This window comes from Ancylobacter lacus (assembly GCF_018390635.1).
Lineage (GTDB): Bacteria > Pseudomonadota > Alphaproteobacteria > Rhizobiales > Xanthobacteraceae > Ancylobacter > Ancylobacter lacus.
Window position 1 is genome coordinate 1 of the sequence record NZ_JAHBGE010000057.1, and the last position, 55,443, is coordinate 55,443.

55 protein-coding genes (1 of these 55 only partly in view) are annotated in these 55,443 nt (G+C 71.3%); 31 read left to right on the top strand and 24 right to left on the bottom strand.

Annotated elements, in window-relative coordinates; genetic code table 11:
* Positions 1-257 precede the first annotated feature (257 nt).
* The 4 genes from KHC27_RS13885 to KHC27_RS13900 all read left to right on the top strand — a co-directional run bounded on the left by KHC27_RS13885 (position 258) and on the right by KHC27_RS13900 (position 4,634).
* The gene (locus KHC27_RS13885) at positions 258-1,292 is read left to right on the top strand and encodes an aspartate-semialdehyde dehydrogenase (protein WP_213339982.1); all 1,035 of its coding nucleotides are present in this window, start codon (positions 258-260) and stop codon (positions 1,290-1,292) included.
* Between the two features lie 127 nt (positions 1,293-1,419).
* Complete coding sequence (locus KHC27_RS13890; protein WP_343210911.1) at positions 1,420-2,064, top strand: DUF1007 family protein; 645 nt, start codon at positions 1,420-1,422, stop codon at positions 2,062-2,064.
* On the top strand, positions 2,061-3,050 hold the full coding sequence (locus KHC27_RS13895) for a nickel/cobalt transporter (protein WP_343210912.1): 990 nt from the start codon (positions 2,061-2,063) through the stop codon (positions 3,048-3,050). Before KHC27_RS13890 ends, KHC27_RS13895 begins: the two co-directional genes overlap by 4 nt.
* 252 nt (positions 3,051-3,302) lie before the next feature.
* Complete coding sequence (locus KHC27_RS13900; protein WP_213339983.1) at positions 3,303-4,634, top strand: phenylacetate--CoA ligase family protein; 1,332 nt, start codon at positions 3,303-3,305, stop codon at positions 4,632-4,634.
* A gap of 93 nt (positions 4,635-4,727) precedes the next feature.
* On the opposite strand, the gene KHC27_RS13905 is transcribed toward KHC27_RS13900, so the two are convergent.
* From KHC27_RS13905 to aztA, 6 genes are all read right to left on the bottom strand, one after another.
* Positions 4,728-5,468: an acetoacetate decarboxylase gene (locus KHC27_RS13905; protein WP_213339984.1), complete on the bottom strand. Its 741-nt coding sequence runs from the start codon at positions 5,466-5,468 to the stop codon at positions 4,728-4,730.
* A 110-nt stretch (positions 5,469-5,578) separates the two neighbouring features.
* Entirely contained in the window at positions 5,579-6,589 is a 1,011-nt protein-coding gene (locus KHC27_RS13910) for a WD40 repeat domain-containing protein (protein ID WP_213339985.1), read from the bottom strand.
* A 148-nt stretch (positions 6,590-6,737) separates the two neighbouring features.
* Positions 6,738-7,712, bottom strand: a complete 975-nt coding sequence (locus tag KHC27_RS13915; RefSeq protein ID WP_213339986.1) for a CobW family GTP-binding protein — start codon at positions 7,710-7,712, stop codon at positions 6,738-6,740.
* Positions 7,713-7,853: 141 nt separating this feature from the next.
* Entirely contained in the window at positions 7,854-8,840 is a 987-nt protein-coding gene (locus tag KHC27_RS13920; RefSeq protein WP_213339987.1) for a metal ABC transporter substrate-binding protein, read from the bottom strand.
* 42 nt (positions 8,841-8,882) lie between these two features.
* A complete protein-coding gene (locus KHC27_RS13925) occupies positions 8,883-9,755 on the bottom strand; it encodes a metal ABC transporter permease (RefSeq protein ID WP_213339988.1) in 873 nt (290 codons plus the stop codon).
* Positions 9,752-10,507: a zinc ABC transporter ATP-binding protein AztA gene (aztA, locus tag KHC27_RS13930; protein WP_213340152.1), complete on the bottom strand. Its 756-nt coding sequence runs from the start codon at positions 10,505-10,507 to the stop codon at positions 9,752-9,754. Before aztA ends, KHC27_RS13925 begins: the two co-directional genes overlap by 4 nt.
* Before the next feature lie 563 nt (positions 10,508-11,070).
* Here aztA and ppa point away from each other — a divergent pair.
* Both ppa and KHC27_RS13940 read left to right on the top strand, forming a co-directional pair.
* Positions 11,071-11,601 carry an inorganic diphosphatase gene (gene ppa / locus KHC27_RS13935; protein ID WP_213339989.1) on the top strand — a complete coding sequence of 177 codons (531 nt, stop codon included), beginning with the start codon at positions 11,071-11,073 and terminating at the stop codon, positions 11,599-11,601.
* Positions 11,602-11,748: 147 nt separating this feature from the next.
* Positions 11,749-12,468, top strand: coding sequence for a phosphoribosyltransferase (locus tag KHC27_RS13940; protein WP_213339990.1), 720 nt, complete (start codon positions 11,749-11,751; stop codon positions 12,466-12,468).
* Positions 12,469-12,536: 68 nt separating this feature from the next.
* On the opposite strand, the gene KHC27_RS13945 is transcribed toward KHC27_RS13940, so the two are convergent.
* The 4 genes from KHC27_RS13945 to KHC27_RS13960 form a co-directional block, all read right to left on the bottom strand.
* Positions 12,537-13,556 (bottom strand): Ldh family oxidoreductase, encoded by a 1,020-nt coding sequence (locus KHC27_RS13945; RefSeq protein ID WP_213339991.1) that lies wholly within the window; start codon positions 13,554-13,556, stop codon positions 12,537-12,539.
* On the bottom strand, positions 13,553-14,383 hold the full coding sequence (locus tag KHC27_RS13950; RefSeq protein WP_213339992.1) for a creatininase family protein: 831 nt from the start codon (positions 14,381-14,383) through the stop codon (positions 13,553-13,555). Before KHC27_RS13950 ends, KHC27_RS13945 begins: the two co-directional genes overlap by 4 nt.
* Positions 14,384-14,514: 131 nt before the next feature.
* Complete coding sequence (locus KHC27_RS13955; protein ID WP_213339993.1) at positions 14,515-14,898, bottom strand: RidA family protein; 384 nt, start codon at positions 14,896-14,898, stop codon at positions 14,515-14,517.
* A 118-nt stretch (positions 14,899-15,016) separates the two neighbouring features.
* On the bottom strand, positions 15,017-15,805 hold the full coding sequence (locus tag KHC27_RS13960) for a peptidoglycan-binding protein (RefSeq protein ID WP_213339994.1): 789 nt from the start codon (positions 15,803-15,805) through the stop codon (positions 15,017-15,019).
* Between the two features lie 196 nt (positions 15,806-16,001).
* On the opposite strand from KHC27_RS13960, the gene KHC27_RS13965 reads away from it, so the two are divergent.
* The 10 genes from KHC27_RS13965 to KHC27_RS14010 all read left to right on the top strand — a co-directional run bounded on the left by KHC27_RS13965 (position 16,002) and on the right by KHC27_RS14010 (position 25,689).
* On the top strand, positions 16,002-17,039 hold the full coding sequence (locus KHC27_RS13965; protein WP_213339995.1) for an ABC transporter substrate-binding protein: 1,038 nt from the start codon (positions 16,002-16,004) through the stop codon (positions 17,037-17,039).
* Complete coding sequence (locus tag KHC27_RS13970; protein WP_425514880.1) at positions 17,036-17,869, top strand: ABC transporter ATP-binding protein; 834 nt, start codon at positions 17,036-17,038, stop codon at positions 17,867-17,869. Before KHC27_RS13965 ends, KHC27_RS13970 begins: the two co-directional genes overlap by 4 nt.
* Before the next feature lie 47 nt (positions 17,870-17,916).
* Positions 17,917-18,672, top strand: coding sequence for an ABC transporter permease (locus tag KHC27_RS13975; protein ID WP_213339996.1), 756 nt, complete (start codon positions 17,917-17,919; stop codon positions 18,670-18,672).
* On the top strand, positions 18,669-20,069 hold the full coding sequence (locus tag KHC27_RS13980; protein ID WP_213339997.1) for a cytosine deaminase: 1,401 nt from the start codon (positions 18,669-18,671) through the stop codon (positions 20,067-20,069). Before KHC27_RS13975 ends, KHC27_RS13980 begins: the two co-directional genes overlap by 4 nt.
* A complete protein-coding gene (locus KHC27_RS13985; protein WP_213339998.1) occupies positions 20,066-21,502 on the top strand; it encodes an FAD-binding oxidoreductase in 1,437 nt (478 codons plus the stop codon). The genes KHC27_RS13980 and KHC27_RS13985 overlap by 4 nt, the downstream gene beginning before the upstream one ends.
* A gap of 17 nt (positions 21,503-21,519) precedes the next feature.
* Entirely contained in the window at positions 21,520-22,107 is a 588-nt protein-coding gene (locus KHC27_RS13990) for an NAD(P)H-dependent oxidoreductase (RefSeq protein ID WP_213339999.1), read from the top strand.
* 83 nt (positions 22,108-22,190) lie between these two features.
* On the top strand, positions 22,191-22,697 hold the full coding sequence (locus KHC27_RS13995; protein WP_213340154.1) for a MarR family winged helix-turn-helix transcriptional regulator: 507 nt from the start codon (positions 22,191-22,193) through the stop codon (positions 22,695-22,697).
* A gap of 93 nt (positions 22,698-22,790) precedes the next feature.
* The gene (locus tag KHC27_RS14000; protein WP_343210913.1) at positions 22,791-23,735 is read left to right on the top strand and encodes a DMT family transporter; all 945 of its coding nucleotides are present in this window, start codon (positions 22,791-22,793) and stop codon (positions 23,733-23,735) included.
* A gap of 52 nt (positions 23,736-23,787) precedes the next feature.
* Positions 23,788-24,783, top strand: coding sequence for a 2-hydroxyacid dehydrogenase (locus KHC27_RS14005; RefSeq protein WP_213340000.1), 996 nt, complete (start codon positions 23,788-23,790; stop codon positions 24,781-24,783).
* A 135-nt stretch (positions 24,784-24,918) separates the two neighbouring features.
* Positions 24,919-25,689, top strand: a complete 771-nt coding sequence (locus KHC27_RS14010; protein WP_213340001.1) for an AprI/Inh family metalloprotease inhibitor — start codon at positions 24,919-24,921, stop codon at positions 25,687-25,689.
* Between the two features lie 8 nt (positions 25,690-25,697).
* Here the strand turns inward: KHC27_RS14010 and KHC27_RS14015 are convergent, their stop codons facing one another.
* The 12 genes from KHC27_RS14015 to KHC27_RS14070 form a co-directional block, all read right to left on the bottom strand.
* Positions 25,698-26,291 (bottom strand): hypothetical protein, encoded by a 594-nt coding sequence (locus tag KHC27_RS14015; RefSeq protein WP_213340002.1) that lies wholly within the window; start codon positions 26,289-26,291, stop codon positions 25,698-25,700.
* Positions 26,288-27,181, bottom strand: coding sequence for a DUF2092 domain-containing protein (locus tag KHC27_RS14020; RefSeq protein WP_213340003.1), 894 nt, complete (start codon positions 27,179-27,181; stop codon positions 26,288-26,290). The genes KHC27_RS14015 and KHC27_RS14020 overlap by 4 nt, the downstream gene beginning before the upstream one ends.
* A gap of 157 nt (positions 27,182-27,338) precedes the next feature.
* Positions 27,339-27,695, bottom strand: coding sequence for a VOC family protein (locus KHC27_RS14025; RefSeq protein WP_213340004.1), 357 nt, complete (start codon positions 27,693-27,695; stop codon positions 27,339-27,341).
* A 48-nt stretch (positions 27,696-27,743) separates the two neighbouring features.
* The gene (locus KHC27_RS14030) at positions 27,744-28,499 is read right to left on the bottom strand and encodes an SDR family NAD(P)-dependent oxidoreductase (protein ID WP_213340005.1); all 756 of its coding nucleotides are present in this window, start codon (positions 28,497-28,499) and stop codon (positions 27,744-27,746) included.
* Between the two features lie 27 nt (positions 28,500-28,526).
* Positions 28,527-29,066, bottom strand: coding sequence for a flavin reductase family protein (locus KHC27_RS14035; protein ID WP_246519938.1), 540 nt, complete (start codon positions 29,064-29,066; stop codon positions 28,527-28,529).
* Positions 29,067-29,075: 9 nt separating this feature from the next.
* Positions 29,076-29,795, bottom strand: a complete 720-nt coding sequence (locus KHC27_RS14040; RefSeq protein ID WP_213340006.1) for an ABC transporter ATP-binding protein — start codon at positions 29,793-29,795, stop codon at positions 29,076-29,078.
* Positions 29,792-30,649 (bottom strand): ABC transporter ATP-binding protein, encoded by an 858-nt coding sequence (locus tag KHC27_RS14045; protein ID WP_213340007.1) that lies wholly within the window; start codon positions 30,647-30,649, stop codon positions 29,792-29,794. Before KHC27_RS14045 ends, KHC27_RS14040 begins: the two co-directional genes overlap by 4 nt.
* Complete coding sequence (locus tag KHC27_RS14050; RefSeq protein ID WP_213340008.1) at positions 30,642-32,318, bottom strand: branched-chain amino acid ABC transporter permease; 1,677 nt, start codon at positions 32,316-32,318, stop codon at positions 30,642-30,644. The genes KHC27_RS14045 and KHC27_RS14050 overlap by 8 nt, the downstream gene beginning before the upstream one ends.
* A 10-nt stretch (positions 32,319-32,328) precedes the next feature.
* The gene (locus KHC27_RS14055) at positions 32,329-33,426 is read right to left on the bottom strand and encodes a branched-chain amino acid ABC transporter permease (RefSeq protein ID WP_213340009.1); all 1,098 of its coding nucleotides are present in this window, start codon (positions 33,424-33,426) and stop codon (positions 32,329-32,331) included.
* On the bottom strand, positions 33,423-34,658 hold the full coding sequence (locus KHC27_RS14060) for a branched-chain amino acid ABC transporter substrate-binding protein (protein ID WP_213340010.1): 1,236 nt from the start codon (positions 34,656-34,658) through the stop codon (positions 33,423-33,425). The genes KHC27_RS14055 and KHC27_RS14060 overlap by 4 nt, the downstream gene beginning before the upstream one ends.
* 186 nt (positions 34,659-34,844) lie before the next feature.
* Complete coding sequence (locus tag KHC27_RS14065) at positions 34,845-35,927, bottom strand: LLM class flavin-dependent oxidoreductase (protein WP_213340011.1); 1,083 nt, start codon at positions 35,925-35,927, stop codon at positions 34,845-34,847.
* 42 nt (positions 35,928-35,969) lie between these two features.
* The gene (locus KHC27_RS14070; protein ID WP_213340012.1) at positions 35,970-36,701 is read right to left on the bottom strand and encodes an SDR family NAD(P)-dependent oxidoreductase; all 732 of its coding nucleotides are present in this window, start codon (positions 36,699-36,701) and stop codon (positions 35,970-35,972) included.
* Between the two features lie 334 nt (positions 36,702-37,035).
* On the opposite strand from KHC27_RS14070, the gene KHC27_RS14075 reads away from it, so the two are divergent.
* The 3 genes from KHC27_RS14075 (at position 37,036) to KHC27_RS14085 (ending at position 39,927) form a co-directional block, all read left to right on the top strand.
* The gene (locus KHC27_RS14075) at positions 37,036-38,109 is read left to right on the top strand and encodes an LLM class flavin-dependent oxidoreductase (RefSeq protein ID WP_213340013.1); all 1,074 of its coding nucleotides are present in this window, start codon (positions 37,036-37,038) and stop codon (positions 38,107-38,109) included.
* 1 nt (position 38,110) lies between these two features.
* Entirely contained in the window at positions 38,111-39,076 is a 966-nt protein-coding gene (gcvA, locus tag KHC27_RS14080) for a transcriptional regulator GcvA (RefSeq protein ID WP_246519939.1), read from the top strand.
* A gap of 68 nt (positions 39,077-39,144) precedes the next feature.
* Complete coding sequence (locus KHC27_RS14085; protein ID WP_213340014.1) at positions 39,145-39,927, top strand: NAD(P)-binding domain-containing protein; 783 nt, start codon at positions 39,145-39,147, stop codon at positions 39,925-39,927.
* 42 nt (positions 39,928-39,969) lie between these two features.
* Here KHC27_RS14085 and KHC27_RS14090 read toward each other — a convergent pair whose 3' ends face one another.
* A complete protein-coding gene (locus KHC27_RS14090) occupies positions 39,970-40,728 on the bottom strand; it encodes an SDR family NAD(P)-dependent oxidoreductase (RefSeq protein WP_213340015.1) in 759 nt (252 codons plus the stop codon).
* A 200-nt stretch (positions 40,729-40,928) separates the two neighbouring features.
* Positions 40,929-42,377, bottom strand: a complete 1,449-nt coding sequence (locus KHC27_RS14095) for an aldehyde dehydrogenase family protein (protein ID WP_213340016.1) — start codon at positions 42,375-42,377, stop codon at positions 40,929-40,931.
* Between the two features lie 228 nt (positions 42,378-42,605).
* Here KHC27_RS14095 and denD point away from each other — a divergent pair, with 228 nt between their 5' ends.
* The 12 genes from denD to KHC27_RS14155 form a co-directional block, all read left to right on the top strand.
* Positions 42,606-43,589 (top strand): D-erythronate dehydrogenase, encoded by a 984-nt coding sequence (gene denD, locus KHC27_RS14100; RefSeq protein ID WP_213340017.1) that lies wholly within the window; start codon positions 42,606-42,608, stop codon positions 43,587-43,589.
* Between the two features lie 108 nt (positions 43,590-43,697).
* Entirely contained in the window at positions 43,698-43,943 is a 246-nt protein-coding gene (locus KHC27_RS14105; protein ID WP_213340018.1) for a BrnA antitoxin family protein, read from the top strand.
* A gap of 311 nt (positions 43,944-44,254) precedes the next feature.
* Positions 44,255-45,220: a galactofuranose ABC transporter, galactofuranose-binding protein YtfQ gene (gene ytfQ, locus KHC27_RS14110; protein WP_213340019.1), complete on the top strand. Its 966-nt coding sequence runs from the start codon at positions 44,255-44,257 to the stop codon at positions 45,218-45,220.
* A 101-nt stretch (positions 45,221-45,321) separates the two neighbouring features.
* The gene (locus KHC27_RS14115; RefSeq protein WP_213340020.1) at positions 45,322-46,851 is read left to right on the top strand and encodes a sugar ABC transporter ATP-binding protein; all 1,530 of its coding nucleotides are present in this window, start codon (positions 45,322-45,324) and stop codon (positions 46,849-46,851) included.
* A gap of 14 nt (positions 46,852-46,865) precedes the next feature.
* A complete protein-coding gene (locus KHC27_RS14120) occupies positions 46,866-47,849 on the top strand; it encodes an ABC transporter permease (protein ID WP_213340021.1) in 984 nt (327 codons plus the stop codon).
* Entirely contained in the window at positions 47,846-48,838 is a 993-nt protein-coding gene (gene yjfF, locus KHC27_RS14125) for a galactofuranose ABC transporter, permease protein YjfF (RefSeq protein WP_213340022.1), read from the top strand. The genes KHC27_RS14120 and yjfF overlap by 4 nt, the downstream gene beginning before the upstream one ends.
* Positions 48,835-49,560, top strand: coding sequence for a FadR/GntR family transcriptional regulator (locus KHC27_RS14130; RefSeq protein ID WP_213340023.1), 726 nt, complete (start codon positions 48,835-48,837; stop codon positions 49,558-49,560). The genes yjfF and KHC27_RS14130 overlap by 4 nt, the downstream gene beginning before the upstream one ends.
* A gap of 15 nt (positions 49,561-49,575) precedes the next feature.
* Positions 49,576-51,309 (top strand): IlvD/Edd family dehydratase, encoded by a 1,734-nt coding sequence (locus tag KHC27_RS14135; RefSeq protein WP_213340024.1) that lies wholly within the window; start codon positions 49,576-49,578, stop codon positions 51,307-51,309.
* Positions 51,310-51,383: 74 nt separating this feature from the next.
* Positions 51,384-52,316 carry a dihydrodipicolinate synthase family protein gene (locus KHC27_RS14140; RefSeq protein ID WP_213340025.1) on the top strand — a complete coding sequence of 311 codons (933 nt, stop codon included), beginning with the start codon at positions 51,384-51,386 and terminating at the stop codon, positions 52,314-52,316.
* A 41-nt stretch (positions 52,317-52,357) separates the two neighbouring features.
* A complete protein-coding gene (locus KHC27_RS14145; protein ID WP_213340026.1) occupies positions 52,358-53,959 on the top strand; it encodes an aldehyde dehydrogenase (NADP(+)) in 1,602 nt (533 codons plus the stop codon).
* A 58-nt stretch (positions 53,960-54,017) separates the two neighbouring features.
* On the top strand, positions 54,018-54,941 hold the full coding sequence (locus tag KHC27_RS14150; RefSeq protein WP_213340027.1) for a Gfo/Idh/MocA family protein: 924 nt from the start codon (positions 54,018-54,020) through the stop codon (positions 54,939-54,941).
* 14 nt (positions 54,942-54,955) lie between these two features.
* A protein-coding gene (locus KHC27_RS14155; protein ID WP_213340157.1) for an IlvD/Edd family dehydratase crosses the window boundary here: on the top strand, positions 54,956-55,443 show its beginning. Its footprint extends 1,309 nt past the window's final position; only the first 488 of its 1,797 coding nucleotides appear in the window; the start codon lies at positions 54,956-54,958; its stop codon lies beyond the right edge, outside the window.

Below are 55,443 nucleotides of genomic sequence, written 5' to 3' on the forward strand. Positions count from 1 at the left end.
TTCTGGCGCTGCCATCTGATCTTTCGCGCACTGCCATCTGATTTTTCGCGCTACAGATCCGCCCCGGCGCCCCGCACGCCCTTCGACGGGCGAAGGGCCTGACGCACACCCCCGGCCGCTCGCGGCGCGGGGCTTTTGGTGCGGGGGGTGGGTGGGGTGCGGGTCAAAACCCGCGCAACCTTGCCCTTCTCAGCCTTTCGGCGTAAAAGCCCGCCCTCGCCCGAGCCTGTGAATGGCAGGGCCATCAGGAGAGACAGATGGGCTACAAGGTCGCCGTAGCCGGCGCCACAGGCAATGTGGGCCGTGAAATGCTCGACATCCTCGCCGAACGCGGCTTTCCCGCGGACGAGGTGGTCGCGCTCGCCTCCCGCCGTTCGGTCGGCACCGAGGTTTCGTTCGGCGACAAGACGCTCAAGGTCAAAGCCCTGGAGAATTACGATTTCTCCGACGTCGACATCTGCCTGATGTCGGCGGGCGGCGAGGTGTCGAAGGAATGGTCGCCGCGCATCGCCGCCAAGGGCTGCGTCGTGATCGACAATTCCTCGGCCTGGCGTTACGATTCCGACGTTCCGCTGATCGTGCCGGAAGTCAACGCCGACGCCATCAAGGGCTTCGTCAAGAAGTACATCATCGCCAATCCGAACTGCTCGACCGCCCAGCTCGTGGTCGCGCTGAAGCCGCTGCACGACCTCGCCACCATCACCCGCGTGGTCGTCGCCACCTACCAGTCGGTGTCCGGCGCCGGCAAGGACGCGATGGACGAGCTGTTCTCGCAGACCCGCGCGGTCTTCGTCTCCGACCCGGTCGAGGCCAAGAAGTTCCCCAAGCGCATCGCCTTCAACGTCATTCCCCACATCGACGTCTTCATGGAGGACGGCTACACCAAGGAGGAATGGAAGGTGATGGCCGAGACCAAGAAGATCCTCGACCCCAAGATCAAGCTGACCTGCACCGCGGTGCGCGTGCCCGTCTTCATCTCCCATTCCGAGGCGGTGAATGTCGAGTTCGAGAAGCCGATCACGGTGGAGGAGGCGACCTCGGCCCTGCGCAACGCGCCGGGCATCCTGGTCGTCGACAAGCGCGAGCCCGGCGGCTACATCACCCCCTATGAGGCGGCCGGCGAGGACGCCACCTATGTCTCGCGCATCCGCGAGGACGCCACCGTCGAGAACGGCCTGTCCTTCTGGTGCGTGTCGGACAATCTGCGCAAGGGCGCCGCGCTCAACGCGGTGCAGATCGCCGAGGTTCTGGTGAACCGCAAGCTCCTCGCGCCCAAGCAGAAGGCGGCGTGAGCCGGCAACCCCGGCGCGATGACGACGATGAAAGGCGCCGCAAGGCGCCTTTTTCATTGCCAGAGCGTCGAGATTTCGCCGAACTCCGCCGTCAGGATTCGGGCATCGGCCGCATGAGGAGACCGTCGTGCTGAAAACCGCCGCCGCAGCCCTGCTTGCCGGCACCGTGCTTTGCACCCTCGCGGCCCCCGCCTCGGCGCACCCCCATGTGTGGGTGAGCGTGAAGTCGGAGCTGGACTACGCCCCGGACGGCCGCGTCACCGGCGTGCGCCACGACTGGACCTTCGACGAAGGCTTCTCGACCTTCGCCCTGCAGGGGCTGGAGACCACCCCGGACGGCAAGCCCAGCGAGAAGACGCTGAAGGACCTCGCCCAGGTGAACATCGATTCGCTGAAGGAATTCGACTATTTCACCTATGCCCGGCGCGGCAAGGACAAGCTGCCCTTCAAGCCGCCGCGCGATTACTCCCTGTCCTATGACGGCACCGCGCTGACGCTGCACTTCACCCTGCCGTTCGAGAAGCCGCCGGAATCGGCCGGGCTGACGACGCTGGACGTCTACGACCCCACCTATTTCGTCGCCTTCGCCCTCGCCGACAACAACCCGGTGAAGCTGGCCGGCGCCCCCGCCGGCTGCGCCGTCGACCTGCACCGGCCCGACCCGGCGCTGGGCGCCACCACCACGCTGTCGGAATCCTTCTTCACCGCGCTTACCACCGCCAGCGACTTCGGCTCGCAGTTCGCCAACCGCGTCACGGTGAAGTGTCCGTGACGGCCCCGCTCCGCCGACCCGTGGGCGCCGGCCTCGCCACCGCCGGGCTGGCGCTGGCGGCGCTGCTCGGCACCCTCGCCCTCGCCCATGCCGCCTCGCCCTTCGGGGTCGGCGTCGCCCCGCCCCCGCCCGAGCCGGGCGGCCTCGTCGGCTTCATCCTCGCCAAGCAGGCCGAGTTCTACCGCCTGCTCACCAGCGCGGTGAAGGCCTCCCGGCAGGACGGCAGCGCGCTGCCCATGCTGGGCGGCATCTCCTTCGCCTATGGCATTTTCCACGCCGCCGGCCCCGGCCACGGCAAGGCGGTGATCTCGTCCTACATCCTCGCCAACGAGGCGACGCTGAAGCGCGGCGCGGTGCTGGCCTTCGCCAGCGCCTTCGTGCAGGCGCTCACCGCGATCGCGGTGGCCGGCGTGTTCGCCGTGCTGCTCGGCGCCACCGCCACCACCATGCAGCGCGCGGTCTCGATCATCGAGATCGCCGCCTACAGCCTCATCGTGGTGATGGGCGCCCGTCTCGCCCTCGCCAAGGGCCGCGGCCTGCTCGCCGCCTGGCGCGGCACCCCGCCGGCCCATGTGCACGGCGCCGATTGCGGCTGCGAGGACGGCCATCTCCACCTGCCGGGCCCGGACGCCCTGCCCAGGGCCGGCGGCGGCTGGGCGGCGTGGACGGCGGCGGTGCTCTCCATCGGCCTGCGCCCCTGCACCGGGGCGGTGCTGGTGCTGGTCTTCGCGCTGGCGCAGGGCATCTTCTGGGTGGGTGCCGCCTCCACCCTGCTGATGTCGGTGGGCACCGCCCTCACCGTCACCGCCACCGCCGCCCTCGCCGTGTTCGGCAAGCAGATCGCGGTGCGGCTGGCCGGCAGCCGCCCCGGCGGCGGCGCCCTGCTGCTGCGCGGGCTGGAGTTCGCCGCGGCGCTGGCGCTGGTCGCCTTCGGCCTCGCCCTGCTGACCGGCTACATGGCGAGCGAACGGCTCTTCTTTTCGTGAACTTGACGGCGGCCGCCGCTGCGTCACTATGTCCGGGTACGAGGTGCCGGCCAACGGCACCCGGAGGAAACGCCAGACCCGTGGACGGGCCCCCGCCCGCCACCGCACCGGAGGACGAGACCCATGGCCGCCGCGACCGCATGACCGCCTGACCAGACGGGGCCGCGCCCCGCTGCCAGACGTGCCCGCGACGGCCCGGCCGCACCGTTCCCCGAGGGGTGGAGACCACGAGGTCCTGCTCGGAGATGGAACATGGTGACACTCACGGCTTTCCGATCGTCCGGCTCCCGGACCGGCGCCGCGGCGCCGGAGCTTGCCGCGGCCGACTGCCTCGATGACCGCGAGACCGCCTCGCGCGAGGAACGCGAGCAGCTTCTGTTCAGCCGGCTGCCGCATCTGCTGCGCAGCGCCCGCGTCGCCCGCGGATGGGCCTGGCTCACCAACGGCACCCTGCCCGGCGACGTCGCCAGCCGCGCCGCCCTCGCCCGCCTGCCGGTGCTGCGGCGGGGCGATCTGGCGGCGATGCAGGCGGGCCGGCCGCCCTTCGGCGGGCTGGTGCCCGAGCCGGCCGGCTCGTTCAAGCGCATCTTCGCCAACCCCGCAGGCGCCAGGCTGGTGCTGGCGCCGGAGGCGACCGGGCAGGATTCCTGGCTCGCCGGCCGGGCGCTGCACGCCGCCGGCGTGCGCAAGGGCGACGTCGTGATCAACGCCCTGCCCTACCACCTCGCCTCCACCGGCTTCATCGTGGATTCGGCCTGCCGGACGCTGGGCAGCCCGGTGGTGCCGGCCGGGCCGGCCGAGTTCAGCGACGAGCTGGACCTGCGCATCGAGATCATCGAGCACCTGATGCCCACCGCCATCGCCGGCACCGGCGAGCTGGTGCTGCGGTTGCTGGACCGGGCGGCGGCGACCGGGCGGGACGTCTCCTCCCTCGGCATCGCCTTCCTCACCGAAGGCGGCACCGACCCGGCGACCCGCGCGCTGATCCAGCGCCGGGGGGTCGACGTGTTCGACACCATGCTGGTGCCGGAGATCGGCATCGTCGCCTTCGAGGACGGCGCGGGTGGCTTCGTGCTGAACGAGGACCTCATTGCCGAGATCGTTCATCCCGGCACGGGAGAGCCGGTGGCGCCGGGCGAGGCGGGCGAGTTGGTGATCACCAGCTTCGACCCGCACCACCCCTTCATCCGCCTCGGTACCGGCCAGCTCACCGCCGAGTGCCTGCCCGACCGGCCGGCCGCCCGCACCAATCTGCGGCTGGCGGGCTGGCTGGGCAGCGCGGAGCAGCAGGCGCGCTTCGGCGAGGTCAGCATCTCGGCGGCGCAGATCGCCCAGCTCCGCCGCAGCCACCCCGAGCTCAAGCGGGTCCGGCTCAGCCTGCGCCAGACCGGGGCGGGCGAGGAGGCGGTGCTCTGCGGGCTGATCGAGGAGGAGACCGGCGGCGAGGGCGACGCCCAACGGGCGGCGCTGGCGGCACGGGTGGCGGCGTCGCTGGCCCGCATAGCCCGTATCGCCGGGCGGGTCGAGCTGGTGCATGAGGGCCTGCCCAATGACGGGCGGCTGGTGAGCGACGAGCGGGTCTGAGGCGCGGCCGGCACGGGGCGGGCCGGCACAACCGCCCCGTGAGGATGGCGCGAGCCTTATGACAAGCCCGCGCCATCCTGCCCCAAAGCAGGCTCAGTCCTGCATGTAGTCGTGCACGACCTTGCCGAGGCCGAGCGTGAGGTCGGCCTTCAGATGCACCGCGGAGAGCACTTCGAGCACGGGCAGCTTGTAGACATCGGCGATGGCGTGGGGGAACAGGCCCAGCGCCGCCGGGCCGGTCCAGGCTTCCTTCAGCTCGATATCCTCAAGGTAATACTCGACCAGCTCGCAGATGCGGGTGGTGCCGTCGACATGGGGAATGATCTTGATGAGCCAGCTCGGGCTCAGCAGGGATTTCAGCACCGCGTCGTGGTCGGCCTTCTTGAATTTGTAGCCCATGGTGCCGGAGGCGCAGAGCACGCTGCCATAATGCAGACTGGCGACCAGCACGTCGCTTTCCACCTTGAAGGTCGGCTTGGCCAGCTTCTTCGGGAAGCCCCAGATTTCCCGGCCGCCGGCAATGGGCGCCTCGTCGTCGAGATACATGGAATGGACATAGCCGCCGGCCCGCCCCTCGAAGGTGACGGGAATCACCTGCCCGGTCTCGGTGTAATCCCCGAAGCCGGTGGAATCCGGCATGCGGATGAACTCGTACTTGACGATCGGCTCGGTGACCTCGAGCGGCTCCGGCACCACCGCCCGCAGCGCCTCGATGTCGGTGCGGTAGGTGATGATGAGATATTCGCGGTCGAAGAAGCGGTAGGGGCCGGTGGGGTAGGACGGGCTGGTGAGCGGCATCGACACGGCGGAGCGGCGAACGTCGGCGATCTTCATGGCGGGAGTTCCCTGCGACTGCGGTACCACCACTCTACCGGCCGCAGATGGCAGCGGGGAGACAAAATGCGCCCCGCCGGGCGCCCGCCGAATGTGCGGCCCCACCGGCCTTAGAGGATGACCAGCCCCGCCTTGCCGTCCTCGGTGCCCATGGCCACCGCGCCGCCGTCGCCGCGCCACGCCAGCGCGGTGATGGGGCTGGCGGCAGGGGCCCGCAGCAGGATTTCGGCGCCGTCATTGATGCGGATCAGCAGCACCATGCCGTCCTCATAGCCGCAGGCGACGATCTCCTCCTTGGGATGGCAGGCCACCGCGGAAACCCGCATGTCGCGCTGGCCGACCATGGTCGGCTGCTTGCCCATCGGCCCCTCGCGGCTCATGAAGGGCCAGAGGATCACCTCGGTCGAACCCGAAGTGGCGAGGTAGCGGCCGCCGGCGGTGAACTGCATCGAGCGCACCCGCGAGGGATAGCCGCTCATCCGCATATGCGCGCCTTCCGGCAGCCGCCAGCCGTGCAGCGCCGGCTCCTGCATGGTCGTGACGAGGAACTTGCCCTCGGGATGCCAGAGCACGCCGCGGTGCGAGCCCTTCCATTCGAGGAATTCGGGGGTAGCCACCGCATTGGGGAACCACAGCGTCACGCCGTTGTAATGGGCGATGGCGAGGCGCGTACCCTTCGGCGCGAAGGCGAGGCCGGCCACGGTGGAGGGCAGGTCCAACGTCTTTGGCTCGCCCTTCACCGGGTGGAAATGGGCGGTCTTTCCGGCGGACCAGGCAAAGGCCCCGTCCGGCCCGCTGGCCACGGCATCGATCCAGCGGCCCTTCTGCTCGGCGAGAGTGGTCGAGCTGCCGTCGCCCAGCGTTGCGACGACGCGCCCATCATCTCCGCCGGTCAGCACCCTGCGGGCATCACCGGCAACCGAAAGGATGGCGCCGCGATGGGCCGCGATCCGGCGCGGCTCGCCCGCCTCGGCGAGAACCAGGGCGCCATTGCCCGTCGCGAACAGCGCGACCTGCCCGAGGAAGCGCACCCCGACGGCTTCGCCACCGAGGTCGAGCGGACGAAGCTTGGAGGTCAGCGAGGAGGGAGCGGCGGGCGGGGTCGGCGGCAGGGGCGGCATGGGGCTACTCGACGGCTCGGCGGCGGGCTCGACGGCGGGGCCGCACGGAGGCGGCACATCCGCCGGTTAGCGGAAAACGCGGCGCGCGTCACCCCGGCAGGGCGCAGCGGGACGCGATGGACCGCCGCGCCGCCGCCGGTGTGGGGGGTCACGCGATGCAGGCGCGGAACCCCTTCTCCAGCGCCGCCGTGTCGAGCTGGCGGCCGATGAAGACGATGCGGCTCAGCCTCGCCTCGTCGGCACCCCACGGCCGCTGGTGGTCACCGTCGAGGATCATGTGCACGCCCTGGAACACGAAGCGGTCGGGGTCGTCCTTGAAGGCGAGGATGCCCTTGGAGCGCAGGATGTTGATGCCCTCGCGCTGGACCAGTTCCTGGATCCACGGGAAGAAGCGGTCGGGATCGAGCGGCTTGTCCGAGGAGAAGGAGACCGACTTCATCTCCTCGTCGTGGAAATGCTTGTGGCCGCCTTCGAGGAAGTCGGGATCGATGGCGGTGATGCGCTCGAGATCGAAAGCGCCCTGCCCCAGCACGCGGTCGATCGCGATGTTGGAGCGCTGGGTGTGGTGGATGCGGGCGAAGGGGTTGATGGCGCGGATGCGCAGCTCGACGTCCTTCAGTTCGCTCTCGGTGACAAGGTCGGTCTTGTTGAGCAGGATGACGTCGGCAAAGGCGATCTGGTTCTTCGCTTCCGGCGCGTCCTTCAGCCGGTCCTTCAGCCACTTGGCGTCGGCGACGGTGACCACCGCGTCCAGCGTGGTCTTGGCGCCGACGGTCTCGTCGACGAAGAAGGTCTGCGCCACCGGCGCGGGGTCGGCAAGGCCGGTCGTCTCAACGATGATGCCGTCGAACTCGCCCTTGCGCTTCAGCAGACCGTCGATGATGCGGATGAGGTCGCCGCGCACGGTGCAGCAGATGCAGCCGTTGTTCATTTCGAACACTTCCTCGTCCGCGCCCACGACGAGGTCGTTGTCAATGCCGATCTCGCCGAATTCGTTGACGACGACGGCGAATTTCTTGCCGTGCGGCTCGGAGAGGATGCGGTTGAGCAGCGTGGTCTTGCCGGCACCGAGATAGCCGGTGAGCACGGTGACGGGAATCTTGTCGGTCTGGACGTCGGGCATCGTCGGTCTCCTTGGCTGTCGCCAGCCTTCACATGCGTCGCGGCCGGGTGCAGTCCCGGCCATCCGCGTCCCGGTATCGAAAACGCGGGAGGCCCGGCAGGGTTTGCCTGCCGGGCCGGTCGCCACGTCCCGTGCCGAAGCTCAGCTCGACAGCGCCGAGGAAAGCTCGCGGACGTTATACTGTATCATGTCAATGTAGGTGCTCGCCGGTCCTTTGTCATCGGAGAGCGCGTCGGAATAGAGCGTGCCACCGACTTTCGCGCCGGACTCCTTGGCGATGCGGTCGGCGAGGCGGGGATCGGAGATGTTCTCGAGGAATACCGCCGGGATCTTCTCCGCCTTGATCTGCCGGATGATGCGGCCGACATCCTTGGCCGACGCCTCGGATTCGGTGGAGACGCCCTGCGGCGCCAGCAGCTTCAGGCCATAGGCGTCGCCGAAATAGCCGAACGCATCGTGCGAGGTGATGATGCGGCGCTGGTTCTGCGGAATGGTGGCCATGGCGGCACGCACCTCGACGTCGAGCGCCTTGAGCTTCTCGATATAGGCGGCGGCCTGCGCCTTGTAGGCATCCGTACCGGCGGGATCGGCGGCGATCAGCGCGTCGCGGATATTGGCGGCGTAAATCTCGACATTGGCGACGTTCTGCCAGGCATGCGGGTCGAGCGGACCATGGTCGTGGCCCTTGTCGGCCGCCTTCTTGCCGTGGTCGTGGCCGGCTTCGGCCTCGTCGTCGTCCTGCGGCTCTTCGGCGGTGCGATAGCGCGGGGTGACGCCTTCGGTGACCACCACCAGCTCCGCCTTGCTGCCGGACGCCTTCACCAGGCGGGGCATCCAGCCTTCAAGGCCGAGCCCGTTTTCGAACACCAGCTTCGCCCCGGCCACCGCCTTCGCGTCGTTGGGCGTCGGCTGATAGACGTGGGTGTCGCCATTGGGGCCGACCAGCGTGGTGACGGCGATGCGGTCGCCGCCGACCTGCTTCACGATGTCGCCGAGGATGGAGAAGGTCGCCACCACCGGCAGCCGGGCGGACGCCGCGTCCTGCGCGGCGGCGGGATGGGCGAGCGCGAGAGTGGCCGCGAAGGCGGCGAAGACGGCATGACGCCGGGAGAGCAGGACCAACCGCATGGGAAGGATCTCCGTTTCAGACAGACGGGAGCGATAAGGGGCTCAGGCTTCGAGATGGCGCCGCGGCACGAAGCGCGGCAGCAGCCCGCCGACGGGGCCGAACAGAACCGACAGCGCGTAGCCGACGCCGGCGACGAGGATGATGGCGGGCCCGGAGGGTGCGCCGAAATGATACGACACCAGCAGGCCGACCACGCCCGACGCCGCAGCGACCAGCGTCGAGATCAGCACGATGGCGGTGAGGTCCCGCGCCCAGAAGCGGGCGGCGGCGGCGGGCAGCATCATCATGCCGACCGCGAGCAGCGTGCCGAGCGCATGGAACCCACCGACGAGGTTCAGCACGACCAGCATGAGGAAGACGAGGTGGGACGGCGCCCCCGCCCGGCTCACCGAGCGCAGGAAGCCGGGATCGACGCACTCCAGCACCAGCGGACGCCAGAGCACGGCGAGGATGAGCATCGACACGGTGGAGATGCCGACGATCAGAAGCAGCGTGGCGTCGTCGAGCGCCAGCACCGTGCCGAACAGTACGTGCAGCAGGTCCACGTTGGAGCCGCGCAACGACACCAGCAGAACGCCGAGCGCCAGCGAAACCAGGTAGAACGCCGCCAGAGCCGCGTCCTCCTTCATCTCCGTCGCCCGGGCCACCGCCCCGGCGCCCAGCGCTACGGTGAAGCCGGCGACGAGGCCGCCGACGGTCATCGCGAACAGGTTCAGCCCGGCGGCGAGGAAGCCCACCGCCGCCCCGGGCAGGATGGCGTGCGCCATGGCGTCACCGGTGAGGCTCATCCGCCGCAGCATCAGCAGCACGCCCACCGGGCCAGCGCCCACCGCGATCGCCAGCACCCCGACCAGGGCGCGGCGCATGAAATCGAACTCGGCGAAAGGGCCGATGAGCGCGTCATACACGGTCATGCCGCACGCTCCGGCGCACAGATCGCGGCGCCCTCGTCCCAGGCCTCGCACATCTGGCGGGCACGGCGGAGATTGCCGTCGGACAGCACCTCGCCCGTCGCCCCCCACGCCACCGGGGTGCGGGCGAGCAGGAGGGTGCGGGGGAAATGCCGGCGCACCAGCTCGAAATCGTGCAGCACCGCGAGCACGGTGCGCGACTCGGCGTTCCAGCGCTCGACCAGCGCCACCAGATCCGCCACGGTGGCGGCGTCCAGCGCGGTGAAGGGCTCGTCGAGCAGAATGAGCCGGGCATCCTGCAGCAGCAGCCGGGCAAAGAGCGAGCGCTGCATCTGCCCGCCGGACAGCGTGCCGATGGGCCGCATCTCGAAGCCGGCCAACCCGACGGCGGCGATGGCCTCCTCGATCCGGCGATGGTCGGCGCGCCCGACTCCGCCGAACAGGCCGGTGCGGCGCCACAGCCCCATCGAGACGAGGTCATAGACCGAAATCGGGAAGCTGCGATCGACCTCGGCGGCCTGCGGGAGATAGGCGACGTCGCGGGGCGACAGGCCGGCCAGCTCGATGCCGCCCGAGAGCGGGCGCAGCGCGCCCATGATGCCCTTGAGCAGGGTCGACTTGCCGGCCCCGTTCGGCCCGCACACCGCGAGCATGTCACCGGCCGGCACCTCGCCATGGAGGTGATGCACCGCCGGGTGGCGGTCATAGCCGAGCGTGAGATTGCGGAAGGCCAGAACCTTGCCGCCGGAAGCCATCGGCGCCGCGCTCACGAGCTGCCTCCCGCGATAACCCAGAGGGCCGCCGCCCAGAGCAGCCCGGCCAGCGGCACCACGATGGCGAGGCGCTGCCACACCGCCAGCCGCAGCAGCGAGGCACCCGGCACCACCGGCCGCCGCGCCGTATGGGCGTGACCGCCCGGATGGCCCGCGGCATGGGTGCGGGCGGGAGCATGAGCGTCATGAGAATGCGCCGCGTGGCCGTGCGTCGTATGGCCGTGGTCCCTGTGATCATGGCCGCCGGCGGGGTGGGCCGCGCCAGGACCGTGCCCGGCATGGGACGCGCCCGATGGAACCGGACCTGTTTCGGCGGCGCTGGAGGCAGGGCGGGGGTGGCGAGCAGCGAGCATGGCGCTTCTGATACATCATATCGGAAAGCCCTGTCCATCCCGAAAATGAGACTTTGTATCACCTTGCCGCTGCGAGAGCCGCCCGCGCGTTACAATTGTCGCATTGCACCATCTCGACGCCGCGCCTTCGGCGACCTATAGGAGACGCCTCTTTTGCCGGATGAGCCGGCACGCCGATCGGGAGCCTTCCTCATGGACATTTCGCGCATTTCGGCCGGACCGAACCCGCCGGACGAGATCCACGCCTTCATCGAGATTCCGGCCGGTGGCGCGCCGGTGAAGTACGAGCTGGACAAGGAATCCGGCGCGCTGTTCGTCGACCGCTTCCTGCACACGCCGATGTTCTACCCCGGCAATTACGGCTTCATCCCCCAGAGCCTGGGCGACGATGGCGACCCGCTCGACGTAATCGTGATTTCGCCCATCCCGGTGCTGGCCGGTTCCGTCATCGCCTGCCGTCCGGTCGGCGTGCTGATGATGACCGACGAGAAGGGCGGCGACGAGAAGATCCTCGCGGTGCCGGCGAACTCGGTCTACCCCTACCACTCCAAGATCAACACCTATGCCGACCTGCCGCCGCTGATCGTGGAGCAGGTCGCCCACTTCTTCACCCACTACAAGGATCTGGAGAAGGGCAAGAAGGTCACCGTGGCCGACTGGGCCCCGACCGAGATGGCCAAGGAAGTGATCCGCAAGGCCATCGCCGCCGCCTCGGCGAAGTGAGCCCCGCGGTAAAGCCGCAGCGGACACCCACCTGAACCGCCCATTGCCGGACGGTTCCGACAGACAACAAGGGCCGCCCGCCACGTGCGAGGCGGCCCTTGGCATTTTCATTGCTGGACGCCGGCACCACCCGTGTCGGAGTTCCTCATGCCCCTCGCTTTCCCGAATCGCGGCAGCTACCGCGACCGCATCATTCCCGCCGCCGAGCTGAGCGAGGTCGGCCCGCCACCCTACGGCAACACCTACCCGGTCAAGCTGCCGGACGGCGACTGGGCCGAGCTTCCCTTCCTCGCGCTACCGCCCGATTTCGATACGGCGATTGCCTATCTCTGCATCACCGAGAATTCCTTCGCGCTGGAAGACCGGCTGTCCTCCGCCATGGCCGAGCAGGTGCGCGACCTCGCTCCCGAGGTAGTGGTGGGCATGCCGACCCTCGGCATGGTGCTCGCCGCCTCGGTGGCGAAGAAGCTCGGCCACGCCCATTACGTACCGCTCAGCTATTCCCGCAAGTTCTGGTTCGAGGACGAGCTGTCCATACCGGTCATCTCCATCACCAGCCCGCTCAAGCCGAAGACGGTCTTCATCGACCCCCGGCTGCTGGAGCGGCTGGAGGGCCGCCGCGTGCTGCTGGTGGAGGATGTGATCTCGACCGGCGGCACCGTCTCCGCCGAGCTGGAGCTGATGCGGCGGATCGGCGCCAATGTCGTGGGGGTTTCCACCGCCATCAAGGAAACCCGGGTCTGGGAGAAGACCCTTGGCGCCATCGACCCGGCGTGGCCCGGGCTGGTGCGGGCGCCAATCGGCTGCCCGCTGTTCCGTAAGGGCGAGGGCGGCTGGTATCCCGACTGGTCGACCCTGCCGGCCTGAAGCGCCGGCCTCACGCCCCGGCAGCGCCTCCCGGACGTGCTGGCGGCACCGCCGGGGCGCCGCCGGCTTCAGCCGGAAAAGCCCATGCCCGCCAGCGCCGCCTCCAGCGCGGCGGTGAGCAGCACGCCCTCGCGGGCGGCGCGGGCGCGGTTGCCGAGGCGCCGGGTGCCGGGCAGCCGGGCGCCCGGCTCGTTCTCGATGGCATGGGCCAGCCGTTCGAGGTGGTCGAGATAGGCCGGCCCCGCGGCACGGCCGGGGTCGATGGCGATGAGGACCTGTCCGACCGCGGCTGGCGGGCCCTCGCCGTCGAAGAAGCTCGGCGTGTCGAAGGAGAAGGTCGAGGCGGTGAGCGCCGCGGAGATCACCTCGATGACGAAAGCCAGCGCCGTACCCTTGGCCTCGCCCATCGGCACCATGGTGCCGGCGAGCCCGGCCTTGGCGTCGGTGGTGGGGTTGCCGTGGCGGTCCAGCGCCCAGCCCTCGGGAATCGATTCGCCGCGCTGGGCCGCCGCCAGCACATTGCCGCGCGCGACCTTGGCGACCGAGAGGTCGACCACGGCGGGCGGCCGGTCCTTCAGCGGCGTCGCGAAGGCGAGCGGGTTGGTGCCGAACAGCGCCCGCCGCCCGCCCCACGGCGCGATCGAGGCCGAGGCATTGGCGAAGGCCAGCGCCACCAGCCCCCGTTCGGCCAGCCGCTCCGCCGGATGGCCGGCCACGCCGAAATGGCTGGAGCGGCGCAGGCCGCAAAAGGCGATGCCGGTCTCGCGGGCGAGACTCTCCAGCGCCGGGAGGGCGAGATCGATGGCGGGATAGGCAAAGCCGTTGCCGGCGTCGACGCCGAGTATGGCCGGCGCCAGCCGCCGCAGCGTCGGCCGGGCGTGACCGTCGATCTTGCCCGCCGCCGCCATGGCGGCATAGCTCGGCAGCCGGGCGAGGCCGTGGCTGGCGAGCCCGTCCGCCTCGGCATTCACCAGCGCAGCGGCGGTGCCGGCGGCATTGGCGGGCGCGGTGCCGAAGCGCTCCAGCACCTGTGCGGCATAGGACCGGGCCTCGTCGAGGGAGAGGCGGCGCCCTTCCGGGGCGCTCACGCGCCGGCCCCCGGGCCGGTGGCACCCAGCGGCCCGCCCGGAAGCCGGGCGAGATCGAAGCGGTGCACGTCGTCCAGCAAGGCGATGAAGGCGCGGGCGCCGAAGGCAAGGCACGCCTCGCCCTTGGCCGGCGTCGCCTCGGTGGCGTCGCCCATGGCGCCGGTGGGCTGGATGTCCTGCGCCATCCAGCCGAAGCCGGCGGGGGTGCCGGCGCGCAGATAGGCGAATTCCTGCTCCATGCCCAGCGTCGCCGGCGCGAAGTCGGCGATCGCCTCCTCCCGCACCACGTCGGGACGGGCGGCCATGATCAGCGAGGTTTCAATGCCGCCGGCATGAATGCCGTGCTGGCGCTCGCGGGTGCTGAACAGTTCGTCGGGATAGCCGAAACGGTGCCACGAGATGGTCACCGCCAGCATGCCGAGCCGGGCCCGCAGGTCGCGGGCGACGATGTCGATGATCGAGACGTTGCCGCCATGGGAATTGACGAACACGATCTTGCGCACCCCGGCACGGTGGACGCTCTCGCCGATCTCTGTCCAGGCCCGGATCACGGTTTCGGCCGACAGCGTCAGCGTGCCGGGAAAGTCGATGTGCTCATTGGACTTGCCGACGCACTGCATTGGCAGGAACACCGCCGGCAGTTCCTCGGGCAACAGGCGCTGCACCGCGTCGAGATAGGCCTGGCCGATCATCACGTCGACGCCGACCGGCAAATGGGGACCATGCTGCTCCACCGCCGCCACCGGCAGCACCGCGATCCAGTTCGCGGTGTCGCCCTGGGCGAAGTCGCCCCAGCTCAGTTCCGTCCAGAAGCGTTTCGGCGGCATGTGCGTTCCTGTTCCGCGCCGCCGCTGAGCCGGGGCGGCGCTCGTCTCGTTCGGTTCCGTCATAGAAGCAGGGCACGGCGGGCGACAAGCCCGATCGGCGTCCGGCGGCCCTGCCGCGTGCCTCACCCCCCTCAGCGGGCGGCCAGCGCCTCGATCTCCACCTTGAACTCGGGGCGAGTGAAGCCGGAAACGATCATCAGGGTGGAGGCCGGCGGCGGATCGGCGACGAAACGGTCGCGCGCGGCCATGTAGCCGGCCATATGGGCGCGGTCGGTGACATAGGCGTTGAGGCGCACGATGTCGGCCGGAATCATGCCGGCTTCGGCAAGGCAGGCGGCGATGGCGCGGAAGCAGATGTCGGCCTGAGCCTCGGCCCCCTCCGGCACGGCGTCGTCCGGTGCGATGCCGAGCTGGCCGGAAACCAGCAGCAGGCGGGCGCCGGGCGGAACCTCCACGGCGTGGCTGTAGCGGGCGAAGGGAGCGCGGACGGCGGAGGGGACGAGATGGCGCAGCATGCAGCCAGCCTAGCCCCGCAGCCCCGGCGCGCAACCCCCCGCAGCGGCGAAAGCCTGCATGCGCTGACGGCGCAGACCGCCGCTCTCCGCCGCCGGCAGAACCGACCCGGCGTCGAGTTCAGGCGCGCAGCGCCTCCCATGTCTTGCGGCCGACAATGCCATCCGCCTCCAGCCGCTGGGCGCGCTGGAAGGCGATCACCGCGAGTTCGGTGGCGGCGCCGAAATCGGTGTCGACCGCGACCGGGTAGTCCCTGGCGCGCAGCAGCCTCTGCAGTTCGCCCACCGCATCGTCGCGGGAGCCGCGGCGCAGCACCGGGGACAACCCGCCTTCCTGCGCCGCCACCACCACCGCCCGCATCTCGGCAAGCGCGGCCTTGGCCTTGCGCAGATAGGCGCCGCGCTCGTCCAGCCCGTTCTGGCCGCCATTGACGAGGCGGGTGACGGTCACGAGGTCGTCGGCGTCGGCGGCCTTGTTGATGCCGCGGCGCTTCCAGTACTCGCAGGCGATCACCAGCGACAGCACGGGCTCCGCCGCCCGCTCCGGCTCGCCCACGAGGTCGATGCCGAGCGCCTCGCCATAGGCCTTGTAATTGGCCCGCCCGGTCAGTTGCAGCAGGCCGCGCCCCTTGAAGCGCCGGCCGTCGCCCGCCTCGGTGTTGCCGAGGTCGCGGCGGCCTTCATAGGCGGCGCCGGAGGCGAATTCCTGCGTGGTGCGGAAGCCGGCGCATTCATGCGTCACCTGCCCCATGAAATGGGCGATGCGCAGCGGGGCGCCGATGTCGTAGCGCTCGAGCGTCGCGGCCAGCGCAGGCCCGATGGCGGAGATGATGGCCGCCTGCGCCTCGGCGAACTTGCCGGAAAAGCGTGGAGCAACCTTGCGGATGAATTCCGCATCGACTGGAAGCATGACCCTCCCCCCGGAGACCACGGACCGCGCCATTGCCGACGACGCCACGATTGTACCCCGCCCCGGGGGATTCCGTAACGGAATTTCGGGGCAGCCGTGGACGCTTGGCAGGCCGCCGCGGACGGCATATGCATCCGCGTTAGGCTCGCCTAATATGCCGCCATCCGGCCTAAGCGCTTTGCATGGGGAGACATTGATGCGCCTCGGTTTCCGCCCTCTCGGCTCGCGGCTGCTGCGCGCCGCCCTGCTGATCGGCCTCGGCCTTGCCGGCGCGGCCGGCGCCCTCACCGCCGCACCGGCGCAAGCGGCGGACAAGGTGACGTTCGGCACCAACTGGGTCGCACAGGCCGAGCATGGCGGCTTCTATCAGGCGGTGGTCGACGGCACCTATGCCAAATACGGCCTTGACGTGCGCATCCTGCCGGGCGGGCCGCAGGCCAACAACCGGCTGCTGCTGCCGGTGGGCAAGATCGACTTCTACATGGGCGCCAACATGCTGCAGGCGTTCGACTCGGTGAAGGAGGGCATCCCCACCACCGTCGTCGCCGCCATCTTCCAGAAGGACCCGCAGGTCCTCATCGCCCATCCCGACGTGAAGAGCTTCGCCGATCTCAAGACCCGCACCCTCTTCATCTCCAAGGAGGGGCTCGCCAGCTACTACCAGTGGCTGGTGAAGGATTTCGGCTTCAGCGAGGCCCAGGTGAAGCCCTATACTTTCAACGTCGCGCCCTTCCTCGTCGACAAGAACAGCGCGATGCAGGGCTACATCACCTCCGAGCCCTACGCGGTGGAGAAGCAGGGCGGCTTCAAGCCGGCGCTGTTCCTGCTCGCCGACCAGGGCTTCGACACCTACTCCACCACGATCGAGACCCGGATTGATCTCGCCGACAAGAACCCGGACCTCGTGCAGCGTTTCGTCGATGCCTCGATCATCGGCTGGTACAACTATCTCTATGGCGACAATGCCAAGGCCAATGCCCTGATCAAGCAGGACAACCCGGAGATGACCGACGAGATGATCGCCTTCTCCATCGCCAAGATGAAGGAATTCGGCATCGTCGATTCCGGCGATACGCTCACCTCCGGCATCGGCGCCATGACCGACGCCAAGATGAAGAGCTTCTTCGACAAGATGGTGCGGGCCAAGGTGGTGGATGCCGGGATCGACTACACCAAGTCCTACACGCTGAAATTCGTGAACAAGGGTGTCGGCAAGGAGCTGCGCCCCCAGTGACCGGCGCCGGCGACCGACGACCGGTCGGGGGCGGCGCAAGCCGCGGCGCCCACGGCGACCCCATCCTCACCCTGCGCGGGGTGGGCAAGGCGTTCGACAACGGGGTCACCGCCCTCTCCGGGCTCGACATGGAAATCCGTGACGGGGAGTTTCTCTCCCTGCTCGGGCCGTCCGGCTGCGGAAAATCGACCGCGCTGCGGCTGATCGCCGGCCTCAGCGCCCCCACCAGCGGCGTCATCGACCATGCCCGGCCGGCGGCGGAACGCCACTCCATCGGCTTCGTGTTCCAGGAGCCAACCCTGATGCCGTGGGCCAGTGTGTTCGGCAATGTCCACCTGCCGCTGCGGCTGAAGGGCCAGAGCCGGCGCGCGGCCGAGCCGGCCATCGAGGAGGCGCTGGAGCGGGTCGGCCTCGCCGGCTTCCGCGACGCCTATCCCCGCGAGCTCTCCGGCGGCATGAAGATGCGGGTGTCGATCGCCCGGGCGCTGGTGACGCGGCCGAGCCTGCTGCTGATGGACGAGCCCTTCGCCGCGCTGGACGAGATCACCCGCTTCAAGCTGAACAACGACCTTCTCGCCCTGTGGAAGCAGCTCGGCTGCACCGTCGTGTTCGTCACCCATTCGGTATTCGAATCGGTATTCCTCTCCACCCGCATCCTCGTCTTCCGGGCCCGGCCGGGTCAGGTGGCGGCGGAGATCGCGATCGACCCGCACGTGCCGCGCGACGAGGCGTTCCGCACCTCGGCCGACTATGCCGGCATGTGCCGGCGCACCTCGCAGGCGCTGGCGGCCGCCATGGGCGAGAGCGCGGGCGGGGGCGGCCTCGCGTGAGCCCGCGGCGGACATGGCGCCCCGCCCTTCCGCCGGTCCGGTGGCTGATGCCGCTGGTGGTCGGCGCGGTGGTGGTCGTGGCGTGGGACCTGCTGGTGCGGCTCAACAACCTCCCGCCCTATGTGCTGCCTTCGCCGGAGGCGGTGCTGGCGACGCTGGTGAAGGACTGGAGCGTGCTGTTCGCCTCGCTGCTGGTCACGCTGCGCATCACCGTACTGGCGCTGCTGGCGGCGGTGACGGGCGGCGGGCTGCTGGCGCTGGTGTTCGCCTCCGCCCGCATCGTCGAGCTGTCGCTGTTTCCCATCGCGGTGCTGCTGCAGGTGACGCCGATCATCGCCATCGCGCCGCTGATGCTGATCTATCTGCAGCCGGACACCGCGGTGCTGGTGTGCGCCTTCATCGTCGCCTTCTTCCCCATCCTGTCCAACACCACGATGGGGCTAAACTCGGTGGACCCGAACCTGCGGGACCTGTTCGCGCTGTCCGGCGCCAGCCGGCTGCAGAGCCTGCTGCTGCTGCGGCTGCCGGCGGCGCTGCCCTATTTCCTCAGCGGCCTTAGGATCGCCGGCGGGCTGGCGCTGATCGGCGCCATCGTCGCGGAGATCGCCGCCGGGTCCGCCGGGCAGGGTTCCGGCCTCGCCTTCCGGGTGGTGGAATCGGCCTACCGGCTCAACATACCGCGCATGTTCGCGGCGCTGCTGCTGATCTCGCTCACCGGCATCTTCATCCACGGCGCGCTGAGCCTGCTATCGTGGCTGGCGCTGCGGCGCTGGCACGAGAGCGCGCTGGACCCCGGCCGATGAGCGCGCTGCCCGATCTCACCGGCCTCGCCGCCCCGCGCTACCGGCTGGCCGGGGCCCGGGTGCCGGCCTGCCTGCTGCCCGCTGACCTGACGGCGGACGCCGCGCTGGCGGTGGACGCGGAGGGGCTGGCGCGGGTCGACATCGAGGTGGAGCACGGCCGCCTCGGGCGCATCGCCCCGGCCGGCCACCTTCCCGGCGAGGACGGCGGCCGCAAGGATGTGGCCGGCGGCAGCGCGAGCGGCGACACCCCGGCCGGCGACGAGGCGTTGCCCCGTATCGCTCTGGACGGCCGGCTGGTGCTGCCCGGCCTCGTCGATGCCCACACCCATCTCGATAAGGCCTTCATCTGGAGCCGTGCGCCGAACCCGGACGGCAGCTTCCAGGCCGCCATCGCCGCTGCCTCGGCGGACGCGGCGGCAAACTGGAGCGCGGCGGACCTGCGCCGGCGGATGGATTTCGCCCTGCGCTGCGCCCATGCCCACGGCACCGTCGCGCTGCGCAGCCATCTCGACAGCTTCGGCGCGCAGACCGACATCTCCTGGGGCGTCTTCGCCGAATTGCGGGCGGAGTGGGCCGGGCGCGTCGCCATACAGGGCGTGAGCCTGTGCACCATCGACATGGCGGCCGACCCCGAGGCGCTGGCGCCGGTGGTCGCGGCGGTGCGCCGCCATGGCGGGGTGCTCGGCGCCTTCCTCTACCCCAGCCCGAACCTCGCCGCCGGGCTGGAGGCGCTGTTCGACGCCGCCGAGCGCCACGGTCTCGATCTCGACTTCCACGCCGACGAAACCGACGACCCCGCGGCGCAGGGCCTGCTCGCCATCGCCCGCCTCGCCAACCGCCGCCGGTTCGGCGGCCGCCTTCTTGTCGGGCATTGCTGCTCGCTGGCCGCGCAGGATGCGGCACAGGTCGACCGCACGCTGGACGAGGCGGCGCGGGCCGGGCTCGCCGTGGTATCGCTGCCGCTGTGCAACCTCTATTTGCAGGACCGGACCCCGGGCCGCACGCCACGCTGGCGCGGGGTGACGCTCGTTCACGAGATGAAGGCCCGCGGCATCGAGGTGATGGTGGCGAGCGACAATGTGCGCGACCCGTTCTACCCCCATGGCGACTTCGACATGATCGAGATCTGGCGGGAGGCGAGCCGCATCCTGCACCTCGATCATCCGGTGGCGGACTGGCCGCGTATCGTCGGCGCCGCGCCGGCGAAGGTTCTGGGGCTCGATGCCGGCAGGCTGCGCAGCGGCGGGCCGGCCGACCTCGTCATCACCGGCGCGCGTTCGATCCACGGCCTGTTCGCCCGGCCCGGCACCCCGCGCCTCGTGGTGCGGGGCGGCCGGCCAAGCGAAGCCCGTGCGCCGAATCTCGCCGAGCTGGAAAAGGAGATCGCCCGCCCATGACCGACACGGAGCTTCGCCGGGAGGCCCCAGCCTATGACCTCGCCGCGCTGCGGGCCCGGCTGGAGGGCCTGCGCCTCGACGACAACCCGGCCATCCTGCGCCAGAAGAGCCGCGATTTCTTCTGGTATTCGCCAGTGCTCAAGCGCCAGCTCGACGAGGTCACCGCCGATCTCGTCGTCTACGCCACCACGCCGGAAGAGGTGGCGCGGGTGCTCGCCGCCGCCTTCGCCCTCGGCATCCCGGTGACGCCGCGCGGCGCGGGCACCGGCAATTACGGCCAGGCCATGCCGCTCGCGGGGGGCGTGGTGCTCGACCTCTCCGGCCTCGACCGGGTGCTGGAGATCGAGCCCGGCTTCGTGCGGGCGCAGGCCGGCGCGATCATCGCCGACATCGACGCCGCGACGAAGGCGCACAGCGGCCAGGAGCTCCGGCTCCACCCCTCCACCTACCGCACCGCCTCGATCGGCGGCTTCATCGCCGGCGGTTCGGGCGGCGTCGGCTCCATCACCTGGGGCGGGCTGCGCGATCTCGGCAACGTGCTGGCGCTCACCCTGCTGACGATGGAGGCGGAGCCGCGCCGGCTGCGGCTTTCCGGCGACGACCTCGCCAAGGTGACCCATGCCTACGGCACCAACGGCATCATCATTGAGGTTGAGATGCCGCTCGCGCCGGCCCACGACTGGGTCGAGCTCATGGTCGGCTTCGACGATTTCGCCGCGGCGGCGGCCTATGGCAACGGCCTTGGCGAGCAGGACGCCATCCTGAAGAAGCTGGTGTCGGCGATCGCGGCGCCGGTGCCGCAGGATTATTTCCTCCGGCACCGCAAATATCTTCCCGATGGAAAGCATGTCGTGCTGGTGATGGTGGCGCCGATCGCGCTCGGCGCCTGCCTCGCCTTCACCGCCCGCCATGGCGGCGACCTCCTGTTCCGGTCCGACACGCTGGCGCCGGAGGAGGCCAAGGGGCTGCCGCCGCTGTACGAGCTGGCGTGGAACCACACCACGCTGCGGGCGCTGCGGGTCGATCCGGCCATCACCTATCTGCAGACGCTCTACCTCTTCCCCGACCAGCTCGCTCGTGTCGCCGGCATTCACGCCCGGCTCGGCGCGGAGGTGCCGGCGCATCTGGAATTCGTCCGGTTCGACGGCAAGATAACGTGTTTCGGCCTGCCGCTGGTGCGCTTCACCACCGAGGAACGGCTGGAGGAGATCATCGCGCTGCACGAGACGGCCGGCATCCCGGTGTTCAATCCCCACCGCTACACGCTGGAGGAAGGCGGCATGAAGCAGACCGACGCCGCCCAGCTCGCCTTCAAGCGCGAGGCCGACCCGCGCGGGCTGCTGAACCCGCACAAGATGATCGCCTGGGAGGACCCGGCGTTCGACTTCGCGGCGGCGCGGACCTATCTGTTTCCCGGGCTGCGGAAAAGCTGAGCCGGAGAAGCCGAACCATGCGCGTCCTGCTGGTCTACTGCCACCCAGTACCGGAGAGCTTCAATGCCGCGGTGCGCGACGCCGCGGTGCGGGGCCTCGCCCGGGCCGGACACGAGGTGGACCTGCTGGACCTCTATGCCGAGGGCTTCGACCCGGTGATGGGCGCGCAGGAACGGCGCGACTACCACACGCCGGGCACCAACCTGCTGCCGGTGGCCGACCATGTGGCGCGGGTGAAGCGGGCGCAGGCGCTGGTGCTGGTCTATCCCACCTGGTGGTACGGCCCGCCCGCCATGCTGAAAGGCTGGCTCGACCGCGTGCTGATCCCCTACGAGACCTTCGGCATGCCGAAGCCCTATCGCCCGCTGGAGCGGCACCTCACCAACATCCGGCTGCTGGCGCTGGTGACCACGCTCGGCTCGCCCTGGTGGTGGTGGCGCTGGATCGGCCAGCCGGGCCGGCGCCTGCTGGCGGCGGGCATCGGCGGCATCATCGACCCGAAGGCACGCCAGCTCTGGCTGGCGCTCCACGCCATGGACAGCGCCGGCGAGGAAAAGCGCCGCCGCTTCCTGGCCCGGGTGGAGGCCCGGTTCGCCGGCTTATGAGCTGCTTTCCCGGCACACGGTTCTCTTTGACGGCGAACCGGATTGCGGCCATGGTGTGGCATCTGGAACGCTCGGGGGCCACGGTGAAAGACACGCTGGACAAGAGCATCGGCCACCGGCTGCACCACGCCGCCCGGTTGCAGCGCGCCCTCGCGGCCCGCCACCTCACCGAACTCGGGCTGTTCCCGGGACAGGAAACCGTCCTCAAGCTGCTGGCGGAGACCGACGGCCGCACCATGACGGAGCTTGCCGCCGCGCTGCAGGTTCGCCCGCCCACCGCCTCCAAGACGGTGGGGCGCCTCTCCGCCCAGGGCCTGCTCACGCGCCGTGCCACCGACGGCGACGGCCGGCTGGTTCGGGTCTATCTCACGGAGGAAGGCCGCCAGCGCGCCGGCGCCATCGACGGCATCTGGAACAGCCTGGAAGACACCATGGTCGCCGGGCTCGACGGCAAGGACCGCAAGCGCCTGCGCAAGCTGCTGCGCAAGCTGGAGAAGAACCTCGCTCTCACGCTCGGCGCCGCCGTTCCCGCCGGCGCCGAGCCGGAGGAGGACGAGGCGCCGGAAGAGGTGGCCGACGACGCGGCCTGACGCCGGCCCTGCGTTTCGACCAATGCCGCACTCGCGCCGGCGGCCCGGCGCACCTATAGAGGCGGTCGGCTGCCTCCTTGCGAGAATCCCCGCGTGCCCGTGCCCCCCGCCCCTGACGTTTTGCCCGCCCCCGCGCCGCCGGCGGCCGCCTCCTCCCGGCTGGCGGGAATCGGGCTGATCTGCGCCGCCTTCTTCGTCTTCGCCGTGCTCGACGCCACGGTGAAGTGGCTCGGCACCCACCTCAACGCGATGGAAATCGTCTGGGCGCGCTATATGGGCCAGTTCGTGCTCTCCTGCGCGGTGCTGAATCCGTGGGTGACGCCGGGGGTGTGGCGCACCCGGCGGCCGGTGCTGCAGGTGGTGCGCTCGCTGCTGCTGCTGGGCACCACACTCGGCAATTTCTATGCGCTGCAGTATCTCCAGCTCGATCAGACCATTTCCATCACCTTCTCCATGCCGTTCTTCGTCGCCCTGCTGGCGGGGCCGATCCTGGGGGAGTGGATCGGCGTGCGGCGCTGGCTGGCGATCATGGTCGGCTTTTCCGGCGTGCTGCTGGTGGTGCGCCCCGGCGTCGCCGACATCCACCCCGCCATCCTCGCCTCGCTGGCGAGCGCGCTGTGCTACGCGCTGTACAATGTGACGACCCGGCTGCTGGCGGCGACGGACTCCACCGCCACCACCATGTTCTATTCCTCCTCGCTCGGCGCCGGCCTCACCAGCCTGGCGCTGCCCTGGGTCTGGAGCGCGCCGGAAGGCGCTGCCGTGCTGGGCAATCTCGCCCTCACCGGGCTTTACGGCGGCATCGGCCATCTGCTGCTGGTGCTGGCCCACCGCCGGGCCCCGGCGGCGGTGCTGGCGCCGTTCCTCTACACCGAAATCATCTGGATGGTGCTTGCGGGCTGGGTCATCTTCGGCCAGACGCCGACGCCGTGGACGCTGGCGGGTGCCGGCGTCGTCATCGCCTCCGGCCTCTACCTCATCGCCCGCGAGCGCGCCGACCGGGCGGAGCGGGCGATCGAGGCCACGGTGGGCGACTGAACCCGCCACCCTGCATTCCGCGGCCGCGGCCGCAGCGAGAGGAGAGCCCGCCATGGCCGTCGACGATACCCGCCCCGAACTTCTCCAGACCGGGCCGATGATGGCGATGATCGAGGAACAGCTCGCCCGCCACTTCCGCGTCCACCGGCTCGACGGGCCGGACGGCGAGGCCGTGCTGGCGGAGGCCGGCCCGCGCATCCGCGCGGTGGCGACCGGGGTCGGCGCCACCGCCGGCACCCGTCACCGCGTCACCGGGGCGCTGATGGACCGGCTGCCGCAGCTCGAAATCGTCGCCAATTTCGGCGTCGGCTACGATTCGGTGGACGCGGAAGCGGCCGGCCGGCGCGGCGTCGTCGTCACCAACACGCCCGGGGTTCTCGACGACGAGGTGGCCGACCTCGCCGTCGCGCTCACCCTGTCCACCGTGCGCCGGCTGCCGCAGGCGGAACGTCACCTGCGCGAGGGCCGCTGGCCGGCGGGAAGCTTTCCGCTCTCCCCCACCCTGCGGAACCGCAGCATCGGCATTGTCGGCATGGGCCGGATCGGCCGGGCCATCGCCCGCCGGCTGGACGGCTTCGGCCGCCCGATCGCCTATCACACCCGGCGGCCGGTGCCCGACCTGCCCTATCCCCATTTCCCCGAGCTGATCGCGCTCGCCCGCGAGGTCGGCGTGCTCATCGTCATCGTGCCCGGCGGCGCCGAAACCCATCACATGATCGACGCCGCCGTGCTGGAGGCGCTGGGGCCGGAGGGCGTCCTCATCAATGTGGCGCGCGGCTCGGTGGTGGACGAGCCGGCGCTGATCCGGGCGCTGCAGGACGGCACCATCGCCGCCGCCGGCCTCGACGTGTTCGAGCATGAGCCGCATGTGCCGGCGGAGCTGATCGCGCTCGACAACGTGGTGCTGCTGCCTCACGTCGCCTCGGCGACCCATGTCACCCGCAACGCCATGGGCCAGCTCGTGGTGGACAATCTTCTCGCCTGGCGCGACGGTCGCCCGCCGCTGACGCCGGTGCCGGAGACGCCGTGGCCGCCGCACTCGCGGTGAGCCGGCGCCGGGCCCGCCGCGGCATCGCGCCGATGCGCCGCTAACCCGGAGAGCGCGCGGACCCTCTCCCCCGGCCTGCGTTGCGCGCCGGTCCGCCCCCGCCCTACAGTGTCGGCCGATCCGCCGGAGCCGCGCATGTTCCGTTCTCGCCCGTTCGTCGCCACGGCGCTCGGCCTCGTTCTTCTCGCCGTTGCGCAACCGGTTGGCTGCGCCGCAGCCGGGGCGAACACCGCCTCCGGCCGCAGCGCGCCGGAGGGCGCGGCCGGGCGCTCCGCTGCCGAGGCCGTCGCGGCCCTTGCCGGGCGCTACCGCATCACCAACGCCGATGGCGACCGTGCCTGCCCGCTGGTGCTTACCACCACGCCCGCCACCGGCGGGGGCGGGCGCTACGGCGTCGAGCTGGATCAGCCGGCCTGCACCCAGGCCATCCTGTTCACCGCCGACATCTTCGGCTGGCGGCCGGGGGCGGGCAATTCCATCCTGCTGGAAACCCGGCAGGGCCGGCTGATCGCGGAGTTCACCGAAGGTGTCGCCGGCACCTGGGAGGCGCTGCGCGAGAATGACGGGGTCTATTTCCTCGTCAATCCCGCCCTCGCCGAACCGAGCCGGGTGCCGGAGCCGGCCGAGCTCGCCGGCCCCTGGAGCCTCGGCCGGGCGGATGGCGGGCCTGCCTGCCGCGTCGAGCTGAAGCCCGAGCCGGACAGCGCCGGGCGCCTGCCGGCCGTGGCCGAGCCCGCCTGCGCCCCGCTGTTCGGCCGCTTCGCCCTGCAGAGCTGGCGGCTGGACGGGCTGGACCTGCTGCTGCTGCCCGCCAGCGGCCCGCCCCTTCGCTTCGTGGCGCAGGAAGAGGGCGGGTGGGCCAAGATGCCGGCGGGCAGCCGGCCGCTCGTGCTCACCCGTCCCTGACCCGCCGGCTATTTCGGCGGCGCCACCACCTGATAGACCACGCTGGTGCCGGAGAAGCTCGGCTGATACCAGCGGTTGCCGCAGCGGCGATAGCCGACGCCGCCGATCTTTTCCGCCGCGCAGCTCGACGGCAGCTTATAGGCGACGGCGCCCAGCGGCACATTGCCGGTCAGGGCGTGGTCGTCATTCTCCCCGCCATTGCTGCCGGTGCTGAAGAAGCCCGGCCAATAGCCGCCGGGGGGATGGAAGGCGGTGGGCCCTGGGGTCAGGGCGTGATAGGCGCCGCTGCCGTCGGTGTCGATCTCGCGGGTCGCGGGCGAGCCGGCGACGCTGCCGAAGCCATGCCCGCCGAAGCCACCGCCAAAGCCGCCCTCGGTGCCGCCGCCGGTGCCGCCACCGCCGAAGCCGCCGCCGGCCATGCCGCCATCGCCGCCATGGTCGCCCCCGTGGTCGCCGCCTCCTCCGCCGCCGCCTCCTCCGCCATGGGCGAAGGCGGGTGCGGGCAGCAGCGCGGCGGCCGGCACGGCCAATGCCACCAGCGCGAGCACGGCACCGGCCACCCCAGCGCGCAGCGCAGCCCGATCTCCTGTGCGCCCGCTCATGGCGTGCCTCCCACCATCTCGTCCGCCGGGCGGACCTTGATGCGCGTCATGTCCGGGCCGGGCGCGAAGACGAAGGCCGCCTCCGCCGGCTCCACCTCGCGCCAGCTCAGCACCGCGTCGAAGCGCGGCCAGTTGGGATGGCGCAGATCGACGAAGGCATATTTCAGTGGCAGCGGCGCGGCGCCGTCGGCGATCCACACCTCCCAGTCATAGCCGGGGCTGCGGAAAGCCCAGTGGGTGGCGGCGGACCCGCCTACGCTGGACACACCGACCCGCATCGCCTTCTCCACCAGCCGCACCGGCGCGTCCGGGGTGCCCCAGTCGAACAGCGCGACCAGCGGCAGCCGCAGCCCGGCGGAGCGGGCGGCCTCGATCAGCGCCTCGGTGATGGTGGGACGCACCGCGAATTCGGCGAAATAGCCCTCCTGCGGCGCCACCACCACCAACGAGTGCCCGTCGAAATAGATGCTGCGCTCCATCAGGTCGGTGCGGATGTCGAGCCGGAACCGGTCGGGGCGGCGCACCTGATAGTGCAGCGTTCCGGCGATCTCGACGTCCTGCCCGTCGTCGAGCACGGATTCGGCCGTGGTCGCGGCGGACAGGTCGAATGCCTTGAGGCTGGCGAGATAGCCGCCCATCCGCTGCAGCGCTTCCAGCGCGGCGGGGTCGACGGCGGGCGGGGCGGGCGTTGAAGCGGCGGGCGTTGAAGCGGAAGGCGTGGCGGCGGCAGGCGTTGAAGCGGAAGGTGTGGCGGCGGAAGCCGCCGGGGGCGCGGAAGCGGCCGGAGGCGTTTCCTCGGCCCGCGCCGGCATCGCCCCCCACAGCAGCGCCGCGGCCAGCAGCGCCGCCGCACGGGCGCCGCGCGGGGCGCCTCGTCCGGGTCTGAACATGTCGTCTCCCTCGGGGAACCGATGGCCGACGCTCGGAACGCCGGAACCCGGCACCCTCATCTCACACCGCCTCTGCGGGCGGCGGGACAGTCTGGCACGACTACTGCCGCTCCGTCACGCGCCTTCGCGGCCCGCAACACCCCCGCCGGCCGGCGCATCAGGAGGCGGCGCGTTGGAAGAGCTGGAGGACATTGCCGGCGGGGTCGACCACGGTCAGGGTGCGGCCATGGCTGCCCATGTCCCGCATGCCGACGATGTGCGTGCCCGCCTCGGCGAGGCTCCGGGCGCGGGCGTCGAGGTCGCCCACCTCGAACACCGCCACCGCGCCGGCGGCACCTTCAGGATATTCCTGCGCCGAGCCCACCGCGAAATTCGCGCCGCCGGCGTCGTACTGAACCCAGCGCTCGCCATCGACGAACTTCGGCACGAGACCGAGAAGCGTCTCGTAGAAATGGCGGCTGGCGGCGATGTCGCCGGCGGCGACCACGACATTCTGCAGCTTTCGGATGGACATGTTCGGCTCCGCGTGTCGCCGGCGGGCGCCCGCGCGCCGCGGCCGGGCTCAGTAGACGGTCCAGCCCGCATCGGCGACGATGAGCGCGCCGTTGAGATAGCGGGCCTCGGGAGAGGCGAGGAACACCGCCACCGGCGCGATGTCGCCGGCCTCGGCCTGCGGGGGGCGGGTGGCCAGCCCCTTCTGGCGCAGCTCCCACCCCGCCTCGGACGGCGGCGCGCCGGCCGCGAGGCTGGTTTTCACCGAGCCGGGCGCGACCGCGTTGCAGCGTATGCCCTGGGCGCCATAGGCGGCGGCGACGGCGCGGGTGAGCCCGAGCAGCCCATGCTTCGAGACGGTGTAGCTGACGCCGCCGCGCCCGCCCTGGAAACTGGCGATGGAGGCGGTGTTGACGAACACGCCCCGTCCACGCGCCAGCATGGCAGGCAGCGCGGCGCGGGTGAGGCGCATCGGCGCGGTGAGGTTCACCGCCATGACCTGCTCCCACAGCGGGTCGTCGGTCTCGTCCAGCGGCATCATGCGGTCCAGCATGCCGGCATTGTTGCAGACGACATCCACCGGCCCGAACCGCGTCTCGGCCGCGGCCAGAATGCCGCGGATCGCCACGGGGTCGGTGAGGTCGGCATGGTGGAGGGCGAGGCTCTCGGGCGCCCTCACCGAAGAGGCCAGCCCCTCCAGCCCCTCCGCCAGCCGGTCGACCGCCAGCACCCGCGCGCCCGCCGCGAGGAAGGCCACCGCCATGGCCCGGCCGATGCCCGAGCCGGCGCCGGTGATCAGCGCCACCTGTCCTTCCAGCGATGTCATGACGCCCTCCCCTCCGGTTCCGCCCTGTCAGCCCGCGGCATGGAAGGCGCCGCCGCGATAGACCAGCGCCGGCCGCTCGGCGGCGGCGATGCGGGTCGCGGCCACGGCGCCGAGAAAGACGGTATGGGTGCCCCAGTCGAGCCGCTGGATCACCCGGCAGTCGAACGCCGCCAGCGCATCCGCCAGCACCGGCGCGCCGGTCGCCAGCGTGTCCCACCGGCCGTGAAGGAAGCGCTCCGCCCCGCGCAGCCCGCCGCGCCCGGCGAAATGCTCGGCGAGGTCGCGATGCTCGGTGGCGGTCACGTTCACGCAGAAGGACCCGGCGCCGTCGATGGCGCCGTGCCCCTCGGTGGCGCGGTTGACGCAGACGAGGAGGGTCGGCGGCTCCGCCGACACCGAGCACACCGCGGTGGCGGTGAGCCCGCGCGGGCCATTCGGACCGGCGGCGGTGATGATGGTGACGCCGCCGGCGAGTTCGCGCATCGCGGCGCGGAAATCGGCGGCCGCCGCCATGGCGGCCGCGCCGGCCGCCGCCCCGTCCGTCTCTGCCACGCCCGTGCTTGTCATTCCCGCCCCCTAGGCCTCGTGCCCGAGATAGGCGCTGCGCACCCGCTCGTGGTTGATGAGTTCCAGCCCGTGCCCGGTGAGGGTGATCTCGCCGCTTTCCAGCACGAAGGCGCGGTCGGCAATCTCCAGCGCGCCATAGGCGTTCTGTTCCACCAGCAGCACGGTGACGCCCTCGCGGTTCACCCGGCGCACCGCGTCGAGCACGAGGTCGACGATCTGCGGGGCAAGACCCATGGTCGGTTCGTCCAGCAGCAGCACGCGGGGCTTGGCCATCAGCGCCCGGCCCATCGCCACCATCTGCTGCTCGCCGCCCGACAGCGTGCCGGCAAGCTGGCGGTAGCGCTCGCGCAGGCGCGGAAACAGCTCCAGAACGTGGTCGAGGTCGTGCTTCTGCGCAGCGTGATCGGAGCGGGCATAGCCGCCGATCTCCAGATTCTCCGCCACGCTCATGCGGCCGAACAGCCGGCGCCCCTCCGGCACCTGGGCGAGGCCGTGGCGCACCCGCTCATGCGGGGGAAGGTGGGTGATGTCCTCACCCCCCAGCGTCACCGTGCCCGCCCGCACGTCGCGCAGGCCGCACAGCGCGTTGAGGATGGTGGTCTTGCCCGCCCCGTTGGCGCCGATGATGGTGGCGATCTCGCCGGGCTCCACCGTGAAGCTCGCCCCGCGCACCGCCGCGATCTGGCCATAGGCGACGGTGAGGTCGCGGACGTCGAGTGCCTTGCTCATGCGATCCTCGCTTCCAGCCGGGACGCGGGCACGACCGGCTCCAGCGGCGCCGGCGCCGGCCCGCTCGCCCCGGAACGCCGGCCGAGATAGGCGGCGATGACGCGCTCGTCGGCCTGGATCTCGGCGGGAGAGCCCTCCGTCAGCACCGCGCCGCGGTCGAAGACGGTGATGCGCTGGGCCACCGCCATCACCACCCGCATGTGGTGCTCGATCAGCACCACGGTGACCCCCAGCCGGTCGCGCACCCGCTCGATCAGGTCCACCAGCGCGCGGCCCTCGGTCGGGTTCATGCCGGCGGCGGGCTCGTCCAGCATCAGCAGCCGCGGCCCGCCGACAAGGGCGCGGGCGATCTCCAGCCGGCGCTGATCGCCATAGGGCATGTTGCGGGCGAGATGGCCGGCGCGGTGGGGAATGCCGACGAAGTCCAGCATGTCGAGCGCCCGGACCCTCGCCTCCGCCTCCTCGCGGCGGAAGCGTCCGCTGCCGGCGATCGCCTCCCAGAAGGTGGCGTGCAGCCGCCGGTGCTGGCCCACCAGCACGTTCTCCAGCGCCGTCATGTTGGGGAACAGCCGCACGTTCTGGTAGGTGCGGGCGATGCCGTGGCGGGCCACCACATGGGCCGGCAGCCCGTCGATGCGCTCGCCCGCCAGGGTGATGCGCCCGCTGGTCGGCGGCACGAAGGCGGTGATGCAGTTAAAGGCGGTGGTCTTGCCCGCCCCGTTCGGCCCGATGATGGCGTGGACCGCGCCCTGCGCCACCGACAGATCGACGTTCTGGATGGCGATCATGCCGCCGAACGCCTTCTTGAGGCCACGCACCTCCAGCAGCGGCGGGGAAGTAGAGACCTCACGCATGGGCGTTCTCCGGCTGGACGTTCTCCCGCGCATGGGCCGCGGGCCACAGGCCCTCGGCGCGCACATGCATCATCGCCACCAGCGCGATGCCGTAGAAGAGGTAACGGAACTCGCCGAACTCGCGCAGCAGTTCCGGCAGGCCGATGAGGACGATCGCCCCCACCAGCACCCCGGGCAGCGAGCCCAGCCCGCCGATGACGAGGATGGCGAGCACGTTGATCGACACCAGAAGCTGGAAGGAATGCGGGTACACCGAGCCGATCAGCGCCGCGAACACCGCCCCCGCCGCCCCGGCGAAGGCGGCGCCGATGGTGTAGGCCAGCAGCTTGGAGGCCACCGGGTCGATGCCCAGCGCCTGCGCCACGTCCTCGTCCTCGCGCATGGCGAGCCAGGCGCGGCCGATCTTCGCGTGCTGCAGCCGCCAGGAGACGAACGCCACCACCGCCGCCAGCGCCAGGGCGAGGTAATAGAGCGAGGCGGGGGATTTCAGCTCCAGCCCGAACAGGCTGGGGTGGCGGATCTCGATGATGCCCTGCGAGCCGCCGAGATAGGGCCCGAGCGCGTCGGACAGCACCAGCACGCGGATGATCTCGCCGAGGCCGAGCGTCGCCATGGCGAGATAATCGCCGCGCACCCGCAGCACCGGCAGGCCGAACAGCAGCCCGGCGCAGGCGGCCAGCACGATCGCCACCGGCAGCGCCAGCCAGAACGAGACGTCGGCCACCGCCAGCGGCCCGGAGGAGCACATCAGCGCCACCGTATAGGCGCCCACCGCGAAGAAGGCGACGAAGCCGAGATCGACCAGCCCCGCGAGGCCCAGCTCGATGTTCAGCCCCATGCCCATCAGCATGTAGAGCGCCACCAGCATCGCCACCTGCGCCACGAAGTCGTTCGTCACCAGCGGCAGCACCAGCACGCCGGCCACCAGAAGCGCTGACCCCAGCCGGGAGGCGCCGGAGCGCGGCACGCCGGCGCGGCGGGTCAGGCGGCGGCGCAGCAGGGAAAACGCCGCCCCCGCGGCGAACAGCACCGGCGCCGCGCCAGGATTGAGACCGCTGGGGCCGAACAGCTCGATCTCCGGCCCGGTGAAATCGGGCAGGTTGTCGAGCATGCTGGCGAAGACGTCGCGGAACAGCCCGGCCACCAGCACCACGCCGAGCCCGGTGGTCATCGCGTGCCGCCCGGCCGGCGGCAGCAGGCCCACCGCCGCGCCGAGGCCCGCGAGCAGCGCCCCCAGCACCGGAAGCTGCGCCAGCGCCTGCGTGGAGGCGACCGGCGCGCCGAGGCTGAGCGCCCGCGCCAGCGCCGGGCTTGCCGCCACCAGCGTGGCGCGCAGGTTCACCGAGACGGTGAGCCACACCAGCAGCGCGAGGCACGCCCCCGCCACCGCACCGGCCACCAGCCCGTGCAGCAGCGCCGCGGCCGGGCCGCTGCGGCCGTCGCGGGCCGTGGCGTAGCCGGCGGCGAAGACCATGAGCCCGCAGGCGATCTGCGACAGGGTGAGCAGGTCCTCGACGACATGGCGCTTGTCCATCGCGGCATAGGCGCCGATCAGCGCGAAGGCGACCAGCGCGGCGCCGGCGATGAGCCCCACCCGCGCCGCCTCGGCCAGCGGCGCCCGGCGGCGGCGGGTGACCTTGAAGGAGGAGGTGACGGTGTTGAACGACATGACGCCTCCCTCACGCCCGCTTGGCGGCGAGCCGCTCGCCGAGCAGGCCCTGCGGCCGGAAGATGAGGATCATCACCAGCATGCCGTAGCCGATCACGTCCTTGAGCTGGTAGGGCGCGGGCAGGCCGTAGCCCTCCAGGATCAGCGCCGGGCCGAGCGCCTCGGCAAGGCCCAGCACCAGCCCGCCGAGCAGCGCCCCGCCGAGATTGCCGATGCCCCCGAGAATGGCGGCGGCAAAGCCCTTCACCCCGAGAAAGAAGCCCATGAAGACGGTGATCTGCTTGAAGACCAGCGCATAGAGCACGCCGGCCACCCCGGCCATCGCCCCACCGATGGCGAAGGTGGCGACGATGACGGCCGAGACGTCGATGCCGACCAGCGCGGCGGCGTCGCGATCCTCCGCCACCGCGCGCATCGCCTTGCCGAGCCGGCTCAGCTTCACCACCGCCAGGAGGCCCGCCAGCACGATCAGCGCCGCGGCGAAGGCCACCACCTGCGGAATCGGGATGGTGAGGCCGAAGGCCCCGATCGTGCCCTCCATCCAGCCGAAGCCGGGATAGGCCCGGTTGCGGGTGCCGAACAGGCCGCGGGCGGCGTATTGCAGGATGAACGACATGCCGATGGCGCAGATCAGCGGCGCCAGCGAGCGCACATGCAGGAAGGGACGGTACGCGATCCGCTCGATGGCGATGGAGACCAGCGCCCCCGCCGCCATGCCCGCCGCCAGCACCAGCGGCAGCGCGAGAAGCGGCCACGCGCTCACGATGCCCACGTCGTTCAGCGCGCCGGCGGCGAACAGCCCGGCGAAGGAGCCCACCATCATCACGTCGCCATGGGCGAAGTTGATCATGCGCAGGATGCCGTAGACCATGGTGTAGCCGAGCGCGATGAGCGCGTAGATGCTGCCGATGGTGAGGCCGAACAGCGCGAAGGACGCGAAGTCGGCGGCGGAGTAGGTGCCGGCGGTCAGACCGCCGGCGAGACCCACCAGGACGAGCGCCGCGACGCCGATGCGAATGGCCAGCAGGATGTGGTCGACCCAGGTCGACCGCCGCAGCCATTCGGCGAGGGCGCCGGGCTCCGTCGCGGAGCGCGCGGCGTCGCTCACGGATAGATCCGCTTGGGGTTCTTGCCGGGCGCGAAGCTCGACGTGTCGTCGCTGGTGAACTCCCAGATCGCGTAGGTCGCCGCGCCGCAGTCGCCATTGGCGTCGCAGGTCAGCGTGCCGGTCAGCCCGTCGAGCCCCTTGGTCGCCATCAGCGCGTCGTGCAGGGCCTGACGGCCGACATAGAGGTTGCCCTCGGCGTCGGTCTGGCCCACCGCCTTGATCGCGGTGAGGGTCAGCAGCGCGGCGTCATAGCCATAGGCCGAGAAGCCGCCGATCGGCGCCTCGCCATATTCCGCGGCGAAGGCCTTCACGAAATCGGGGAACCGCTTGGAGAACAGGTCGGTGGAGGGGCCGACGATGGTGAAGCCGACGATCTTCGGCCCCACCGCCTCGATGACATTGGCGCTGAACACGCCCTCGCCGCCGATGACCTTGGTGTCGGCGAGGCCGGAGACCTCGTCCTTCTGCCGCATCAGGAAGCCGACCGAAGAGGTGAAGACCGGCGTGAAGATGAGGGCGGGCTTCTTGGTGGCGATGCGGGTCAGCACCGGGCGCAGGTCGGTGTCGCTGGGCGAGATCGCCTCGCTGGCGACGATGGTGCCGCCCTTGGCCGCGAAGTCCTTCTCGAAGGCGCGGACGAGCTGCTCGGTGTAGGGGCTGCCGTCGTGGATGGTGGCGGCGGTCTTCAGGCCGAGCACGTCATAGGCGTAGTCGGCGGTGAACTTGGCGCTCTTCAGGTCGTTCGGCACCACGCGCTGGAAGCCCTTGAAGCCGTCCGGCCGGTCCGGCGCGGTCAGCGCGGGGGCGGTGGCGCCGATGGCGACGCTCGGAATGCCGGCGCGCCACAGGATGGGGGCGCCGACACGGGCGCCGGAGGAACAGCTTGGGCCCAGCACGGCGAGGATCTGCTTGTTGCCGGCGAGCTTGGTGGCGGCGGTCTGGCCGCCCTCGGCGGTGCACTGGGCGTCCTCGCCGAGCAGCTTCACCGGGTGGCCGAGCACGGCGCCGCCGAAGTCCTTGATGGCGACCTCGGCACCGCGCAGCTCGTCGATGCCCTGGTTGGTGTCGCCGCCGGACTGCGAGGAATAGCCGCCGATCAGCACCGGCTGACCCTTGGCGATCTTCACCACCCCGAGCGGGTCGGTGACGGGGCCGAGCGTCTCGGCCCGGATCGGCGCGGTGGCGAGCAGCACCGCGGCGAGGCTCGCCGCGGAGAGCAACAGCTTCTTCATGTCGGTCCTTCCTCTGGTTGGGAGCGCGCGGCCTTTGGCGGCCGCGTCGTTTGGTCGGCAGGCCTGTCTCGTGCCGTCCCGGCGTCGGCGCCGGGCACGGCGTCTCCTTCCCCGGCGCGGACGCCGGGGGCACCTGTCGTTCACGGACGCAACCGGATCAGGCGCGCGGGCGGGTGCCGCGCCGCCTCACTCCGCCGCGGCGGGCACCCGGGTTCCGATCGCCGCGAGCGGGCCCACCTCGCGCTCCACCAGCGGCAGCACCTCGGCGCCGAAGCGCTCCAGCGAGCGGCGCGCGCGGGCCACCGGCATGTCGCCGAACTGGAAGAAGCCGTTGTAGTGCTGCGGGTTGAGCCGGCGGATTTCCGCCACCAGCTTCTCCGCGACGAGATGAGGATCGCCGATCAGCAGGTTGTCGCGGAAGGTTTCCAGCGGCGGCTCGTCGGGAATGGGGTCGGCGACGACGAAGGAGCCGTCCAGCGTCAGCACGTTGGAGCGCAGCCCATGCACCATGCGCCCGACATAGCGGGCGCGCTCGGCCGCCTCCATCGCCTCCTGGGCGCTGTCGGTGACGTGGATGTACTGCTGCAGGGCGACGGGCATGGTGGGGCCGTCGAGCCCGGCCTTCACCCAGGCGTCGCGCACCATCTCGGCGATGCCGAACAGCGCCGGCGTGCCGCGCCAGCCGGCGGTGATGAAGGGCACGCCGCCCCATTTGGCGATCGCCTTCAGGATCGGGGGGTGCGGCGAGGTGCAGTAGATCGGCGGCAGCGGCTTCTGCACGCCGCGCACGGTGAACACGCTCTCGGGGATGGAGATGTGCTCGCCCTTGAAGACGGCGCGGCCTTCCGTGAGCGCCTGCTCCACGATCGACCAGTATTCGAGGAAGATGTCGGTCTTCTTCGCGACATCGGCGCCGTAGCGGTCGAATTCATAGGCCTGGTAGCCTGTGCCGACGCCGAGCACCGCGCGCCCGCCGCTCATCTGGTCGAGCAGGGCGATCTCCTGCGCCACCCGCATCGGGTGGTAGAGCGGCAGCACCACCACGCCGGCGCCGAGCCGGATGCGGCTCGTCTGGCCGGCCATGTGGGCCGCCATCATCAGCGGCGAGATGCAGACGGAATAGTTGGTGAAGTGGTGTTCGGCGAACCAGGCGATCTCGAAGCCGATCTCCTCGGCCAGCTTCACCATGGAGCGGGTGTCCTCGATCACCCCGCCGACGCCGCCGGGATTGTCGCGCAATCCCATGAGATTGAAGATGCCGAAATGCATGTGGCTTGGTCCGTGCGTGAGGCTGGAAAGGGTGCCGGAGGGTCAGGGAATGAAGTACCCGCCGCTGATCGCGACCGTTTCGCCGACCATGTAGCGGTTCTTCTCCGACAGCAGGAAAACGACGACGTCGGCGACATCCTCCGGCTCGGCGGCGCGGCCGAGCGCGGTCTGCGCCGCGAGTTCCGGCAGGAAGCCGGCGTTGCGGGCCTTCTCGGTGGCGATGCCGGCCGGGGCGACGCCGTTGATGAGGATGTTGTCCGGGGCCATGGCGAGGCCCATGCTCTTGGTCAGGCTCACCACCGCGGCCTTCATGGCGGCGTAGTGGGCGTTCTTCGGGTGGGCCTTCAGCGCGTCGATGGAGGCGATGTTGACGATGCGCCCGCCGCCCTGCTTCTGCATCTGGGCGATGGCGGCGACCGAGACGTTGTAGAGCCCGCGCACATTCACCGCGAAGCTGAAGTCCCAGTCGGCGTCGGTGATCTCGAGGATCGGCCGGCGGGGATAGACCCCGGCGCAGTTGCACAGCCCGTCGATCCGCCCGGCCTTCGCCACCGCCGCGTCGACGAGCACCTGCGCCCCCTCGCGGGTGGTGATGTCGCCGATGACGGTGAAGGCCCGCCCGCCCCTGGCCGCGATCTCGGCAGCCACGGCCTCGGCGCCGGCGGCGTCGATCTCGAGGATGCCGACCTCTGCCCCCGCCTCCGCGAGGCCGAGACAGATGGCCCGTCCAAGGCCGCTGCCGCCGCCGGTGACGATGATGGTATGGTCCTTCATGAAGGCTCCGCTGCGTGTTCGGGGCCGGTGCCGGCGGAGGAAGCCGGACCGCATGACAGGAGTGTCACAGTGCCTCCATGGCTGGGGCAAACGATGAATTCTCATGCTCCGATAAGCTGGAGCGCCCCCGCCCGCGGCCGCCAAGTGGGGCTTGGCCACGCATAAGAACAGCTAATTTGCCGAGGCCCCGGCCCCTTCCTATGGTCAATGGCGGGCGCGCAACCCACGGTCGGCTTCCGCGGCGGGCGTGGCCGCGCCCGGCATGGCGGAGCGACCCGCCGGCGGCGGGATGCCGGACATCGGGCCGCCGGAGGGCCGCGGCAGCGGGGATCAGATGACGAAGCTCGGCCTCTTCAACCTCATGGGCCTCTACGACCGCAACACCTCGCCCGCCTCGGTGCTGCGCACCACCGTGGACACGGTGCGGATGGCGGAGGATTTCGGCTTCGACGTCGCGTGGTTCGCCGAGCACCACTTCACCAACCACTCGATCTGCCCGTCCTCGCTGGTGATGGTCGGCCATGTCGCGGCCGAAACCCGGCAGATCCGGCTCGGCCCGGCGGTGCTGGCGCTGCCGTTCTACGAGCCGCTGCGCCTCGTGCAGGAGGCCGCCTTCGTCGACCTGCTGACGCGCGGCCGGCTGGTGCTCGGGCTCGGCTGCGGCTACCAGCCCTATGAGTTCGACCGCTTCCGCGTCGACCCCAACTACCGCCACCAGAAAATGCTGGAGACCTGGGACATCCTCGAGCAGGGGCTCACCTCCGGCATCGTCGAATATGCCGGCGAGTTCCACTCGATCCCCCGCACCGAGCTGTCGATGCGCCCCTTCGGCCTCGCCATGCCGGAAGTGTTCGTGGCGAGCTCCCATCCCGACATCCTCGCCCGCATGGTGCCGGGCGGCTGCACCCCGTTCATGAGCTTCGGCCATCGCGGGCTGGCGGCGGCGCAGGCCTTTCGCAACGTCATCTGCGAGCGCTGGCAGGCCGCCGGCGGCAACGCCGACACCATGCCGCTCGCGGTGCAGCGCTACATCTACGTCACCGACGACCCGGTCGACGCCCGCCATGCCGCGCAATGCGTGCGCGACCTCGCCCGCGCCGCCGTGCCGCTCTCCACCGTCCACCCCAGCAAGGACGGGCCGTTCCTGCGGCTGATGCCGCTGAACGACGAGCCGCCGCTGGACGACTTCCTCGACAATGCCGTGATCGGGCCGGCAGACTTCTGCGCGGAGAAGCTGGCGGAGGAGATCGAGACGCTGCGCCCCACCCACCTCTCCTGCTTCATGGGCTTCGCCGGCATCGGCCGGCGCGAGACGCTGGCCTCGCTGGAGCGGTTCGGCTGCGACGTCATCCCCCAGCTCGACGGGCTGGTGGAGCTGCGCGACGCCGGCCTGCAGGACGCAGCCTGAGATGACCAAGCTCCCCGAGGAGAACGGGCTTCCCGCCCCCGCCCCGGCGGAGCCCGCGCGTGCCGCGGCGCTGCGCCGGCCGGGCCGGCTGCCGCCGCTCAACCTGTTCCGGGTGTTCGACGCCGCCGCCCGCCATGGCAACTTCACCACCGCCGCGGAGGAGCTGTGCGTCACCCAGTCCGCGGTGAGCCAGCAGATCCGCCAGCTCGAGGAGCTGCTGGAGGTGCGGCTGTTCCGCCGCATGCCGCGCCGGGTGGAACTGACGCGCGAGGGCACCGCGCTGGCGAGCGCGGTGGGCGAATCGATGTCGCTGCTGATGCGGGCCTGCGAGCGCATCGCCGACCCCAAGGCGCCGGTGGTGCTGTGCGTCAACGCGCCCCCGGCCATCGCCTCGCGCTGGCTGCTCTCGCGGCTGAAGCGCTTCATGCAGCTCCACCCCCAGTTCAAGGTCACGCTGCTCGCCTCCAGCGATCCCGTCGATTTCGACCGCCAGGACATCGACGTCGCCATTCGCTGGGGCACGGGAAGCTGGCCCCATGCCCGGGTGGAGATGCTGGCGCCGGACCGGCTGTTCCCGGTGTGCAGCCCGGCGCTGCTGCGCGAGGGCCCGCCTTTGCTGGTGCCCTCCGACATCAGCCGCCACACGTTGCTTCAGGTGGTGAGCGGCAGCTTCTGGGGCGCCTGGTTCGCCGCCGCCGGCGCAGGCGGGCTCGCCTTCGAGGAGACGCTTTATTTCAACGATGTCGGGCTGATGCTGGACGCCGCCGTGCAAGGCCAGGGCATCGCGCTGGCGAGCCGCCTGCTGGCCGAAAGCGACCTGAAGGCCGGCCGGCTGGTGCGCCCCTTCGACATCGAGGTCGAGACCGGCGCCGGCTTCTTCGTGCTCACCAGCCCGGATTTCTCGGAGAAGCCGGCGGTTGCGGAATTCCGTAGCTGGATCGGCTTCGAGGGCCGCGAGAGCGCCTGACGCCCCATCCCCAAGCTTCCCTGGCCCATCCCGCCCATTTCCCTAACCCACCCCGGCAGGAACACCCCATGCTGCGCCTTGGCTTCGTCGGCACCGGCACGCTCGCCGCCGCCGTCATCGACGGTCTTCAGGAAACCCAAGGCACGCGCTGCCGCATCCTGGTCTCCCCGCGCTCGGAGGCGGTGTCCCGCGCGCTGGCGGAGCGGCACCCCAATGTCGAGCGGGCGGCGAGCAACGCCGAGGTGGTGGAAGGCGCCGACGTGGTGTTTCTCGGCGTGCGCCCGCCGCAGCTCGAGGAAGGCACGGCCGGCCTGCCGTTCCGCGCGGGGCAGACGGTGGTGAGCTTCCTTGCCGGCGTGCCCCACGCGCTGGTGGCGGAAAAGGTCGCGCCCGCGGTGGCGGTGCGGGTCAACCCCCTGCCGCCGATCCGCCTGCGCAAGGGGCCGGTGGTGATGTACCCCGACAACCCGGTGGTGGCGGAGCTGTTCGGCGGGCTCGGCGACCTGATCGTCGCCAGCAAGGAGAGCGACCTCGCCAACATCGCCATCGCCAGCGCGCTGATGTCCTCGCACTTCGCCCTGCAGAACCGCATGATCGGGTGGCTGGTCTCGCGCGACATGGCTGGCGACAGCGCGGCCGCCTATGTCCGCTCCATGTTCGCCGGCCTTGCCGCCATCGGCCTCGACGCGCTGGCGAAGGGCGAGACGGTCGACCCCGCCCATCACGAAACGCCCGGCGGGCTGAACTGGCGCGGCCGCCAGTTCCTCACCGGCGAAGGCTGGTTCGACGATGTCGAGCGGGCGCTGGACGCGATCGAGGCCCACTCGCTGCGGCTGAAGTCCGGCGGCTGACGTCCGGCAGCAGGGCGCGGCCGCGGCTGCGGCTGCGGCCCCCTACTGCGCGCTGGTGCCGCCGTCCACGGGGACCAGCGCCCCGGTCATGAAGCTCGCGGCATCGGAGGCCACGAAGGCGACGACGCGGGCGATCTCGTCGGGGTGAGCGATGCGCTTCAGCGGAATGCCCTCCGCCAACGCCCGGCGCCGCGCCTCCTGCTCGCCCTCGGCAGCGCCCTGCAGGATCATCGCCGTGTCGGTCTCCGCCGGGCAGACGGCGTTCACGCGGATGCCCTGCGGGGCATAGTCCAGCGCCATGCAGCGGGTGAGCTGCGCCAGAGCGGCCTTGGACACCGCATAGGGGGTGGCGCCCCGCGCGCCCATCAGCGCCCAGTCGGAGGCGATGTTGACGATCGACCCCGCCTCCTGCCGACGCATCGGCGGCAGCACCGCGCGCGACAGGCGGAAGGCGGTGGAGAGGTTGATGTCGAGCACCCGGTCCCATTCGGCGTCGGAGCACTCTTCCACCGTGCCGTCGATCAGGATGCCGGCATTGTTCACCAGCACGTCCACCCGGCCGAAGCGCGCCAGCGCCGCGCGCACCAGCCGGTCCGCCACCGCGCGGTCCGCGAGATCGGCGGCGAGGAACACCGCCTCGGCCGCCGGGCGCGTGAGCTGGGCGGCGAGGTCCTCGCCGGCGGCGGCGTTGCGGCCGGTCAGCAGCAGGCTGGCGCCCTGGCGGGCCAGCTCCCGCGCGACGGCGCGGCCGATGCCGGCGGTGGCGCCGGTGACGATGCAGGTCTTGCCGACGAAGGGCATGGAGCCTCCCTCATGCGCCGGCCCGGACGGCCGGCTGGTTCAGCAACGGGCGGGCCGCCGGCAGGCGGCCGGCGGAGCGGGAGAGCAGGGTCCGCCGGCCCGGGCCGGCGGACAGGGGGAGCAGGTGGGCCGCCCGCAGGCGGCCGGCGGATAGGGAGAGCAGGGTCCGCCGGCCCGGGCCGGCGGACCCGGGCGGAAGCTCAGCCCGCCTTGTCCAGCGGCCAGCCGCTGATGGCCTTCACCTCGAGGAACTCCTCGATGCCCCACACCCCACCTTCGCGGCCGACGCCGGACTGGCCGAAGCCGCCGAACGGGCTGCCATAGGGCAGGTCGGTGCCGTTCAGCCGCACCATGCCGCTGCGCAGCCGGCGGGCCAGCCGGCGGGCGCGCGTGGCATCGCCGGTCCACAGATAGGCGGCGAGGCCATAGACGCTGTCATTGGCGATCGCCACCGCCTCTTCCTCGGTGTCGAACGGGATGATGGTGAGCACCGGCCCGAAGATCTCCTCGCGGGCGATGGTCATGGTGTTGTCGGCGTCGGCAAAGACGGTGGGCTGCACGTAGAAGCCGCCCTCCAGCCCGGCCGGGCGGCCGGGGCCGCCCGCCACCAGCCGCGCGCCCTCGGCGATGCCCGCCTCGATCAGCGACTGGATGCGCTCGAACTGGTTGCGGCTGATCACCGGGCCGATATCGGTGTCCGCCTCCTCGGGGTGGCCGACATTGGTGGTCACGGCGACCTCGGCGGCGGCCATCACCGCCTGCTCATAGACCGGGCGCTCCACCAGCATGCGCGAGGGCGCGTTGCAGGACTGGCCGGCATTGCTGAACATGTGCCGCGCCGAATGGGTCGCGGCCTTGTGGACGTCGACATCGGCGAAGATGATGTTGGCGCCCTTGCCGCCGAGCTCCAGCCCGACGCGCTTGACGGTGGCCGCCCCGGTGCGCGTCACCGCGATGCCGGCGCGAGTGGAGCCGGTGAGCGACACCACCGCGACATCGGGGTGGCCGGCCAGCGCCTCGCCCACCACCGGGCCGGTGCCGTGCACCATGTTGAACACGCCGGCCGGCACCCCGGCCTCGTGCAGCACCTCGGCGAAGACGACGGAGGAGAGCGGCGCCAGCTCGGAGGGCTTCAGCACCATGGTGCAGCCCGCCGCCAGCGCGGCACCGACCTTCAGCGCCACCTGGTTCATCGGCCAGTTCCACGGGGTGATGAGCGCGGCGACGCCCATCGGCTCCAGCACGATGCGGTTGTCCGGGTCGTTCGGGAACAGCGGGCGCTCCCAGTCCAGCTCGTCCATGGCGCGCACGAAATCGCGGAGATGACCGAGGCCGGAGCCGGCCTGCGCGCCGAAGGCCAGCGCGCTCGGCGCCCCCATCTCGGCCTGGATGGCGTCGGCGATGTCCTGCCGGCGGCGCTCATAGATGTCGGCGATGCGGGCGATCAGGTCGCGGCGCTCGGCCGGGCTGGTGAGCCCCCAGCTCTCGAAGGCGCGGCGCGCGGCGGCGACCGCCCGCGCGACATCCTCCACCCCGCCCAGCGCGACGACACCCTGCGCCTCGCCGGTGGCGGGCGAGACCAGCGCCGCCGTGTCGCCGGTCAGCGGCGCCACCCAGGCACCGTCGATGTAGAACTGATCCGCCTTCATGCTCTCGACCCTCCTTGACGCCCGGTGCGGCGGCCGGCCGGGCCGGCGACCACGGCGGCATCAGTAGGTCGGGCGCCGCCGCCGCGCAACGGACCAGCGCGTGCGCGCCCCGGCCGCCGGCCGTTTTCACCGGCCTGGAAACGCGCGTGCGCGGCGGGGCGCCGGGACGGTGGCGTTTCGCCGGCGCCTGCTTTAGGGCTCAGGGTGGACACCGGACGGAGCGGAACGATGCAGGTGGCGATTCTGGGCGCGGCGGGCATGCTCGGCCGCAAGCTGGCGGGAAGGTTCTCCGCCGAGGGCCAACTGGGCGGCCAGCCGGTCGAGCGGCTGCTGCTGCACGACATCGTCGCCGCCACCCCGCCGGCCGGCGACCTCCCCGCCGAGATACGGGTTTCCGACCTCTCCGCCCCCGGCGCGGCGGCGGCGGTGCTCGCCTCGCGGCCGGAGGTGATCTTCCACCTCGCCGCCGTGGTCTCCGGCGAGGCCGAGGCAGATTTCGAGAAGGGCTACCGCGTCAATCTCGACGGCACCCGCGCCCTGCTGGAAGCGATCCGCGCGATGGAGGGTTATCGGCCGCGGCTGGTCTTCACCTCCTCGCTCGCGGTGTTCGGCGGGCCGCTGCCGGACGTCATCCCCGACGATTTCGTGCTGCGGCCGCAGTCGAGCTACGGCACCCAGAAGGCGATGGGCGAGCTGCTGGTCGCCGATTACAGCCGGCGCGGGTTCGTCGACGGCATCAGCCTGCGGCTGCCGACCATCTGCGTGCGTCCCGGCCTGCCGAATCGGGCGGCCTCCGGCTTCTACTCCGGCATCCTGCGCGAGCCGCTGAACGGGCAGCCGGCGGTGCTGCCGGTGCCGGAGACGATGCGGCACTGGTTCGCCTCGCCGCGCGCCGCCATCGGCTTCCTGGTGCGCGCCGCCGAGCTCGACGGCGCCGCGCTGGAGGGGGTGCGCAGCCTCACCCTGCCCGGCATCTCCGCCACCGTCGCCGACCAGATCGCGGCGCTGCGCCGGCTGGCGGGGGATCGGGCGGTGGCGCTGATCGAGCGCCGCCCCGATCCGGCGATCGAGGCCATCGTCGGCACCTGGCCGAAGGCGTTCGAGGCCCGCCGGGCGCTGGCGCTGGGCTTCGTTCCCGACGCCGGCATCGACGCCATCCTGCAGGTCTATGTCGAGGACGAGCGCGGCGGCGTGCTGCCCGCGCTCGGCTGAACCACGGGCCGGGCCCGGCGCCCGGCCGGAAGGCGCGGGATTTCGCTGGCGAGGCGGTGCGGCGGTGCCGGCATCTGCTATAAGGGTCCGGTGGAATCGAGGAGCTACATGGCCAACCCACCCTCCCGCCGCTTCACCGGCTCGGCCCGCGAGGCCGCCGAGGCCGCGTTCAAGTCCGCCACCACCAAGCCCGCCGCCCCCGCGCCGGCCGCCAAGCCGGCCGCGAGCCTGCCGGCGGCGCGCGAGATGGTCACCCTGCGGCTCGACCGCGCGGTGCTGGAGCATTTCCAGCAGGAAGGCCCCGGCTGGCAGGACCGGATCAACCTCGCCCTGCGCAAGGCCGCCGGCCTCTAGCACCCCCGGCGCCGGCCCCGCGCCGCCCTGTCCGCCCGCGCCCCGGCGGGAATGCGCGCTCGCGCCCTCGACTCCGACTCATTAGCCAGCTCATCGACTCGCTGCGGATGTGAAGCATCCCGGCCACGCCGTTCGCGCGGCGGGGCGCGGCCTGCCGCTGCGTCATGCGCAGCCGGCGGCGGCACCGCGCGATGTCGATGCTGAAAAGTCAAACAGTATGACTATTCAACCCCGTTCCCGCATGGCATAGTCCGTTTCAGCCAAGCGCCCGGAAGTGGCGCGGCACGACACGCCCCACGGGAGAAACGCCAATGAATTTCAAAGCCTTGATGCTCGGCACCGCGCTGTTCGGTGCAGGCTTTTCCGCCAGCGCCCTGGCCGCCGACCTCACCGTCGGCTTCTCGCAGATCGGCTCGGAATCGGGCTGGCGCGCGGCCGAGACCACCGTCTCCAAGTCGGAGGCGAAGAAGCACAACGTCACGTTGAAGATCGCCGACGCCCAGCAGAAGCAGGAGAACCAGATCAAGGCGATCCGCTCCTTCATCGCGCAGGGCGTGGATGCCATCTTCCTCGCCCCCGTCGTCGCCACCGGCTGGGACGCGGTGCTGAAGGAGGCGAAGGAAGCCCAGATCCCGGTCGTGCTGCTCGACCGCGACATCGATCCCGCGGGCAAGGACCTCTACCTCACCGCCGTGACCTCCGACAGCGTCCACGAGGGCGCGGTGGCCGGCCAGTGGCTGGTGAAGACGGTCGGCACCAAGCCGTGCAACGTCGTCGAGCTGCAGGGCACGGTGGGCGCCAGCGTCGCCACCAACCGCAAGAAGGGCTTCGAGGAAGGCATCGCCGGCCACCCGAACGTGAAGATCGTGCGCAGCCAGACCGGCGACTTCACCCGCGCCAAGGGCAAGGAAGTGATGGAAAGCTTCATCAAGGCCGAAGGTGGCGGCAAGAACATCTGCGCGGTCTACGCCCACAATGACGACATGATGGTCGGCGCCATCCAGGCGATGAAGGAAGCCGGGCTGAAGCCGGGCACCGAAATCCTCACCGTCTCCATCGACGCGGTGCCGGACATCTTCAAGGCCATGGCGGCCGGCGAGGCCAACGCCACCGTCGAGCTGACGCCGAACATGGCCGGCCCGGCGCTCGACGCGGTCATCGCCTACAAGACCAAGGGCACCGTGCCGCCGAAGTGGATCCAGACCGAATCCAAGCTCTACACCCAGGCCGACAACCCCAAGGCGGTCTACGAATCCAAGAAGGACCTCGGCTACTGAGCGACGGGCCGCCCGGCCCCTGCCTCGCCCGCGGACGGCCCGGCCTCGACCGGCCGTCCGCGGGACCGCCCTCTCCGCGTCCCCTCGCCACGAGCCGTCGCATGACGCCGAACGACACGCATCTGCTGGAACTGCGGGGCTTCACCAAGTCCTTTGCCGGCTTCCCCGCGCTGAACGGCGTCGATTTCACGCTGCGGGCCGGCGAGATCCACGCCCTGCTCGGCGAGAACGGCGCGGGCAAGTCCACCCTCATCAAGACCATGACCGGCGTGGTGGCGCGCGATGCCGGCACGCTGACGCTGGCGGGCGAGGCGATCGCCCCGCGCTCCGCCGAGGAGGCCACCCGCGCCGGCATCGCCACGGTCTATCAGGAGGTGAACCTCGTCCCCAACCTTTCGGTGGCGCAGAACCTCTTCCTCGGCCGCCAGCCCACCCGCTTCGGCCTGGTGCGCGAGCGGGAGATGCGCCGCCGGGCGCGGGAGCTGCTGGCCGGCTTCAACCTCGACATCGACGTCGCCGCCCCGCTGGAAAGCTATTCCGTGGCGGTGCAGCACATGGTCGCCATCGCCCGCGCCATCGACCTCTCCGCCCGGGTGCTCATCCTCGACGAGCCCACCGCCAGCCTCGACGCCCACGAGGTCGAGAACCTGTTCGCGGTGATGCGGGCGCTGGCGGCGCGCGGCATCGGCATCGTCTTCGTCACCCATTTCCTCGATCAGGTCTACGCCGTGTGCGACCGCATCACCGTGCTGCGCAACGGCCGGCTGGCGGGCAGCGCGACCACGGCGGAGCTGCCGCGGCTGGAGCTGGTGCGGCTGATGCTCGGGCGCGAGCTGAGCGAGGCCACCGCCACCCGGGCGCCGGTGGACCGGGCGGAGGCCGCCCCGGTCGCGGCCTTCACCGGCTTCGGCAAGGCCGGCTATGTCGCGCCCTTCGATCTCGCGCTGCGGCCCGGCCATGTCGTCGGCCTCGCCGGGCTGCTCGGCTCCGGCCGCACCGAGACGGCGCGGCTGGTGTTCGGCGCGGAGCGGGCCGACTGCGGCACCGCCACCGTCGCCGGCGCCCCGGTCGGCCTCGCCGCCCCGCGCGAGGCGCTGGCGCTCGGCTTCGGCTATTGCCCGGAGGAGCGCAAGACCGAAGGCATCGTCGCCGAGCTGACCGTGCGCGAGAACATCGTGCTGGCGCTTCAGGCCCGCCGCGGCGTGCTGAAGCCGCTGTCCCGGCGCGAGCAAGACGAGATCGCCCGCCGCTTCATCCGCCTGCTGGACATCCGCCCGCCCGACCCGGAGCGGCCGATCGGCCTGCTGTCCGGCGGCAACCAGCAGAAGGCGCTGCTGGCGCGCTGGCTCGCCACCGATCCCCGGGTGCTGATCCTCGACGAGCCCACCCGCGGCATCGATGTCGGCGCCCATGCCGAGATCATCCGGCTGATCCGCGCGCTCTGCGCCGAGGGCATGGCGCTGCTGGTGGTCTCCTCCGAGCTGGAGGAGATCGTCACCTATGCCGACGAGGTGATCGTGCTGCGCGACCGCGCCCATGTGGCGCGGCTCACCGGCGAGGCCATCACCGTGCCGGGCATCCTCGCCGCCATCGCCGACGAGGGCGCCGGCGCCGCGCCGCGCGCCGCGTGAGGGAGGCCCGCACCATGACGCTCCGCCTGCCCCGCATCGGCACCTCGCAGATCATCGCGCTCGCCGCGATCCTCGCCATCAACTGGACGGTCTCGCCCCAGTTCTTCGACATCCGCTTTCAGGACGGGCGGCTGTTCGGCAGCCTGATCGACGTGCTGAACCGCGGCGCCCCGGTCGCCATCCTCTCGCTCGGCATGGTGCTGGTCATCGCCATGCGCGGCATCGACCTCTCGGTCGGCGCGGTCATGGCCATCGCCGGGGCCATCGCCGCCAGCCTCGCCGACAGCCACCCGCTGCCGGTGGTGCTGGCCGCCGCGCTCGGCGCCGGGCTGGCCTGCGGGCTGTGGAACGGCTTCCTCGTCGCGGTGCTGGGCATCCAGCCCATCGTGGCGACGCTGATCCTGATGGTCGCCGGCCGCGGCATCGCCCAGCTCATCACCGAGGGGCGCATCGTCACCTTCACCGCACCCGGGCTTTCATGGTTCGGCGGCGGCTCGGTGCTGGGGCTGCCGGCGCCGGTGGCGATCGCCCTCGCCATGCTCGCCCTCACCCTGCTGGTGGTGCGCGGCACCGCGCTCGGCCTGATGATCGAGGCGACCGGCGGCAATGCCCGCGCCAGCGCGCTGGCCGGGGTGGGCACCCGGGCGATCACGCTCGCGGTCTATGCCTGGAGCGGGCTGTGCGCGGCGCTGGCCGGCATCGTCGCCGCCGCCGACATCCTCGGCGCCGACGCCAACAATGCCGGGCTGTGGCTGGAGCTGGACGCCATCCTCGCGGTGGTGATCGGCGGCACCTCGCTGTTCGGCGGGCGCTTCTCGGTGGTGCTGGCGGTGGTGGGCGCGCTCATCATCCAGGCGATGAACACCGGCATCCTGCTGTCCGGCTTCCCGCCGGAGATGAACCTCGTGGTCAAGGCGGTGGTGGTGCTGGCGGTGCTGCTGGCGCAGTCGCCGCGGCTCGCCGGGCTCGGCCTGCTGCTGCGGAGGAAACGGCCATGACCAGCCTCAACCGCCTGATGCCGGTGGCGGCGACCACCGCGGTGTTCCTGCTCGGCTTCCTGATCTGCGCGCTCGTCTTCCCGAACTTCGCCTCGCTCCGGGTGGTGATGAACCTGCTCACCGACAATGCCTTTCTCGGCATCGTCGCGGTGGGCATGACCTTCGTCATCATCTCGGGGGGCATCGACCTCTCGGTCGGCTCGGTCATCGGCTTCACCACGGTGTTCCTGGCGCTGGCGATCGAGCGCTGGGGCATCCCCCCGCTCGCCGCCTTCGCCATCATCCTGCTGGTGGCGGCGGCGTTCGGCGCGGCGATGGGGGCGATCATCCAGTATGTCGACCTGCCGCCCTTCATCGTGACGCTGGCCGGCATGTTCCTGGCGCGGGGGGCGAGCTTCCTGCTCTCCACCGAGAGCCTGCCGATCAACGCCGATCTCTACGCCCACCTCTCCGACCTCGCCTTCCGGCTGCCGGGCGGGGCGCGCCTCACCGTGCCGGCGATGATCATGCTGGCGGTGGTGCTGGCCGGCATGGTCCTTCTGCACCTCACCCGCTTCGGCGCCAATGTCTATGCGCTCGGCGGCAGCCGGGTCTCGACCGCCCTGATGGGGGTCAACGTGCCGCGCACCACGGTGCTGATCTACACCCTCTCCGCCGTGCTGGCGGGGCTGTCGGGCATCGTGTTCTCGCTCTACACCTCGTCGGGCTATTCGCTGTCGGCGGTGGGGGTGGAGCTGGACGCCATCGCCGCGGTGGTGATCGGCGGGACGCTGCTCTCGGGCGGCTACGGCTTCATCTTCGGCACCTTCGTCGGGGTGCTGATCCAGGGGCTGATCCAGACCTACATCAGCTTCGACGGCTCGCTGTCGAGCTGGTGGGCCAAGATCGCCACCGGCCTGCTGCTCTTCGCCTTCATCGCCTTCCAGCAGATCACCCTGCGCATGGCCCGCCGGCCGCGCGCACGCGCCATGGGAGTCGTGCAGCCGTGAACAGCCAGCTCGTCGTCATCCCCGCCCGCCGCTCGCACTCGAACCACGCCGAGGTGGCGCGCACCATCGGCATCGACATCATCGCCGGGCGCTATGGCGAGGGCGCCAAGATTCCGGGCGACGCCGAGCTGACGCTGCTGTTCGGGGTCTCCCGCCCGGTGCTGCGGGAGAGCGTGAAGACCCTCGTCGCCAAGGGCCTGCTCTCCACCAAGGCGCGGGTCGGCACGGTGGTGCGCGAGCGCGCGGCCTGGAACATGTTCGACCCCGACGTGCTGGCCTGGCACCTCGACGCCGGCATCGACAAGCGCTTCCTGCGCGACCTCGCCGAGATCCGCCTCGCGGTGGAGCCGCGCGCGGCGGCGCTGGCGGCCGAGCGGCGGGCGGGGGAGGACGTCGCCGTCATGCGCCGGGCCATCGCCCGGATGACGCAGGAATCCGGTGGCGCCTCGGACGGTTTCGCCGAGGCCGACCTCGCCCTGCACCTCGCCGTGGCCAACGCCTCCGGCAACCCCTTCATGCGCTCCATCGGCGCGGTGGTGGAAGCGGCGCTGCGCGCCTCCTTCGTGCTCAGCGCCCCGGCGGATTCGCGCGAATACGACATCGCCGTCGCCGCCCATGAGCGCATCGTCGAGGCCATCGCCGACCGCGACTCGGAAGCGGCCGCCGCCGCCATGACCAACGTCATCTTCAACGGCCTGCGCCGCCACGGCGCGGCGGGCTGAACCGGACCGATCCCGATGAACGACACCACCAAGAAGCCGCTGCGCAGCCAGGCCTGGTTCGGCCGCCACGACAAGATGGGCTTCTATTACCGCTCCTTCCTCAAGAACAGCGGCTTCCCGCAGGACCAGTTCGACGGCCGGCCGGTCATCGGCATCTGCAACACCTGGTCGGAGCTCACCCCCTGCAACGCGCATTTCCGCACCATCGCGGAGCATGTGCGCTCCGGCGTGCTGGATGCCGGCGGCTTTCCGCTGGAATTCCCGGTCTCCTCGCTCGGCGAGGTGACGATGCGCCCGACCGCCATGCTGTTCCGCAACCTCGCCTCGATGGATGTGGAAGAGGCGATCCGCGCCCACCCGCTCGACGGCGTGGTGCTGCTGATGGGCTGCGACAAGACCACCCCGGCGCTGCTGATGGGCGCCGCCTCGGCGGACCTGCCGGCCATCGGCGTCTCCGGCGGCCCGCAGCTGCGCGGGGTCTATCGCGGCCAGATCATCGGCTCGGGCACCAACATCATCTCGATGAGCGAGCAGCTCCGCGCCGGCGAGATCACGCTGGAGGAGTTCTTCGAGGCGGAGGGGGCGATGAACCGCTCCGCCGGCTCCTGCATGACCATGGGCACCGCCTCCACCATGGCCTCGATGGTGGAGGCGCTCGGCATCGGCCTGCCGGAGAACGCCGCCATTCCCGCCGCCGACGCCCGCCGCAACCTGCTGGCCCGCATGGCCGGCCGGCGCATCGTGGAGATGGTGAAGGAGGACCTGAAGCCCTCCGACATCCTCACCCGCGCCGCCTTCGAGAACGCCATCCGCACCCTGGCCGCGATCGGCGGCTCCACCAACGCGGTGGTGCACCTGCTGGCCATCGCCGGCCGGGTCGGCATCGACCTGACGCTGGAGGATTTCGACCGGCTCGGCCGCGACGTGCACTGCCTGGTCGACCTCATGCCCTCCGGCCGCTTCCTGATGGAGGATTTCTACTATGCCGGCGGCCTGCCCGCGGTGCTGCGCACGCTGGGCGAGCGCGGCCTGCTGAACAGGGACGCCCGCACCGTGAACGGGCGCACCCTGTGGGAGAACGTCGCCGCCGCCCCCTGCTGGAACAGCGAGGTCATCACCCCGTTCGAGGCGCCGTTCAAGCCGGAGGCGGGCATCGCCATCCTCACCGGCAACCTCGCCCCGGACGGCGCGGTGATCAAGCCCTCCGCCGCCTCGCCCGAGCTGATGCAGCACACCGGCCGCGCCGTGGTGTTCGAGAGCGTGGAGGAGATGCACCACGCCGTGAACGACGAGGCGCTGGACATCGACGCCTCCTGCATCATGGTGCTGAAGAACTGCGGGCCCAAGGGCTATCCGGGCATGGCCGAGGTCGGCAACATGCCGCTGCCGGCCAAGCTGCTGCGCGAGGGCGTGCGCGACATGATCCGCATCTCCGATGCCCGCATGTCCGGCACCGCCTATGGCACCGTCGTGCTGCACGTCGCCCCGGAGGCGACCGCCGGCGGGCCGCTGGCGCTGGTGCGGAACGGCGACCTCATCACGCTCGACGTGCCCGCCCGCTCGCTGCACCTGCATGTCGACGCGGCGGAGCTGGCGGCCCGCCGCGCCGCCTGGGTGGCCCCGGCGCCTCATGCCGAGCGCGGCTATCAGCGGCTCTACATCGACCACGTGCTGCAGGCCGACAAGGGCGCCGATTTCGACTTCCTGGTCGGGCGCAGCGGCTCGCCCGTGCCCCGCGACAACCACTGAGGCGCCCGGGGGCGCCGCGCCGCCCCCGCCTCTCCGCACCGACCCGCTCGACCGACCGATTTTGAAGGTGACGCATGCCGACTTCCCCCGCCGCCGGGCCGTATAAGGGCGTCTTCCCCGTCGCCCCCACCATCTTCCATGCCGATGGCCGGCTGGACCTCGAAGGCCAGAAGCGCTGCATCGACTTCATGATCGATGCCGGCTCCCACGGGCTGTGCATCCTCGCCAATTTCTCCGAGCAGTTCGTCCTCGCCGACGCCGAGCGCGACGCGGTGATGGAAACCGTGCTGGAGCATGTCGCCGGCCGGGTGCCGGTCATCGTCACCACCACGCATTTCTCCAGCCTCGTCTGCGCCGAGCGCTCGAAGCGGGCGCAGGAGCTGGGCGCGGCCATGGTGATGGTGATGCCGCCCTATCACGGCGCCACCTTCCGGGTGCCGGAAGCCTCGATCTACGACTTCTTCCGCGCCGTCTCCGACGCCATCACCATTCCGATCATGGTGCAGGACGCCCCGGTGGCGGGCACCCCGCTTTCCGTGCCGCTGCTGGCGCGGATGGCGAAGGAGATCGCGAACCTCGCCTACTTCAAGATCGAGGTGCCGCAGGCCGCCGGCAAGCTGCGGGCGCTGATCGAGGCCGGCGGCGACGCCATCGTCGGCCCGTGGGACGGCGAGGAAGCCATCACCCTGATGGCCGATCTCGACGCCGGGGCCACCGGCGCCATGACCGGCGGCGGCTATCCCGACGGCATCCGCCAGATCCTCGACCCCTATGTCGCCGGGGACCGCGAGGCCGCGCTCGACGCCTATCAGCGCTGGCTGCCGCTCATCAATTACGAGAACCGCCAGTGCGGCTTCGCCACCGCCAAGATCCTGATGAAGGAAGGCGGCGTCATCGCCGACGACAGCCTGCGCGCGCCGCTGCCGGCGGTGCACCCCGCCGCCCGGGCCGGGCTGCTGGAGCTGGCCCGCCGGCTCGACCCGCTCGTGCTGCGGTGGGGCAAGTGAGCCGGGCAACCGGGCCGGAACACGCTGGGGAACACGCCGCCATGAACGCCAACGCCACCTCCCTCACCGGCGCCATCCTGATCGGCGCCCGCGACCTCGCGGCCGACCGCAGCTTCCGCGCGGTGGACCCCGCGCGCGACAGCGCGATCGAGCCGGCCTTCGCCGAGGCCGGGCCCGCCCATGTCGCGGAAGCGGCGGCGCTGGCGGCGGCGGCCTTTCCCGCCTACCGCGCCACCGCGCCGGAAGCCCGCGCCGCCTTTCTGGAGGCCATCGCCAGCGAGATCGAGGCGCTGGGCGACGTGCTGGTGGAGCGCGCCGGGCTGGAATCCGGCCTGCCCGCCGCCCGCCTCACCGGCGAGCGCGCCCGCACCACCGGGCAGCTCCGGCTGTTCGCGAGCTGGGTGCGCGCCGGGGGAGCGGACGAACCGCGGCTCGACAGCCCGCAGCCGGAGCGCAAGCCGCTGCCGCGCGCCGACCTCAGGCTGCGCCATATCGGCGTCGGCCCGGTCGCGGTGTTCGGGGCGAGCAACTTCCCCCTCGCCTTCTCGGTGGCGGGCGGCGACACCGCCTCCGCCCTCGCCGCCGGCTGCCCGGTGATCGTGAAGGGCCACCCCGCCCATCCCGGCACCTCCGAGCTGGTGGGCCGTGCCATTCGCCGCGCGGTCGCCGCCTGCGGCCTGCCGGAAGGCGTGTTCTCGCTGCTGACCGGCACCAGCCATGAGCTGGGCTCGGCGCTGGTCGCCGATCCCCGCATCGCGGCGGTGGGCTTCACCGGCTCGCGGGCCGGCGGGCTGGCGCTGGCCCGCATCGCCGCGGGGCGCGAGGTGCCGATCCCGGTCTATGCCGAGATGAGCAGCATCAACCCCGTATTCCTGCTGCCGGAGGCGCTGGCGAGCCGGGCCGAGGCGCTGGCGGCCGGCTTCGTCGGCTCGCTGACGCTGGGGGCGGGGCAGTTCTGCACCAATCCCGGTCTCGTCATCGCGCTGGACAGCCCGGGGCTCGACCGCTTCCTCGCGGCGGCAAGCGCCGCGCTGGGCGGGGCGCCCGCCGCCACCATGCTCACCCCCGGCATCGCCCGGGCCTATGCCGGCGGCGTCGCCGCGCTGGAGGAAAGCGGGGCGGCGCAGACGCTGGCCCGCGGCCGCGCGGATGGCGGCGCCAATGCCTGCCGCCCCGCCCTGTTCGTCACCGACGGCGCCGCCTTCCGCGCCACCCCGGCGCTGGCGCGGGAGGTGTTCGGCGCCTCCGCCCTGGTGGTGCGCTGCGCCGACGTCGAGGACCTGCTCGCGGTCGCGCGCGCGGTGGAAGGCCAGCTCACCGCCACGCTGCAGCTCGATGAGGGCGACCACGCCCTCGCCGCCGCGCTGCTGCCGGTGCTGGAGGAGAAGGCGGGCCGCATCCTCGCCAATGGCTGGCCGACCGGGGTGGAGGTCTGCCACGCCATGGTGCATGGCGGCCCCTTCCCCGCCACCTCCGACGTGCGCACCACCTCGGTCGGCACGCTGGCGATCCGCCGCTTCCTGCGCCCGGTCTGCTACCAGGACCTGCCGGCGGCGCTGCTGCCGGCGGCGGTGGCGGACGGCAACCCGCTCGGCCTGCCGCGACTGGTCGACGGCGCGGCGCAACCCGGAGCCGCGCCATGACGCCATCGGCCTCATCGTCCACCTCACCGCACTCACCCGCCACCGGGATTTCACGGCCATGACCGTCCGTCTCGCCCTTGTCGGTCTCGGCAAGATCGCCCGCGACCAGCACATCCCCGCCATCGCCAAGACGCCCGGCATCGAGCTGGTCGCCATCGCCAGTCGCAACGCGGCGCTGGAAGGGGTTGCACATTTCGACAGCCTGGACGCGCTGCTCGGTAGCGACGTCGCGGTGGATGCGGTTGCGCTCTGCACCCCGCCGCAGGTCCGCCGCGCCCAGGCCGCCCTGGCGCTAAGCGCTGGAAAACATGTGCTTCTCGAGAAGCCGCCGGGCGCAACCGTGGCGGAACTCACCCCCCTCGTCGCCGCCGCGGCGGCCGGCGGGCACACCCTCTTCGCCACCTGGCACTCCCGCTTCGCCCCGGCGGTGGAGCCGGCGCGCGCCTTCCTCGCCGGGCGCACGCTGCGCGCCGTCACCATCGAGTGGAAGGAGGACGTCCGCGTCTGGCATCCCGGCCAGAGCTGGATCTGGGAGCCCGGCGGGCTCGGCGTTTTCGACCCTGGAATCAATGCCTTGTCGATCCTGACCCGGATCCTGCCGCACCCCGTCTTCGTCACGGGCGCCGAGCTTGCCTTCCCCTCAAACTGCGCCGCCCCCATCGCCGCCGAGATCGATTTCGCCGATGCCGGCGGTCTTCCGGTGCGGGCGGAGCTCGATTTCCTGCAGACCGGCCCGCAGACCTGGGACATCCGGGTCGAGACCGACGCCGGCCTGCTGACGCTCAGCTCCGGCGGCGCCCGGCTGAGCCTCGACGGTGCCCCGCTCGTCGAAGCGCCGGAGGCCGAATATGCCGGCATCTACAAGCACTTCGTCGAGCTGATCGGCAGCGGCGCGAGCGATGTCGACCTCGCCCCGCTGCAGCTTGTCGCCGACGCCTTCCTGCTGGGGCGGCGGCGCGAGGTCGCGGCTTTCGTCGAATGAGCGAGGACACCCCCATGCACGGCAACGCCCCCCGCCCGCTCCGCTCCCGCGCCTGGTTCGACAACCCGGCCAATATCGACATGACCGCGCTCTATCTCGAGCGCTATCTCAATTTCGGCCTCAGCCAGGAGGAATTGCAGAGCGGCCGGCCGATCATCGGCATCGCCCAGACCGGCTCGGACCTCTCCCCCTGCAACCGCCACCACCTGGAGCTGGCGAAGCGGGTGCGCGAGGGCATCCGCGACGCCGGCGGCATCGCCATCGAATTCCCGGTCCACCCGATCCAGGAAACCGGCAAGCGCCCCACCGCCGGGCTCGACCGCAACCTCGCCTATCTCGGGCTGGTGGAGGTGCTCTACGGCTATCCCCTTGACGGCGTTGTGCTCACCATCGGCTGCGACAAGACCACCCCGGCCTGCCTGATGGCCGCGGCGACGGTGAACATCCCCGCCATCGCGCTTTCCGTCGGACCGATGCTGAACGGCTGGTACAAGGGCCAGCG

What these genes read in the sequence shown, in the direction of transcription:
- KHC27_RS14085 (WP_213340014.1), top strand. Translation starts at nt 39,145, where the DNA reads ATGCTGCGCCTTGGCTTCGTCGGCACCGGCACGCTCGCCGCCGCCGTC.
- KHC27_RS13985 (WP_213339998.1), top strand. Translation starts at nt 20,066, where the DNA reads ATGACCGACACGGAGCTTCGCCGGGAGGCCCCAGCCTATGACCTCGCC.
- KHC27_RS14070 (WP_213340012.1), bottom strand. Translation starts at nt 36,701, where the DNA reads ATGAAGGACCATACCATCATCGTCACCGGCGGCGGCAGCGGCCTTGGA.
- KHC27_RS13940 (WP_213339990.1), top strand. Translation starts at nt 11,749, where the DNA reads ATGCCCCTCGCTTTCCCGAATCGCGGCAGCTACCGCGACCGCATCATT.
- KHC27_RS13975 (WP_213339996.1), top strand. Translation starts at nt 17,917, where the DNA reads ATGCCGCTGGTGGTCGGCGCGGTGGTGGTCGTGGCGTGGGACCTGCTG.
- KHC27_RS13885 (WP_213339982.1), top strand. Translation starts at nt 258, where the DNA reads ATGGGCTACAAGGTCGCCGTAGCCGGCGCCACAGGCAATGTGGGCCGT.
- gcvA (WP_246519939.1), top strand. Translation starts at nt 38,111, where the DNA reads ATGACCAAGCTCCCCGAGGAGAACGGGCTTCCCGCCCCCGCCCCGGCG.
- KHC27_RS14045 (WP_213340007.1), bottom strand. Translation starts at nt 30,649, where the DNA reads ATGCGTGAGGTCTCTACTTCCCCGCCGCTGCTGGAGGTGCGTGGCCTC.
- KHC27_RS13960 (WP_213339994.1), bottom strand. Translation starts at nt 15,805, where the DNA reads ATGCTTCCAGTCGATGCGGAATTCATCCGCAAGGTTGCTCCACGCTTT.
- KHC27_RS13980 (WP_213339997.1), top strand. Translation starts at nt 18,669, where the DNA reads ATGAGCGCGCTGCCCGATCTCACCGGCCTCGCCGCCCCGCGCTACCGG.
- KHC27_RS13900 (WP_213339983.1), top strand. Translation starts at nt 3,303, where the DNA reads ATGGTGACACTCACGGCTTTCCGATCGTCCGGCTCCCGGACCGGCGCC.
- KHC27_RS14060 (WP_213340010.1), bottom strand. Translation starts at nt 34,658, where the DNA reads ATGAAGAAGCTGTTGCTCTCCGCGGCGAGCCTCGCCGCGGTGCTGCTC.
- KHC27_RS13910 (WP_213339985.1), bottom strand. Translation starts at nt 6,589, where the DNA reads ATGCCGCCCCTGCCGCCGACCCCGCCCGCCGCTCCCTCCTCGCTGACC.
- KHC27_RS13990 (WP_213339999.1), top strand. Translation starts at nt 21,520, where the DNA reads ATGCGCGTCCTGCTGGTCTACTGCCACCCAGTACCGGAGAGCTTCAAT.
- yjfF (WP_213340022.1), top strand. Translation starts at nt 47,846, where the DNA reads ATGACCAGCCTCAACCGCCTGATGCCGGTGGCGGCGACCACCGCGGTG.
- KHC27_RS13925 (WP_213339988.1), bottom strand. Translation starts at nt 9,755, where the DNA reads ATGACCGTGTATGACGCGCTCATCGGCCCTTTCGCCGAGTTCGATTTC.
- KHC27_RS14005 (WP_213340000.1), top strand. Translation starts at nt 23,788, where the DNA reads ATGGCCGTCGACGATACCCGCCCCGAACTTCTCCAGACCGGGCCGATG.
- aztA (WP_213340152.1), bottom strand. Translation starts at nt 10,507, where the DNA reads ATGGCTTCCGGCGGCAAGGTTCTGGCCTTCCGCAATCTCACGCTCGGC.
- KHC27_RS13965 (WP_213339995.1), top strand. Translation starts at nt 16,002, where the DNA reads ATGCGCCTCGGTTTCCGCCCTCTCGGCTCGCGGCTGCTGCGCGCCGCC.
- KHC27_RS14145 (WP_213340026.1), top strand. Translation starts at nt 52,358, where the DNA reads ATGAACGCCAACGCCACCTCCCTCACCGGCGCCATCCTGATCGGCGCC.
- KHC27_RS14040 (WP_213340006.1), bottom strand. Translation starts at nt 29,795, where the DNA reads ATGAGCAAGGCACTCGACGTCCGCGACCTCACCGTCGCCTATGGCCAG.
- KHC27_RS13950 (WP_213339992.1), bottom strand. Translation starts at nt 14,383, where the DNA reads ATGCCGCCGAAACGCTTCTGGACGGAACTGAGCTGGGGCGACTTCGCC.
- KHC27_RS14025 (WP_213340004.1), bottom strand. Translation starts at nt 27,695, where the DNA reads ATGTCCATCCGAAAGCTGCAGAATGTCGTGGTCGCCGCCGGCGACATC.
- KHC27_RS14065 (WP_213340011.1), bottom strand. Translation starts at nt 35,927, where the DNA reads ATGCATTTCGGCATCTTCAATCTCATGGGATTGCGCGACAATCCCGGC.
- KHC27_RS14075 (WP_213340013.1), top strand. Translation starts at nt 37,036, where the DNA reads ATGACGAAGCTCGGCCTCTTCAACCTCATGGGCCTCTACGACCGCAAC.
- KHC27_RS14035 (WP_246519938.1), bottom strand. Translation starts at nt 29,066, where the DNA reads ATGACAAGCACGGGCGTGGCAGAGACGGACGGGGCGGCGGCCGGCGCG.
- KHC27_RS14095 (WP_213340016.1), bottom strand. Translation starts at nt 42,377, where the DNA reads ATGAAGGCGGATCAGTTCTACATCGACGGTGCCTGGGTGGCGCCGCTG.
- KHC27_RS14090 (WP_213340015.1), bottom strand. Translation starts at nt 40,728, where the DNA reads ATGCCCTTCGTCGGCAAGACCTGCATCGTCACCGGCGCCACCGCCGGC.
- KHC27_RS14050 (WP_213340008.1), bottom strand. Translation starts at nt 32,318, where the DNA reads ATGTCGTTCAACACCGTCACCTCCTCCTTCAAGGTCACCCGCCGCCGC.
- KHC27_RS14135 (WP_213340024.1), top strand. Translation starts at nt 49,576, where the DNA reads ATGAACGACACCACCAAGAAGCCGCTGCGCAGCCAGGCCTGGTTCGGC.
- ppa (WP_213339989.1), top strand. Translation starts at nt 11,071, where the DNA reads ATGGACATTTCGCGCATTTCGGCCGGACCGAACCCGCCGGACGAGATC.
- KHC27_RS13920 (WP_213339987.1), bottom strand. Translation starts at nt 8,840, where the DNA reads ATGCGGTTGGTCCTGCTCTCCCGGCGTCATGCCGTCTTCGCCGCCTTC.
- KHC27_RS14150 (WP_213340027.1), top strand. Translation starts at nt 54,018, where the DNA reads ATGACCGTCCGTCTCGCCCTTGTCGGTCTCGGCAAGATCGCCCGCGAC.
- KHC27_RS14105 (WP_213340018.1), top strand. Translation starts at nt 43,698, where the DNA reads ATGGCCAACCCACCCTCCCGCCGCTTCACCGGCTCGGCCCGCGAGGCC.
- KHC27_RS14010 (WP_213340001.1), top strand. Translation starts at nt 24,919, where the DNA reads ATGTTCCGTTCTCGCCCGTTCGTCGCCACGGCGCTCGGCCTCGTTCTT.
- KHC27_RS14120 (WP_213340021.1), top strand. Translation starts at nt 46,866, where the DNA reads ATGACGCTCCGCCTGCCCCGCATCGGCACCTCGCAGATCATCGCGCTC.
- ytfQ (WP_213340019.1), top strand. Translation starts at nt 44,255, where the DNA reads ATGAATTTCAAAGCCTTGATGCTCGGCACCGCGCTGTTCGGTGCAGGC.
- KHC27_RS14015 (WP_213340002.1), bottom strand. Translation starts at nt 26,291, where the DNA reads ATGAGCGGGCGCACAGGAGATCGGGCTGCGCTGCGCGCTGGGGTGGCC.
- KHC27_RS14020 (WP_213340003.1), bottom strand. Translation starts at nt 27,181, where the DNA reads ATGTTCAGACCCGGACGAGGCGCCCCGCGCGGCGCCCGTGCGGCGGCG.
- denD (WP_213340017.1), top strand. Translation starts at nt 42,606, where the DNA reads ATGCAGGTGGCGATTCTGGGCGCGGCGGGCATGCTCGGCCGCAAGCTG.
- KHC27_RS13905 (WP_213339984.1), bottom strand. Translation starts at nt 5,468, where the DNA reads ATGAAGATCGCCGACGTTCGCCGCTCCGCCGTGTCGATGCCGCTCACC.
- KHC27_RS14030 (WP_213340005.1), bottom strand. Translation starts at nt 28,499, where the DNA reads ATGACATCGCTGGAAGGACAGGTGGCGCTGATCACCGGCGCCGGCTCG.
- KHC27_RS14140 (WP_213340025.1), top strand. Translation starts at nt 51,384, where the DNA reads ATGCCGACTTCCCCCGCCGCCGGGCCGTATAAGGGCGTCTTCCCCGTC.
- KHC27_RS13955 (WP_213339993.1), bottom strand. Translation starts at nt 14,898, where the DNA reads ATGCTGCGCCATCTCGTCCCCTCCGCCGTCCGCGCTCCCTTCGCCCGC.
- KHC27_RS14115 (WP_213340020.1), top strand. Translation starts at nt 45,322, where the DNA reads ATGACGCCGAACGACACGCATCTGCTGGAACTGCGGGGCTTCACCAAG.
- KHC27_RS13915 (WP_213339986.1), bottom strand. Translation starts at nt 7,712, where the DNA reads ATGCCCGACGTCCAGACCGACAAGATTCCCGTCACCGTGCTCACCGGC.